The sequence below is a fragment of the uncultured Stenotrophomonas sp. genome (assembly GCF_913778665.1).
Lineage (GTDB): Bacteria > Pseudomonadota > Gammaproteobacteria > Xanthomonadales > Xanthomonadaceae > Stenotrophomonas.
Genome location: NZ_CAJYVQ010000002.1, coordinates 111,916 through 166,556 on the forward strand (window position 1 = coordinate 111,916; position 54,641 = coordinate 166,556).

Here is a 54,641-nt window from a genome sequence, read left to right on the forward strand (position 1 = left end):
TTGCTGTCGCCTAAGGTGTTTGACTTTAGATATTTTATTCTCTGTGCCGTCGCGCCAGTTGCGCTCCTTGCGCCAGAGTCGTTGTTGTTGAAATTTGTTCTGGTAATAGCTGGTTCTGCACTTGGTATTTTGGCTTGTCGTCTTAACCTAAGGGGGTATCCCGGCTGTGATAAGGTTCCTGGAAAATGAGTGGGTGGTTGTTGGCTTGACGGCCCTGATATCTTTCGTGGTTCTTATGTTTTACATCGGGGTTGTGATTTTGAAGCGAAAGAGGCTTCACATGGGGATGGGCTCTTTATTGGTTATGGATGTTTTTCTTTTTTTTGGATCAATTATCCTGATCATGAAGTCGATAGCATTCATGCTAATCGGGAGACCGGTGGTTATCGTGTCATCGGATTTCATCTACCTGTTTATAGGGTTGATGGCATGTGTGATTTCGTCGGTTCGTGGCGCGCTGGTCAGGGTGCAAGCGACTTTGGGTACTGGGGATTCTGGGGGTGATGATGATGGTGATCCCCTTACGCAGTAACCTTGGGAAATTGATGGCATCTGGTGGATGCGGCCCTGCCTCGGCAGGGCTTTTTTATGGCAACTATCAGAACACTAAGGCTCGTTCGCCTTAGGCTGTCTCTGGCTTAGGTGCCAGGCTTACGGACCACTGCCCATTCTCTTCCTGCTTGAGTGACAGGAGATCGTAGGTTTTCACCATGTTGAGAAGACCGGAATGCCCATAGATGCCAGGGGAGAACCCGGAATCTGCTCGCTTCAGATAGGAGCCTAAGGAGTTGAGGCTTACCTTGCCCTCCGGGGTGCTACCGGCAAGCAGTGAGACAGCCTCGATGACGAACCGAGGACGGCGCTTTGGGAGCGGAGCGCTGCCGGTGGTCTTGGCTTCGCTACTGTGGTCAGCGGGATGCGGCGGGTCCTGAAGATCAGGCGGCTCTGGCGATGAGGCTTCTTGGGCGGACCACTCGAAGAACTGATCGCAGGCATTGCGCAAAGCATCGGGAGTCTTGGCTTCGCCGACGATCAGAACTGTAGCCCCGCGCTCACGGAGCTTCCTGCAGAGGTAGGCAAAGTCCGAGTCGCTGGTTACCAAGCAGAAGATATCTGCGCGCTGATCGAAGAGCGCTTCCAGGGCATCCAAGGCCAGCGCGATATCGGAGGTGTTCTTCTTCGCTGCGTATTGGAACTGAAGGCATGGAGTGAAGGCCTGGCGAACCAAGGCCTCTTGCCAGGAGTTGCCCAAGGTAGTTCGATTGCCATAGCCCCGTCGAAGCGTTACGCGCCCGGCCTGTGCCGCCATGAGGAGCGCGAAATCCACGATCTCGGGAGCAACGTTGTCGCAGTCAATCATTACTGCGACGGTCGATTCCTGCGGTTGAGCCATGAAGGTGTCCTATGTCTTTACGCTGGTCTAGTTCTAAGTCCAGGCGCAGCGCGTCTTGGTCGGAAGGCAACGCTCTCGTGTCAGGCTTGAAGTCTGGCCGCTAAGGCGTAGGTCGGGCTCGGATAGTCGGCGAACAGCTTGATGCGGATAATCGAAGCGCTGGAGCCATCACCGCCCGTCAATGGAACGTCTTGGAGAAGGTGCAAGCACTGACGATCAGATGGAAGCGGATCCTGCTCTGTGCAACCTATCCAGTTTCGGGCATCCCAGCGCTTGCCAAGAATGATGGGCACCAGTGGGCTCTGCTCAATCGGGAAAGCACCGTTCACCGCGACCTGGTAGCCATGAGCAATCTTGGCTAGCATCCGAACGAAAGACCAGATGTCCATCCTGTCCTGAAACTGCATGCCTACAGAGGTATGCGCGCGAACTATCTCCCCCTCGCCAAGTCCCATGGTTAGCGTATCCATGGCGGAGACCTCTATCCCCTCTGCAGAAGGATCGGGCGGAAATTTAGGGTTGAGGAAGCCTGGGAGAGTGAGGACGGGGAGGTGCATGACTTTGACGCTTTGATCCCAAGGCAGATCGTGTTCAACCAAGGAATTGTCGGCGCGTATGAAGATCTGTTTGATCGATTCCGTGGCGGGCCGTCGATGAGATTTTCGACCCTTTATTCCCAAAGACTGGCGGCCGCGATCCAAAAATCCGCGAAGCACTTTCATTTCAAACTGGGACGTAAGCTTTGCACACGGATCGCAGCTTGAATCTGGCAGCACGAGAGTTCCACCAAGGCCCTTCGGCACGATGTGCTCTTCGGTCAAGCGCCCTTGTGTAGCACCACAATAGATGCAGGCGCCAACTGGCTTGAAACGATGGGTAACAGGTGCCCGCAATCGAGTTGAATCCATTTAGCTACCAGCTCCTTCCGGGACCAGAAATGTCAGGGGCACGGTTCGGCGGCGTCCTGGCCTTGCCCATAGGCCTCGAATGTATCCCATGTAGCAAGGCTAGTCAGCGTTGAGGCTGGACTATCTCCCGGCTGGGCTGATGCTGCTTCGATGCTTAAGGATAGAACCTCTTCTTGTCCTTCAAGCAGCGCTTGAACTGCCCCTTGGCATAAACAGGAAGCACTACCGCAGGCCTGTATTTCTCCAAGGTCTCTATCTGCTTCCTGCGCATTACGGCGGGCTTCTTGTGGAAGTAGGCCTCGTGAAGCACCGGCACACGCTTGCTGACAGAGTGGCCGGTGATCAGGGCAATGTCTTCGTCAGGGACGTTCTGATGGTGGAGCTCTGTCGCGATGGTGTGTCTGAAGGCATGGAAACCAACACCTCTAGGAAAACCAAGCTCCTTCATGTAGCGGCTGAACTGGCTAAGTGCAGCTAGGCTGTAGCGAGCATTGGTCTCACCGGTCTTGCGGTTCACGCCTGCAGAGAGGTGTGGAAAGAGGCGAGGGTGTCCACAGTCCCTGATGTCATCCATGAAGTCCAGGAAGCCTGCGTCAAGAAGCGGCTTGGGGATGGGGATCGTTCGGATAGATGCCTTGCCTTTTAGGCTTTGCCGACTCCTGAGCCGGGTCCGGTGCGCCAAGTCAGGATCCACAGTCTTCTGGATGCGGATACACCAGACATCGCTCTCCTTGACGATGTCGGCCACCTTCAGCTGAGCCACTTCGTTAATGCGTGCGCCCGTATACAGGCCAATCATGGGAAGCCACCAGCGATGCGGATACTTGCTCGCCCAGGGAATGAACGTCTTGGGGTCGAAGATGCGCCGTAGGTCGTCTTCATCAAAGAGGCGCTCAGGCTTGTTGGGATCGGTGACCAGATCCTTCTTGATCTCGGCAAACGCAGCCATCGGAGAGGCGTCGATGGCTTTGGTCTTGACCAGCTGATTGAAGAAAGAGACCAGGAAGCGTCGATGTCGTTCGAGCGTTGCAGGGGCAAGCTGAGGAACATCTAGCGTCTTGCCGCAGGCAATGGCTTCGTCATAGCTGATCCCTCGATAGGCGGGGTCAGAAAAGAGGCCCGGAGGTGACCAGCGCATGAGGTCCCAGAGGCGATAAATGTGGGGGTGGTCAATGCGTGAGACGGGGATGTCGCCGCAGGTCATTTGGAGAAGCCGCAGGGTTCGGGCTGTGGAGTCGATGGTCTCCTGGGCGAGGCAGCGCCGCTCTCTATCTCCCAGATAGTCCTTGATCTCTACGGACAGAAGACGGGCAGGGTGGCCTGCAGAGAGTGGCTCAAGGTAGCGCGTGCCTGCGGCATTGATGCGAGGGCGTCGAGAGCGCTCCATAGCCGCGTTGAGGATCTCTTGCGCGTGGATCGCCGCTTCGCGTCCGGTGATGACCAGCTCATCAATTCGGAAGCGCCCGATCCTGATGCCCTTAAGGTGCAGCGTGTCATCGGCGTCTGGATTGAAAGGGAAGTCTTGAAGGAAGTTCTTTACTGTTTTTGGCACGGCACTGTCTCCTTGGATGATGAGAGCAGTGCTAAGGCCCGGCTTTGATTCGTCAAACGAGATCTAGAGTGTTGCCGCGTTGCTTAGGCATTCGCCGAAACGTTGGAATTAGCGCGAAAACTTTTAGAGTGAATTAGTGAGGTGTGCGTTGCGATGCGCTGTGGCGCAAGGGTTTGCCTTGGGTGGCCGCCTCTATCTTGCAGTCATTTCTGTACTGTACGATTTTGAGTGTCCTTACGCCTAAGCGTGCTTTCTTACAGAATAGGCATGCAGGATATTTTCGAATTTGCGACGGGCATCACCATCCTCCATTCTCTTTGTTGGGTCGCCTCGCCCAGGCTCTATGGCAAGTGGCAACCCCGGTTAGGTTGAGTGGATGGGACTGCGTCCCTTTCGGGTCCGGACCGGTTGTCTAGGGGGAAAAGACCGTATAGCTTGTTCCCGGTGGATGGGGCAGTGGCGCTTAGCGTCCAAAGCTTCCTAGCTACCTTCTCTCTTTTTGCTACCAATTTCAGGTTTTAAGAATGACCAAGCCGTCACTCGATTCCATTGCCTCCGCCAAAGCCAAGCTTGCTGAAGAGCTGCGCAAGCTTGAGGAACAGGAAGTTCAGCTTCTCCAGGAACAAGCCGCTGATGCCTTCGCAGAAGTCGCCAACCTCGTGTCCCAATACGGCAAGAGCTTCTCTGCGAAGCAGCGCGCCGAGATCGTCAGCATGCTGGCGACGGATGTCCCTAAGAAGGCGGGAAGTGTGAAGAAGGAAGTCGCGCCCAAGTATTGGCTCCCACACACGGGCGAAACCTGGAGCGGCCGAGGCAGAACTCCTCGTGCGTTCGCTGCCTGGGAAGGGACTTCCGCTTACACAACTTGGAAGGCTTCCCATCCCAACGAAAAGTTCCCGGCGTTTCCGGGTTGAGAAGACAGAAGCCCCGCGATGCGGGGCTTCTGGCTAGCGGATGCTGTGTTTTCGCTCGGATACTTCACGCCTCATTTATGACCGGCAGATAGCTTCTCGGCCACCTCAGCCCAGGTAACCTTCTTTATTATGGAAACTCCGGGTCTGTAGTCGGCGAAATAAACCTCATTGTCTGTGCTTGTCAGTTCCGGGAGAAATTTCCCTTCTTCGGGAAGGTGCCCGGTTCCGTAGCGACCCGAAGAATCAATCATTACAGCCGGCCTTCTATCTCCGCGTCTAAATATAGTTTCTATGCCGTTCTTAATTGCGGTCATGTCTAAATTAACTATTGCTAGTGGTCGAAGAGTGTGATGTACCGGATTTAGGAAAGAGTCGACTGCGTCCGCACATAGGCGAAGTGCGCGGAGCAAAACTGGAAAAGAAAGCTTCTCCAGAATTGTCCTAGTGCTGCTCTTCTCGGATTCGCGCGGATAAAGGGCTGCCAGCTGTTGCAGATAGTCTCTCGCCTCGTCCTTTGCCCGATCTCCTATCTCATTATCTTCCGCACGCTTCATTAGAACGAGTACAGTCTGTTCACAGAAATGAATTGCGTTACTGCTGGCCTCCTTAAGCTCCTTAAGCTCCTTAAGCGCACCCGCTGTAGTCTGCGACTGTGAGAAATACTCGTAAGCAAACCCAAGGCTAAGGCCCAGGATGAAAGAGTCCGAATGTATTTCATGGTTGTCGCCTATTAGGTCCTCGTGGACCCACGCGACGATTTTATCAATGTGATCTTCGACTTTGGTGAAGTCGTTGGTTAGCGGCGGCGGCGGCTCAAGATCATCGTAGGATAGTGAAAGCTGGGCTAGCTCGGCCATCAGCACTACTGCTTCAGGCAGGATCCATTTAAAGCGCGCCGAATACACTGTTAACGATTCTTTATTGCGAGATTCTTCCGAATCTTGCAGGATAGCGTTCATGTTGACGCAGGTCGTCGCCAGCGATCCAAGGGTGATTCCCGCCTCTAGCAGGTCGCGAGATAATACCTTGCCTTCGGCGAATGGTGGCCTGTCAGTCATATATTCGATGAGCGGGACTGCAACTATCGGGTCGCGCCAATCAAGTTTGGATTGTGGTAAGAACGTAAGAAGAATATTGCGAACACTTTTCTGAGATATGAAATCTCTTGCGAAGTCCCCGGGGGCGCCCCAGAATTCATAAATCACTGGTTGGGATCGTAGTCTATGCGCGCTAACTTTCTGCTTCCAGTTGCTGTGATTCTCAATCTGTACATCATATTCTTCGGATAGCAGATCTATTGAGGTCTTAGGGATTTCATAACCTCCTTTGGGCATTGATCCATAGGATAGATCGTTCTCTTCAAGGAAATAAGAGGAAATCTTAGAAACCTTTGAGCGTTCATTCGCAGACGATCTCGAAGCGAAGACCCCGTAGTCGAAGGTGCACAGTGTTATTACCCATTGCAGTGGGAATGGGGATATATCTCTCCAAAGCAAAAGAAAGCCATGGGATCGCATGCGGTCCCCGCTTCTGGCGATCATATCAATTGCTGTTTGGATGAGTCTTGGAACTTCGATGTCGGTTGAAAGCGATTCTTGCTCGTTCTTGTCATAGAGAACTAAGTCGTAGCATTGAAGCGCATCGTCGGGGATGGTTGTGGAGCCAGTGAGACTCCAGGCTTCCACAATCTTGCAGCGAAGTTCTCTAGGAACTGCGTCGTAGTCGAGACTGAGCGCTAAGCACTGCTTTCCTGCCCAAGTTGTGAGGCCTGCCAGCCCGTGCGACATGAGATCTGACCAGTCCTTGGCAACTAGGACAAAGCAGATATCCATGTTGGACAAGAACGGGAAGAAGTTCTGAAGTTCATGCTCGTAACCTGCCAACTCCGAGATGGCTTGGCGCTCCGGCCCCTTGTCACGCTTTACTTCGAAGAGAACTATCACCCTCGACTCGGGGTTGTAAGCAATGATGTCAGGTCGAAGCACCTCACCCTTGTCTAGTGAAATGCTCCTGTCTATCGAAACTATTTCCAAATTGCGGAGCTGTTCCAGCACAAAATTTGATGATCTAGCGCTTGCCAGTCGGCTTGCGTAGTCAATTGAGAACTTCGGTATTACGTAGGGGTCGTCAATTGCAAGAGTGACTTCCTCAATGCTCTCTTTACCTAAAATTGTCTCATGTAATTTATCAGACTCAATCAGGTCGACCAGCCAATTCGTAACTTCAGCTTCATTGCTAAGCTTTCGGCCCATCGGGGGCTTGATCTTCTTTGTTTTTGCCATCGTATCCTCCGTGATTTGATTGCGTTCCTAATTGATTTAGACCTTTGTAGCCTTCCAGGTCCGAAGGTCGAAAAGTAAAGCTGCGTCACCGGATCTGTTCCACACAGTTCGTCCAAGGTTCCAGTAAAAAACGTGTGTGGTGGTCCCTTGATCGTTCTCAAGTGTTGTGCTTTTGCCGTTTCGAGTTGCGAGCTGTATCCAGTCTCCTTTCTTTGCGGATTTCTTTGGAAACCAGAAGAGATGACGAAGCTCATTCGATATGTGATTCTCGTCCGTATAGGTGGTGTCACAAACGAGGTAATAGCTAAGATTTTCTATGTCCTCTGTTACCTGGATCCATAGTGATTCCTCTTGAAGGTTTCCTTTCGAATGAACGCTGTGCACATTTAAGCTGCTCATTGCAATCCTCAGTAGTCTGACCTGGCCAACAACAGTGTCAGTGATTCTTTTGCGCAGGCCTAGCTTATTAAATGAATGAAAAGTAGCTTCGTTGAGAGTGTGGGCTTTCTGCTGGCTTCTCGGTTCATTCAGAAGAGTCATTCCTGTCGGAAAGCTTTCTCAGGAGCTGTAGTGCTTCTTTTTGGCGCTTGGGATTAAGCTGAGACAGCACCAGGATGGCCTCAGCTACAACATCAGATGCAGCAAGGAAGTAGGCCGCAGGAAGTTCTAGAAGCTCCGCGAGCTTCTCGATTGTCTCCAAATCCGGCTTGTGCATCCCTCGTTCATATCGGCTGATCCGAGGGGCCGTCGTATTTGAGTCATCTACTCCCATGAGCATTTCGCCTAGCTGAGCTTGGGTCCAGCCTTTGGCGACGCGTGCTGCGCGTAGGCGATGGCCGAGGGCTGTAGGCGTGGGCTGAGGTGCTGGCATCCGGTAAAAGCAAACACGTTGACTCTCCAGAGTTTGACGGCATAAGCTTAGCTGGTCATTTGCGTTCAACGCAAAATCAACTTGGAGGCTGTCGTATGGATATGAGGCACTGGGCAGTGGTGGGTCTCTTCGCGTTCGCTGCTTCTGCCGAGGCTGCGCAAAGCTTGTCGTGCCAACTGCAGAGCGGCCAGTTCAAGGCGGGTGGGGGAGGGAAGCCGAAGGTCTCGGAGTTCATCTGGGCGACGGGTCATGGCTCAGCGATCCCCACCGGTCCCGTGCGAACAAGCATTGGTCGGATCGACCCCGCCGAGGGCCGGGACTACAAGCTCGCTATCAAGCTTGATGGCAAGCCGGTGCTGCTGCCTGCCGAAGCGCATAGCGTCATTGGCTTCGGCAAGGTCTACAACTTCGGAAGCGCTGTTGCCTTGGCTTACCTCGGCGAGCGCGATGAAGACTCGTCCGCCCAGCCCAGCCAGATCGTGATCGTCATCAACAAAGCTGGGTCAGTGATCGATAGCGAAGTCCTGCCTGGCACTGCAACCAATCCGGGCAGTCACTGCCTACTCATCGACTGATCAAGGAGCTGACATGAAGAAGCTTTGGACGCTTTCCGCCGCAGTGCTGCTGGCCGCCTGCTCGGGTGGCCCTGGTAGTGGCGATGTTGAGAATGCGCTGACGGCGTATTTCAAAGAGGCAACAGGCACGACGATGACGTTTGAGCACTTGAAGGTAGGAAACTGCGTGCGTGGGGACAGTCCGGGCTACGCGTGCAGTGTCACTGGAACGGCCCGCTACCAGATCGGCACTCGCATTGAGCAGCAGCAGCTCGTTGGCACCTTCGTCATCGACAAGGTCGATGGCACTTGGACTGTCGTAGACCGCCGCTGAATTCAAGTCCACCACCAAGCACTGGCTAGGAGGTTCAGATGTGGATTTTTTTCAACGTAGTCCGTTGGCTTATCACGGGCGTGGCCCTGTGGTGGCTCTGCAGCGTGGTGTTTGAGGAGGGCACTACCGCTGAAGGGGCAGTCTTCGGGCTGATGCTGTTCGGGCAGCTTGTCTTCTGGCCCCTCTTGATGCTGTGGGGGCTGCCGTGGCTGCTCCGTCGCCGCTTTGCCCGAAGCAAGCGCCAATCGATATTCTGATTGCGGTTCCGACACCTGGATGCTTTTGAGCCGTCTATCGATTGAAGGGAGGGCAAACGCCCTCCCACGCCTATCGTGTTTGAAGCTTTGGGATGAACGCTCAGCTTGCTGAGCTGACTATGGCGATCTATGGCCGTTGGGGGCCATCGGCTGAGGTAGATGAGGCCCGTCTCAAGCCTCAGTGTCCTCAGGAGCGAGGTGCGACCAAATCGCTTTGACAAGGGTTTCCAGCGTGGGGGAGCTAACTCCTTTGCCTTTCGCACATGCCAACACCTGATGCATTACTTCCGGAATCTTGTGTGTGTCCTTGCTGGGGGGGAGCCCAAACGGTTCACATGCCTCTGCCAAACACTGCTGATGCAGCTCGGTGCCAAGCTCTGAGATCAGCACTGTTTCAAGCGTGTCATCAAAGTAGGCATAGTTCTTGGCTATCCGGGTTGAGAGCGGCTCATCGTAAGTAGCGTTAGCGTCCGCTAGATGAAGCAGCGCTGGGTTAGCGCCTGCTTCCTTCTTGTTCAGATCGCAGTCCCATAGGATGAAGGTCGGGATTTCCAGCTCTGTGAATACAGCATAGGGCCGATCAAGGTTCAACTTCCCCTCAACAGGCAGAATTGCGATGCCCGCAGCATGGAAGTCAAGGCCGAGCAGCCGCGCGCATGCTTGAAGCGCAGAACGGTCGCTTCTTCCTTCAACCAGGACGACGCCGTTCGCGAAGAAGCCCTCCGAAAGCTCAGTTCCAAGGATATGCAATCTTGGGGTGAGAGTTGCAGCTGTCCAAGACCCAGCGGGCTTGTTGTTTGCTCTCTCAAGTCGGGCGGCGACATTGTCTAGACTCAGCGATGTGAGCTGCGCATGCTTGAACTTGCTGTCAGTCGACTTTGCTCGCCGGGTAAGCCGCACTTCATTAGCTCGCTCCATTGCAACGAACATCGGTGAGTGAGAGCCAAAAATGATCTGTGTGGGGCCGGTCGCACCAGGTAGGTTCCCGGTGCTCAAACCTCTCAAAACGCTTGCTAAGTGACGCTGCTTAGTCGGATGTTGGTAGAGCTCCGGTTCCTCGATTGCCAGGATGAGGCTCGGGGCCGCTGTCGGTGTAGTCGAGGGAGCTTCCTCCTCCGATTTCCCCTCGGCAGCGGGAGTTTGATGGCTAGTCTTGGCCAAGTGCTGTAAAAGCGTGAAGACAAATGCGCGCTGAAGGCCATGACCTTGGCGATCCACGGGTCCGCCGAAGCCTTCATCACTCAATGAGACATCTGCGGCAGGCAAGGGCACAGCGATATCTGCGACTTCGCGCCACTTTAGCCCCACTGCAGCGTCCCGATACAGGCTCTTAAGGTCGCCAGTTAAGCGGGTTGCGAGCTCGCCAAGTTCCGGCATGTTTGCAGGCTCAACTAGAGCGCGATAGCGCGTCGTCACCTCTTCCTGGAAAGCTCGCACATCCTGTCTTTGAAGGATTGCACTGCGAACAACGATCTCCAGTAGCCTTCCAATGGCGCTTGCTTTACCGTCAGCGGCGTCAAGTGAGGCCTCTCGAACTGCCGGAACAAAGACGAAGCTGGTATGACGTTGAAGCGCGCCTCGCCCCGCGTTCTGGAACCCGAAGAACTGACCATCGTCCCTCAACAGGGTCAAGGCATCGGGATGCTCTTGCTCCCACTGGAGGAGATACCCTTCAATCTGTGCGGCATTGGTCGCGCTGGGAAGGCTGGTGTAAGTGGCGTTCTCTTCCTTGAGAGCCTTGTAAGCGGCCCGCTTCTCAGTCGCACCACTGATGGCGCGGATGGGAGAGAAGTCCGGATTTTGGAGCGTCGAGCCATAGTAGCGACCTGACGAGGACGTTCCATCGAAGATCCTGGATACAGTCAACGTGCCCTCCCGAACTCTACTCTCGAAAGTCTCCTGTTCGGCGCTACTCAGTTCCCCGAAGGTCAACTCGATCTCTACTGGCAAGGTAGTGTCACGGCCGAAGTAGTCATCCGGATCCAGCGCTTTGCTGGTCGAGTAGAACTTCTCAAGGGCTTTCAGGATGCTGGATTTTCCGGCGCCATTGCCACCGATCAGAGCTGTGTGCGCCTCAAAGCTGATGGAGATGTCGCGCAGAGACCGGAAATTCTTGATACGTGCATTTAGAAGTTGCATAGCGCAGGGCATCCTGTCCGTGTGTGATCTCGCCCTATCGGGCCCTAGGGGCGACCGCGAGACTAAAGCTCGCTGTAGATCGTCAGCATGTCCCGGTCTCCTCTCTTGTAGCCAGTTCTGGGGGCGTCTGACCGGATTTTTGAGACATGTGCCGAGAAGCTCTTGTCGATGAGCATCAGCTTCCAGCCTGCTCTTTCGCCGCTTACCGAGCCGCCGCTCACTTGGTAGACACGCATGCAGAGTTGACCGGTCTTGCTCGTGCCTACCGCATGGACTTCCACCAATCGCGAGAATCCGTCATATCGAAGCTCAAGACAAAGCCCTTGCTCGATTGCCAACAGTGCGGCGTTCTTAGACATGGTTCCTTCCCTCCCCATTTATGTTTCAGACCGTGGGGCGAGAGTTGCGGCCGTCAAAATACCGACAGTCATCTTGGTTCTTTTAGATGCCCCTTGGTCAATTGCACCACATTTGCCCGTGGCGAGGGCACGTATCGAGTCTTAGCCTTAGGTATTAGGGTTGGCCTATTCCTTGTGCAGTGAGCCCGGGATACAATTGGGGCGCTCTGGCGATAGGAACTCAGCCTATCCCTCTATTCGTCACCAAGTGACTTACGCGATACCGGTGTGCGCCATTTGGCTCACCCTGTTGGTTAATGTCCATGCGCCTTGCGCTAGGTAAGCCAGAGCTATGAATAGAGGAGCGATCTTATGAAGAAATTTCTCCGTAAGACCCGCCTAGTTCATGCGTGCTTGTCGTTCCTTGGCGGATTGTTCCGCCTGGTCGCGGCGCTCGTGAACATGGCATCTAACTACTGTCGAGCCAGGGATGAAAAGGTGGGAGCATCGCTTTCAAGTAAAGTCAGGGCGTTGGGTCTTTGTTCCCACACCTGCTAGCAGGGCTGTAGGTGAAAAAATCCGGGCCAGAGTGGCAAAGGCTTGGTCGCCTCCTCCCTTCTACTATCATTTGCGAAAGGGAGGGCACGTTGCAGCACTTCGAGCCCATGCCGATAGCACCTATTTTTTTAGATGCGACCTGAAGAACTTCTTCGGAAGCATCAACCTATCGCGTGTAACCAGATGCCTTAAGCGCTACTTCTCTTACGTTGAAGCGAGGGGGATGGCCAGCGCCAGCGTTGTCATCGCTCCAGGGGCAACGAAGACCATGCTCCCTTATGGCTTTGTCCAATCGCCTCTACTTGCTTCGCTCGCACTTGACCAGAGTAGAGTCGGTGCGTATCTCCGGAAGCTGTCAGCGCAAGAAGGAATCACGGTGAGTGTCTACATGGACGACATCGTCATTTCTTCGTTGGACATCGGCCAGCTGGATAAGATCAAGGCCAAGTTAGGCGAGAAAGCAGAAAAAGCGGGAATTTCCCTAAATCAAGAGAAGACGGAGGGACCTTCAACGCTTGTTACCGTCTTCAATGTCGAGCTTTCTCACAATTCGCTTGTCATCTCAGAGGAGCGAATGGCTGAATTTCGCGAGGCGCTCATGGTTGCCAGCTGCGATGCGGTAGCCATGGGAATCCTTGGCTACGTCGCTTCCGTCAACGATGCGCAATTGAGCAAACTCTACCCCTGATCTTCTAGCCTTCTTCGCAAGGAGGAAGGGCCCCTGCGTTGCGCTCAGTCGTCGCGCCACCTGGCGCAACTTCCGCACTCATCATTGGCGAGCTCTTCAACAGCCTGCTTGATGTAGTCGGTCATTTCAGTGCGACTTTCAAATTCACCTGCGATTTCGCCCCTGGTGAACTTGGTGTTTCCTAGCTTGTATGCTTCCTGGACGTCCCGGTCCCCTTCCATATACGTGTCATCGTGAAGTTCGCATGTCTTCAGGGCGCCAGCCTCGACTGCAATCTGAGTTGCTATGCCCAGCTTCCTTTCATGCTCTTCAAGCATTCTCTTTGCGCCACCCATGACATTCTCCTAGAGGCTGTTGCTGCTTTGTTCGGGGCGAAGGCCGGTTTACTCCAAATGTATGGTCTTGAGTCGCTGCCACCTTTGGGCGGCTCTTTTCCGAAGCGTAGCGCTGCCTATTTGAGAAAACAACTGGCCAGTGCTTTCTCGTTAAATAGCGCGCCCTGAATCAAACGCAAGAGCGCACTTAGGCATTGCCCTTCGGGCAATGCGTGCGCAAGAGGCTGTGCTCCTTGACCCCCTAAAAAGGCGCTTGCCAAAGCCTAAAACGTAGGCATAAAGGCAAGTGCGGGGGCCAGAACAAGGAGCATCAATGGCCATCTATCACACCAGAGTAAAGACCTTCAGCCGTGCCCAAGGGCACGCATCCACCGCCGCCGCTGCCTACAGGGCGGGGCTGCTCATAATCGATGACCGCACCGGGCTCCGGCACGACTATCGAAGGCGTGGCGGGGTCGTTGAGACCCGTTGCCTCGCTCCCGACGACGCTCCTGATTGGGCTTTCGATCCTCGGCAGCTTTGGCCTGCAGCCGAGGCTTCAGAGCGACGCAAAGACGCTACCGTTGCCCGTGAGTTCGAAGTGGCGCTGCCCCACGAACTGAGCAACGAGCAGCGTTCCGATCTGGCAGCAGAGATATCGCGCTGCTTGGTCCAGCGTTACAGGTTCGCTGTCCAATCCAGCATCCACGAGCCGCAGACCGCTGACGGGCTCAACTATCACGTCCATATCCTAGCCACGACCAGGCGTATGGACGCAGAGGGCCTGAAGGACAAGACCAGGGAGCTGGATGGTGGCCCCTCAGGTCGAGGGGAGGTGGAATGGATTCGCCAGATGGTAGGAGAGGCTATCAATGCCCATCTTGCTGCTGCAGGTGTCTCGGCCCGTGTCGATCATCGTAGCCTTAAGGACCAAGCGGCTGAGGCCGCAGAGCAAGGGGATGAGCTCACAGCGGCTGAGCTTTCCCGTGCTCCAGGACTTCATATGGGCAAAGACGCCACTGCCTTGCACCGCCGAGGCATGGATACAGATTTGAAGCAGGGCAATGACGGGATCCGGCAGGCCAACAGCGCCGCTTGGGATCGCGCCGTCGCTGACCTGGCAGAGCAGGGCAGGTTGATGGAACCCGCATCTGATCAAGCAATGCCGGTTGGCCCGCGCGAGGTTCCTTCGCATGCTGCCATCCAATCAATGCTGTCTCCTGGTGGAGTGACTCCTCAAGGTAACGTGGCCAGGGAAGTCACGCCGGTTGGGGCGGTTGCAGATGAAGGGGCGCGGCAGCCGCAGGCCACCGCATCCAAGCAGGCCCTGAAGGAAGTGTTGGAGATGTGGGCGGAGGCGTGGATAGAGGCGCTGCGAGATAGGCTCAAATTCACGCGCAGGTTGCTCCGCAGCAGTGCTGCTCTGATATCCACTCATGTCGCAGCGCCCAGGCTCCGTGGCGACTTGGAAGAACTGCTCGCGCGACTGAAGAAGTTGAAGCGGGATGCTCTTCGCTTCAAGCGTAGGCTGAAATCTGAAGACCGTGCCCAGCACGTATTGGCCCAAGCAGAATTTGCCTTGGAGAACTTCGAAAGCCAGAACCCACGTCCAGGGCTCCTGAATCGCTCAGACTGGTCGCGGCGTCGGGCGCGCCGTGTCAGGGCTGTTGAGCTGGGACGCAAGGAGTATCAACGCGCTCACGAGGCCACTGGCCCTAAGGCTCAGGAAGACTACTGCCGTCAGACAGATGAGTCCCTCTCGCAGCTGGAGAATTGGAGTGAAGTGTTGCTGCGTAGATATCCGGTGGAGGATGCGCCCATTGACGCTCCTGAAGCCCCTATTCCAGCCGACCCCTTGCTCGTAATGAATCCTGTCAGAGATCCCGGAGCACGGTTGCACTGATAGACAAGCGAAGGCCCCGGCGAGCCGGGGCTTTAGCTAACCTCGTTTCGAAAACTCAGTGATAGGTAGGTCCGCGAGTGGGCTTGGACACCGCGCCACGACGCTCTGAGATCATGTCGCTCAGCTGCACCTGGTCACGCTCTACTAGGCTCTCCCTGACTCTCACTGCAGGTTTCAGAGTGTGGTCGTCGGCCGGTGGTTTTGGAACCATGCATCGGTTGATCAGTTCGTCGGCGATTTCCAATGCGTGAATGATGTCCTCGATCCGCTCTTGCGTGTCTCGTGTCCGGTCTTGGGCAATCAAAGGGCATAGCACTCGACTAGCGATAGCCAGCTTTCTTTCTAAGGGCATATGAAGCTCCTAACGTGGGGGAGCTCTCATAAAACCACCATTTGCGTTGATCGCAATAGTTGTGGCGTTTGTCAGTGCCAATGTTGGCCCGTTAGAGATACTCCTAGACGTTCCATGTAATTTTCCTGGCGCGGAGATCCGCTACCCCAGCAACTTCTTCAGTGCAGCGAGCTCAAGATTGAAGCTCAAGGATGAGAGCCCTGCTGTCTTGAATTCAGGGGTGACCAGCCCATTGAGCTTTTCTGCCGGGGTGAATTCCCTGCTGTAGACGGGATGGTGCTCATCATCAAGCTCGTGGCCGACAATCTGGGCGCGCATTTCTGAGGCGACACCGAAGCCCTGCATCTGCTGGATGACCGTCTTACGCAGGGAATGGAAACCGCGTTTGGCCTTGGGCCACGCTTTCCCATGCTCAGCAAGGTGGCGGGTAAAGGCCTTGGAGATCCAGTTCCCTGCGCCATTGACGGCATTGGCCTTCGCTTGGGGGAAGAGACGGCTTGAAGTGGGCAGGCTTGCAACATAGTCGCCGAAGCCCAGGGCAATCAGGTCGGCGTGGATCGGGACAGTCCGGATGCTGGCCTCGCTCTTGAGGCGCTGGTGCTCGCCGTCGTCATTAATATGGATGTAGGCCACCCCTCCCTCCGTTTGCACATCGCTCACCAGCAGCTGCCCAACTTCAGAGGCACGGGCGCCCGTATACAGGCCCAACAAGGCTGCCCAGCGCGCGGCAGGTGACAAAGTGGCAAAAGCCGAGGGAGCAAAGAGGAGGCTGATCTGCTTCAGATCGAAGGCCTTGAAGCCTAGCTTGCGCCGCTTTCGCTTGGCGCTATTGCCGTATGAGACATGGCTTCGGGCCGGATTGCTGTCTGTATAGTAGCCAGCGGCAATCAACCAGTCGAAGAATCCACCCAAATAGGACTGTTTGTTCACTCGGGTTGGGGTTGAGATGCCAGCGTCGGCGAGTGACTGATAGAAGTTCGACAGGTCGATCCGGTTGATGCTCGGCAAGGGATAGTCAGGGCCGGTGGTGCGCACGAACCCGTCAATCGCCGACTTCTTGATGCTGTAGGTCTTGGGGATGGTGTCTGGGGCGATGGCCTTGAGCCAAAGATCACGCGCTTCCATCAGCGACAGGATCTTGCTGGGCTGCGGCTTGGAGGGAACTGCCGGGGCGGCTGCCGCGCCGAAGAACGCAGGGTTGACCCGTCCGATACTCTCGATGGCGCGAGTCAGTGCCTCGGTGTCTTCGCCGGGCTCCGCTTGGATACGCAGGGTGCCATTGGCGTCTCGTTCCAGGGTGTAGTCCTGGAGCCGTTGCCCTCGAAGCTCCTGGAGCCATTGCTCTGCCGTCTTCTCACCCATGCCGTTCTTCCTGATGGCGCTGAAGACCTCAGCATAGCGGGCGGCCAGGACCAGGGCGCAAGCTTGGGCGCTGCGCATTTCGCGCGTTCGAAGGCTCCGCTTGAGAATTCGGCAGCCCAGAAGGGGCTGGAGGTCGACGGGCACGCGTTGGCGGAACGAAAAGCCCGCTGGCGTCTTGATCAAGTGATGGGGAACTCTCATCGGGATGTGTCCCGATTTGTGTCCTGCCCCTTGCTAGGCCCAGAAAAGCAAAACCCCTGATTTCTCAGGGGTTTGCAGAGTCTGGCGGAGAGAGGGGGATTCGAACCCCCGAAGCGCGGTTTAGACGCTTACACACTTTCCAGGCGTGCTCCTTCAACCACTCGGACACCTCTCCGGATCCCTGCCATCGGCAAACGCCTCAGCAGGGGCGCAGATTCTAGCGGGCGGCGCGGCACTTCACAAGCACCCCGGCCAGGAACCAGCGAAAGATGTGCCGGAGGCGAGGGGGCTGGACAGGCATGGCACAATGGAACATCCGATGGAAAACGGTGGCCTGATGTCCTATCTCGTCCTTGCCCGCAAGTGGCGTCCGAAGCGTTTTGCCGAGCTGGTGGGCCAGGAACACGTGGTCCGTGCGCTCAGCAATGCGCTGGACAGCGGCCGGGTCCACCATGCGTTCCTGTTCACCGGTACCCGCGGCGTGGGCAAGACCACCATCGCGCGCATCTTCGCCAAGTCGCTGAACTGCGAGCAGGGCACCAGCGCCGATCCGTGTGGCCAGTGTGCGGCGTGCCTGGACATCGACGCCGGCCGCTACATCGACCTGCTGGAAATCGACGCCGCGTCCAACACCGGTGTCGACGATGTGCGCGAGGTGATCGAGAACGCGCAGTACATGCCCTCGCGCGGCAAGTACAAGGTCTACCTGATCGACGAAGTGCACATGCTGTCCAAGGCGGCGTTCAATGCGCTGCTGAAGACGCTGGAAGAGCCGCCGGAGCACGTGAAGTTCCTGCTGGCCACCACCGACCCGCAGAAGCTGCCGGTCACCGTGCTCAGCCGCTGCCTGCAGTTCAACCTCAAGCGCCTGGATGAAGACCAGATCCAGGGGCAGATGACCCGCATCCTGGCGGCCGAGGAGATCGAGGCCGACAGCACTGCCATCGTGCAGCTGGCCAAGGCCGCCGACGGCAGCCTGCGCGATGGCCTGTCGCTGCTTGATCAGGCAATTGCCTATGCCGGCGGCGCGCTGCGCGAGGACGTGGTGCGCACCATGCTGGGCACGGTCGATCGCACCCAGGTGGCGGCGATGCTGGACGCGCTGGCTGACGGCGATGGCCCTCGCCTGCTGCAGGTGGTGGCCGCGCTGGCCGAATTCTCGCCGGACTGGAGTGGCGTGCTGGAAGCGCTGGCCGAAGGCCTGCACCGCATCCAGGTGCAGCAGCTGGTGCCGGGTGCGGCCGTTGCAGAGGGCCTGGACACGGCCGCCTTCGCCGAGCGCCTGCGCCCGGAAGTGGTGCAGCTCTGGTACCAGATGGCCCTGAACGGTCGTCGCGACCTGCCGCTGGCGCCGAGCCCGCGCGCCGGATTTGAAATGGCGGTGCTGCGCATGCTGGCGTTCCGTCCGGCCGCCGCAGTGCCGCCGGTGCCGAAGGCCGTGGACGGTGCGTCGGGTGGAGCCCCGGTCGGCAATGCGACTGGAGGCGGTGCGGGCGCCGGCAGCCACGGCGCGACTGCAACGGCGGCCGCTGTGTCGGCCAGTCCGGCGGTGGTTGCGGAGGTGGCAGCGCCGGCACAGGCTGCGCCGCGCGAGCCCGAACCGGAGCCTGAGCCGGCCCCGCAGCCCGAACCTGAGCCGACGCCAGAACCGGAACCGGTTCCGGTGGAAGAGCCGGTGCAGCCGCCGCCGGTGAAGGCCGAGGCCGCACCTGCGGCCACGAACTCCGGTGCGGCCGATGATCTGCCGCCGTGGGCCACTGACGAAGCCCAGGCCCGCGACGAGGAATTGGCGGCCGGAATGGCCGGCCCGGAGGCCGCGATGGTCGCGCCCTGGCATGAATCGCCTGCGCCGGCCGCTACGCCTGCCGGCGTCGTGCCTGCCGAGCTGGAGCGTCCGTTCCGCGCCGAGGGCATTGCCATTGCCCCGGCCGAGCTGGCGCCGCAGGACGGGATCAATCAGCTGGCTACCGCCGAGGACTGGCTGGATCTGGTGGCCAACAGCGGCCTGAGCGGTCCGTCGCGGCAGCTGGCCGCCAACGCGGCCTTCATCAGTTGCCAGCACGGGACCTTGAAACTGGGCCTTTCGCCCGGATTTGAATACCTGCGTTCGGAGCGCGCGCTGAGCGCCCTGGGCGAGATGCTGGCAAAGGCCCTCGGTCAGGCGCCGAAGATCGTGGTCGAGACCGTGGAAACCGAGCACGTTCCGGCCGAGACCCTGCACCAGCGTGCCGACCGCCAGCGTGGCGAGCGGCAGCAGGAGGCAGAGGCCGTTTTCATGGACGACCCGGAAGTGCAGGTGCTGATCCAACAGCACGGTGCCCGGGTTGTTTCCGATTCCATCCGTTCTTTTGACGAGTAAGACACCATGCGCGGAAACATCGCCCAACTGATGCAGCAGGCCCAGAAGATGCAGGAAAACCTGCAGAAGGCCCAGGAAGAAATCGCCAGGATCGAAGTGACCGGCAGCGCCGGTGGCGGCATGGTCAGCGTGACCCTGACCGGCGCCAAGGAGTGCCGAAAGGTACGCATCGACCCGTCGCTGGCCAGCGACCCTGAAATGCTGGAAGACCTGATCGCCGCCGCCTTCAATGACGCCTCGAACAAGATCGACGCCGAGTCGAAGTCGAAGATGGGTTCGGCCACCGCCGGCATGCAGCTGCCGCCGGGCATGAAGCTGCCGTTCTGATCGTGGGTAGCGTCGAGCCTGCTCGACGCTACCGAGCCTTTCAGTCGAGCATGGCTCGACGCTACAAAGCCTGTCGCCGTGTCCGCACCCCTGCTTGAACAATTGATCGATGCGCTGCGGGTGTTGCCTGGCGTCGGCCAGAAGACTGCCCAGCGCATGGCCTACCACCTGCTCGAGCGTGAGCGCGAAGGCGGCCAGCGGCTGGCCGAAGCGCTGGCGATGGCGGTGGAGCGCATCGGCCATTGCGCGCAGTGCCGCGACTTCAGCGAAACCGAGCTGTGCCCGACCTGTGCCAACAACAGTCGCGAGCGCAGCCAGCTGTGCGTGGTCGAATCGCCGGCCGATCGCCTGGCGATCGAGAACGCGACCGGGTTCCGCGGCGTCTACTTCGTGCTGCAGGGCCGCCTGTCCCCACTCGATGGCGTCGGCCCGCGCGAACTCGGGCTCGAGCAGCTGGAGCAGCGCCTGGCCGAGGGCGAAGTGCAGGAACTGATCATTGCCACCAGCGCCACGGTCGAAGGCGAGGCGACTGCGCATTACCTGGCGCAGCTGGCGCGTGCGCGCAAGGTGCAGCCCAGCCGCCTGGCGCAGGGCCTGCCGCTGGGTGGTGAACTGGAATACGTCGATCGCGGCACGCTGTCCCATGCCTTCGGGACGCGCAGCGAATTCCGCGATTGATCGGCAACTTCGTGCGCCTCGTCACGCGCGTACGGCGGGGGTCGTTGCATACAATGCCAGGTCCCCCCGCCGAGGCCGGCCATGAGCACCGAAACCCTCTTCAGCAAGATCATCCGTCGCGAGATTCCGGCCACCATCGTCTATGAAGACGACGAGGTGCTGGGCTTCAAGGACATCGCGCCGCAGGCGCCGGTGCATGTACTGTTCATTCCGAAGAACGAGATCATCCCGACCCTGGATGACCTGCAGCCTTCGCAGGCGCACCTGATCGGCAAGCTGGCGCTGGCCGCGGCCGAGTACGCGCGCCGCGAAGGCTTCGCGCAGGACGGCTACCGCATCGTGATGAACTGCCGCGAGCATGCCGGGCAGACCGTGTTCCATATCCACATGCACCTGCTGGCCGGTGGGCAGCTGGGGCATTTCGGGGCACCAGGGCGTTGAGCCCACCCATCCACGCAGGAGCGCTGTAGATCCACGCCATGCGGGGATAACAAAAAAGGCCGCCCGAGGGCGGCCTTTTCCGTCACGCGTGCAGCATGGCGATCACCACCAGCCCCAGCGGCCGTAACCGCCCCAGTAAGGGCCATACGGACCCGGGCCCCATGGGCCATAGGGGTAGGGCACCACATCGACCTGGCGCTGTTCCGGCCACAGGTAGATCACATCGGCCGACAGCTTCGGCAGGCGGTAGTCGTAGTCGCCGATGCGGGTGTTCTGGTAGCCGTCGATCTTGCCGATGAAGGTTACGTCGCGACCGGGTTCAAACACCGCCGGGTCGTAGAAGCCGGCGCGGCAGGCAATGAATCGGCCGTCGCTGGCGTCGGACGAGGTGGTGTTCGGGCGGCCACTGGCGTTGAGCGGGCGCGAGATCATCTGGAAGCAGGTCTCGCCCTGGCCGGGCTTCGTTTCGATGATGCGACCGCCCCAACGGACCGGCGTGCCGACCTGCTGGGTGGCGACCGAGTCGCGGGGAGAGACCAGGCTGAACTGTCCCTGCAGCGGCTTGGGGGCCGTGGCGCAGGCCGACAGGGCCAGCGTGGCCACAGCGGTGAGGAGGAACTTGGTGTTCATGGGGAGGCTCCGGAAGTCGGGCGATGCCTGCGCAGGTCCCGCAATAATGAAGCGAGGTCGGTGCAAGTTCCAGCGTAACGCGCGTCGGCGAAACGCTGGCTGAGTGCGAGCAGCGCAGGATCGGGGCGCCGGGCATGGACCCGTTGTGCCCACTGCTGCGCGGTTTCATGGGGCGCGCGGCCCAGATCCAGGCGGGCATAGCGCCGGTCCAGGCGGTGCCAGGCGCGCAGCAGCGGATCGCGCTCGCGTTCGCCACGGGCCAGCAGCCAGGCCATCCACGCCAGCGCCAGCAACGCGGCCGTCACAAAGCCGGCAGCCAGCTGTCCGGGCCCCAGCTCGTCCAGCCCGAACGGTTTAAGCAGCTGCTGCTGGCGGCGGGCATCGAAGGAAAGGACCAGGTCGTTCCAGCCGCGGCGCAGCCAGTCGCCCATCTGGCCCAGCTGCAGCCAGCGCTGCTGCAGCGGGCTGTCGGCGCCTGCGGCCTGCAGGCGGTCGTCGAGTGTGTCCAGGATGCGTTCCGGTGCCACTGCGGCGGTCGGGTCGACGCGCACCCAGCCGCGCTGCGGCAACCAGACTTCGGCCCAGGCATGGGCGTCCATACGGCGTATCACCCAGTAATCGCCGATGCGGTTGCGGGTGCCGCCGGCGAAGCCGGTCACCACCCGTGCCGGGATGCCGGCGTTGCGCATCAGCACCACGAACGACGAGCTGAAGTGCTGGCAGAAGCCGGCCTTGTAGCCGAACAGGAACTCGTCGACCGGGTCACGTCCTGCTGGCGGCGTTTCCAGGGTGTAGGAGAAGTCTTGGCTGATCCACTGCAGCGCGCGGCGGACGATGGCGGCGTCATCGCTGCCGGCATCCTGCCGCCACTGCCGCGCCAGCTGCGCGGTACGTGGGTTGGAGCCAGCGGGAAGGCGCAGTGTTGCGTGGCGCAGATAGGGCGGCAGGGTGGCGTCGAAGCGCTGTGGCGGGGCCGAATGCAGGCGCCAGCGGCTGAGCGCGGACAGGGCGCGGTCGCTGCGCAGGCTCATGTCAGCGTCGAAGCGGCTGCCTTCCGGCGCCTGGCTGGGCAGGTCCAGCGCGACCAGCAGGCGACGGTCGGTCGGCTCGTAATCGATCTGGTAGTCCCAGCCGCGCGCGCCGGCGTCGACCACGGCGGTGGGCCGTCGCGCGCTGGCCGGATCGCGGGTCCAGCGTTGGCCATCGAAGTCGGTCAGGACCGGGCCGCGCCAGTAGCGCTGCGTGGGCTCGGGGACGGCGCCGAAGAACTGCACGCGAAGCGCTGGCGTGTCGTCGGCCATCAGGTCCAGCCACTGCCCCGGCTCCATGCTGTCGGACAGGCCGGGGCTGCCGACCGCGCGTTCGGGCACGCCCCACAACGGCGTCGCCAGGCGCGGGAACAGCCAGAAGCCAGCCAGTGCCAGTGGCAGGCCGATCGCCAGCAGGCGGCCGATGCCGCGCAGCTGCCCGCGCCACGGCAAGCGGCCCACGTGCCCTTCATCCTGCGCCAGGCGTTGCAGGGAGAGCAGGGCGCCGCCGCCGGCCAGCGCGGCGAGCGTGGTGGTCAGCGGGCCCTGATCGAGCAGGAACGCGGCAAACGGCGCGAACAGGGCAAAGCCGAGCAGGCTGCGCGCATCGCGCAGCGTGCGCAGTTCGCTGGATTTGATCGCCAGCATCGCCGCCAGCAGGGCGCAACCGGTATCGCGGCCGGGCCGCACCATGCCCATCTGCCAGACGATGGCCGCCAGCATGCCCAGCACCAGCAGCAGGCGCACCGGCATCGGCAGCACGCGTCGCCATGACAGCGCAGCGGTCAGCATCGCGGCGACCGCGATCACCGCCGCCAGAACCGGCGGCAACTGCAGCAGCAGTGGCAACAGGGCCAGCGCGGCGCAGGCCAGGGTCCAGCTGCGCGTGCTGCGATCGAGGAGGAGGGCAGGATCAGCCATGCGGCATCAGCGCCAGCGCGCGCAGGCACAGGTGGTGATGGGACGCTCCCTGGCCGGGGCCGAACGGCGGGTGCGCCGGCAGCAGCAGGGTGTAGCGCCGCCCTTCGCGCTCGGCCATGTCGACCCAGCGCGCCAGTCGCGCGATGCGGGCTTCGTGGCCGAGCGGCGCCAGCGTGCGCCAGTCCAGCACCACCTCGATGCCAACCGGCTTTTCATACTCGCGCACCAGCAGGCTGTCGCGCCGCGCCGAATGCTTCCAGGCGATGCTGCGGGGGGCATCGCCGCTGCGATACGGGCGCAGCTGGTGCAGTTCCTCGCCACTGGCGTGGGCGCGGGTGTGCAGCGGATCGTTGCCGCGCTCGGGCAGCGCGGGCGACTGGGCTTCGGCGAGTGGATAGACCAGCAACGGTTGTTCCGGCCATATCCACGACCAGGCACGCACCAACCCCAGTGGCTGGGTGGTCGACACGCGGATGCGCGGCAGTTCCAGCCAGCCACGGTGCTCGGTGAGCAGCGCCAGCTCCACCTCGCCGCGGCCGTGCGCCGGCAGGGACATCCAGGCGTCGCTGTCACCCAGCTGCAGATGCAGGCCATGGCGGGCACGCGGGTCGTGCAGTGACAGGTCCGCGCGCACGCGCAGGCGTTGGCCGGCCGCAACGGGTTCGGCACTGACCGCATCGATCTGCACGCCAGACAGCTGCAGGTGCGCGGCGATGGCGCTGGCAACGCCCGCCGCGGCCAGCAGCAACGCCAGCAGCAGCGCCGGGTTGTTGTTGTAATTCAATGCGCCCAGCAGCATCGCGGCCAGCAGGGTGGCCACGAACAGTCCGAAGCGGGTCGGCAACACATAGATGCGATGGCGGTCCAGCCGCTGTGGAAGGGACTCCGGCCGGCGCGGGCGCGCCAGCAGCTGTAGTCGGGCCCAGCGCGACGCCACCCTCAATCCACCGCGACGGTCTGCAGGATCGCGCGCGCCAGCGCCGGTCCGGAACTGGACTCGGCTTCGGCCACCAGGCGATGGCCGGCCACTGCCACGAACAGGGTCTGCACGTCCTCGGGTACCACGTGGCCACGGCCAAGCAGCAGTGCATGCGCCTTGGCCGCACGCAGCAGCGCCAGACCGGCACGCGGTGACAGGCCAACGCGCACGCCCGCATGCTGCCGGCTGCGGGTCAGCAGGGCCTGCACGTAATCGATCAGCGCGTCGCTGGCATGCACTTGGCCGACCGCTTCGCGCAGTGCGCGCACCTGGCTGTCATCCAGCGTCGGCATGGCGCGCGCGATCAGCTCGCGGCGATCGGTACCGCGCAGCAGTTCGCGTTCGGCCTGCGCGCTGGGGTAGCCCATCGCCAAGCGCAGCAGGAAGCGGTCCAGCTGCGAATCCGGCAACGGGAACGTGCCGGACAGGTCGACCGGGTTCTGCGTGGCGATCACGAAGAACGGATCGGGCAGCGCATGGGTCTGCCCATCCAGGGTGACCTGCTGTTCGGCCATCGCTTCCAGCAGCGCACTCTGCGTGCGTGGTGGGGCACGGTTGATCTCGTCGGCCAGCAGCACGTGGGTGAACACCGGTCCCGGATGGAACTGGAACTGGCGGCTGCCGGCGTCATACACCGAGACGCCCAGCACATCGGCAGGCAGCAGGTCCGAGGTGAACTGGACGCGCTGGAAACCGAGCCCGAGGCTGCTGGCCAGTGCGTGCGCCAGCGTGGTCTTGCCCAGGCCGGGCAGATCCTCGATCAGCAGATGGCCGCCTGACAGCAGGGCGACAAAAGCCAGCCTGACTTCCGGCACCTTGCCCAGCACCAGTGCGTTGACCTGATCCTGTGCCTCCCGCAGGGCCTGGCGCAGTTGATCGGTTAGCATGCTGGGATTGGGGGACGAAGCTGTCATGATCGTCTCAGATCTGGAATCCATTCGATTATCCATAGAGCAATGCAAGGCGAACAGCGCGCACGAACGATTTTTCTCTGGTTATGGACGCTGGTCACAGCGGCCAAGCTGGTGGTGGCCGCGCGCCTGCCGTTGTTTGTCGACGAGGCCTTCTACTGGCAGGAAGGCCAGCATCTGGCCGCCGCCTATTCCGATCTGCCCGGGCTGACCGCCTGGCTGGCGCGGTTGGGTGTGGAGATCGGTGGCCATCACGTGCTCGCGCTGCGCCTGCCGTTCCTGGCCATCGGTGCGCTGCTGCCGCTGCTGGTGGCGCGTACTGCCACACGCTGGTTCGGCAATGTGGCGGGGTGGCAGGCGGGCAGCCTGACGTTGTTGATGCCGCTGTCGGCCACCCTGGGCCTGCTGGCGGTGCCGGATGTACCGATGGCGCTGGCAGCGGTGATCTGCCTGCATGCCGGTGCGCGGCTGCTGCACAACGTCGAGGCATCGTCGGCGATGAAGCTGGCGCTGGGCCTGGCGATCGGCGCCCTCAGCCACTATCGCTTCATCGGTGTGATCGGTGTCGGGTTCATCGCGCTGCTGGCGTTGCCGCAGGGGCGACGCATGCTCGCCGATCCGCGCGTATGGGTCGCGTTGGCGGTGGGCGTGCTGGCCTGGCTGCCTTTGCTGGCCTGGAACGCGGACAACCACGATGCCGGGCTGAAGTTCCAGGTGGTCGAGCGCCATCCGTGGACGTTCGAGTGGAACGGGCTGTGGTTCCTGGTGATCCAGCCGATGCTGGTCACGCCCATCCTGTGCATGGCGATGTGGAAAGTGGCGCTGGCCGGTACCCGCAGTGGTGGCGGCGCGCGCGTGCAGTGGCGTTACTTCGGCCTGGTGGGGGGCGTGTCGACGCTGGGCATCTTCCTGCTCGGCTTCTTCACCGACGTCGAGCGCATCAGTTTCCATTGGCCGCTGCCGGGCTACCTCGCCCTGCTGGTCGCGGTGCCGGTAGTGCTCAATGGCTGGCCGCGCTGGCTGCGCCGCACCGGTTGGTGGCTGGCCGGTGCCGGCATGGTGCTGGCCTTCGGCTACTACCTGATGGCGTCCACGCCTGCGCTGCGTGAGCAGCTGGCGGGCAGCAAGTACTATCCGCGCAACTTCGCCGGCTGGCAGCCGCTGGCGGCGGCCGTGCGCGAAGAACTGCAACAGATGCCGGCCGGCACGCGGGTGTTGGCGGGCAACTTCAAGGTGGGTGCCGAACTCGGTTTCCAGCTCGGCAACGGCGATATGGAGGTGCTGCCGCACCCGCTCAACGACAAGCACGGGCGCACCGCGCAGCTGGCGCAGTGGGCGCTGCTGCACGACGGCGAGCGCACGGCACCGATGCTGCTGGTGCTGTCACCCAGCGACCAGCGTTATCGCGATCTGCTCGCGCGCTACCACGCCATCTGCGAACAGGTCGGCCCCCTGCCGGCGCCACGGGTGGTCAGCAGTGATCATGGTTTCCAGCGGTTCCTGCTGTTCCGCCTGCCGGCGCAGCGCGCGTCGGGGTCCTGCGTGACGCCGGCGATGGCCTGGCTGGATACGCCGTCCAATGGCGAGCAGGTGTCCGGCACGCTCGCCATCAAGGGGTGGGCGTTCAAGGACGGCGTTGGCCTGGCCCGTGTGGAGGTGCTGGTCGATGGGCGTTCGATCGGTGATGCGCGCTATGGGCGTGCATTCGATGTGCGCCAGACCTGGCCGGACAGCACCGACCCGCAGCACCCGGCGGTGGGCTTCGATGCGTCGCTGGACACGACCACGCTGGCGCCGGGGCGGCATTGGCTGGGCCTGCGCCTGCATGGGCGCGATGGCAGCGTGGAATCGTGGCAGGAGCAGCCGTTCGAGGTTCGTTGAGGCTTCTGCTTCTGTAGAGTCGAGCATGGCTCGACTCTACAGTTCAGGGCACCGCGAACCCTGCCTGGCGCAGCAGCCCGCACATTGCGATCAACGGCAGGCCGATCAGCGCGGTCGGGTCGCGGGTGTCGATCGCTTCGAACAGGCTGATGCCCAGGCCTTCGCACTTGAAGCTGCCAGCACAATCCAGCGGTTGCTCGGCGGCCACGTAGCGGGCGATCTCCTCTTGGCCCAGCGCGCGGAAACGAACTTCGGTCAGATCCACGGCGCTGAGCGATTCTCCATCACGGGCGAGACTGATGGCGGTATGGAAGCGCACCGTCTGGCCGGACATCGCCGCCAGCTGAGCGCAGGCGGCCTCGACCGTGCCCGGCTTGCCCAGTGGCTGCCCGTTCAGGTCGGCGACCTGGTCGGAGCCGATCACCCAGGCGCCCGGGCAGCGGGCCGCCACCTCGGCGGCCTTGGCCGCGGCCAGCCGCTTGGCCAGCACCAGCGGCGTCTCAGCATTCAAGGGGGTTTCATCCACCTCCGGGCGCGCGCAGTCGAAGGGCAGACCCAGCCGCTGCAGCAGCTCGCGGCGGTAGCGGGAGGTGGAGGCCAGGACCAGTGACATGCGATAATTCCGGGGCAGGGGGCGGCAGTCTGGCCCGTGCGCGGCGCCAGCGGCAAGTCGTGTATGGCGGGCATTTGACAGCCGCCGCCCCGATCCTTAGTATTCAGCGGCTTATGTCCGCGAACGTGCCCGAATCGCTGGATGCTTGGCGGATGGTCGTAGCGCGCAGGCGCTTCGACGGCCAGGTCTCCCTGGCTGAATTGACCCGCCTGCAGGGGCTGGTCGCAGATACCGACGGCGAGTGTTCCTACTCGCTTGAATTCGGTCGCGACGAAGTCCTGCGGGTATCCTATGTGGAACTGACCATCGACACCGCGTTGCCGCTGACCTGTCAGCGCAGCATGCAGCGATTCCTGTTGCCGGTGAAGATGACCCAGAGGCTTGGCCTGATCCGCGACGAGGACGAGGAATCGTCCCTGCCGGAGGAATACGAGGCGTTGCTGGTGCCGGAAGATGGCCAGCTGAAGCCGCTGGATCTGGTCGAGGACGAATTGGTGCTGGCGGTACCGGTGGTACCGCTGTCGCCCGACGGTGAAGCAGTCGACAAGGACTGGGCACCGAGCGAAGAAGAAACGAAGAAGGCCAACCCGTTCGCGGCATTGGCGGCATTGAAGAAACAATAGCAGCCGGATTGTCGTCGGCGGCTGCGGCGAAAGCGAAAGTGTGCTGGGCGCTGGCGTCCTGCGCGACGATACGACGAAGCAAAACGAACCGAGTTTGGAGCAATCCCATGGCTGTGCAGAAATCCCGTGTTACCCCGTCCCGCCGCGGCCAGCGCCGTTCGCATGACGCCCTGAGCGCCAAGCAGCTGTCGACCGACCCGACCACCGGTGAAGTGCATCTGCGTCACCACATCACTGCCGATGGTTTCTACCGCGGCAAGAAGGTCATCCAGACCAAGACCTCGGCCGTCGAAGAAGATTGATGTGCCGGGAAGGCCGCTGCCTTTGGGCAGCGGCCTTTGCCTTCTTTCCCGGGCGTGCCGGTGATCGGCGGCCCGCGCAACAGGAAACATGATGAGCAAGCGGATCTATTCGAGGATCGCGGGCACCGGTAGCTATTTGCCGGAAAAAGTCCTGACCAACGCCGACCTGGAAAAAATGGTCGAAACCTCGGATGAGTGGATCCAGTCGCGCACCGGAATTCGTGAGCGGCACATCGCGGCCGAAGGCGAAACCACCAGCGACCTCGGTTACCAGGCCGCGATGCGCGCACTTGAAGCGGCCGGTATCGACGCTTCGCAGCTCGACATGATCGTGGTCGGCACGACCACCCCTGACCTCATTTTCCCCTCCACCGCGTGCCTGATCCAGGCCAAGCTCGGTGTGGCGGGGTGCCCGGCCTTTGACGTCAACGCCGCCTGTTCAGGCTTCGTGTTCGCGTTGGGCGTGGCCGACAAGTTCATCCGTTCCGGCGACTGCAAGCACGTGCTGGTGATCGGCACCGAAACGCTGACCCGCATGGTCGATTGGAACGATCGCACCACCTGCGTGCTGTTCGGCGATGGCGCCGGCGCCGTGGTGCTCAAGGCCGACGAAGAGACCGGCATCCTCAGCACCCATCTGCATGCCGATGGCAGCAAGAAGGAACTGCTGTGGAACCCGGTGGGCGTCTCGACCGGCTTCAAGGATGGCGCCAACGGTGGCGGCACCATCAACATGAAGGGCAACGACGTGTTCAAGTACGCCGTCAAGGCGCTGGACTCGGTCGTGGACGAGACCCTGGCCGCCAATGGCCTGGACAAGTCCGACCTGGATTGGCTGATTCCGCACCAGGCCAACCTGCGCATCATCGAAGCTACTGCCAAGCGCCTGGAGATGTCGATGGACCAAGTGGTGGTCACCGTGGACAAGCACGGCAACACCTCCTCCGGCTCGGTGCCGCTGGCGCTGGATGCCGCGGTGCGTTCGGGCAGGGTCGAGCGCGGCCAGCTGTTGCTGCTGGAAGCGTTCGGCGGCGGCTTCACGTGGGGTTCGGCCCTGCTGCGTTATTGATAACGCAAGTTACGACAATGTGAAGCTTGTCGTTACGGCCCCTCTGGGGCCGTAACGCGTTTATAGGAGTACCTGTCATGGTTGAGCCCATCGTCATTGAAGGGCAGCGCGCCTGGCTGAAGCAGTACGGCAAGGGAAGCCGCGCACTGGCCCTGGGCCTGCTCAATTTTGTTGCCCGCCGATTCCATCTGGACGCGCTGCGCCCGCCACCGCACCGCGGTGGTGATGCCGCCCGTGAAACCGAAGCCCGTCGGCTGGGAGAGCTGCAGGCGCAGGGCGTGAACGTGCCCGACGTGCTCGGCAGCGGCCATGCCGCGCTGGTGATCGGCGACAACGGCAGTTCATTCAATACCTGCCTGCGTGAGGCCGATGATGCTGGCCGCGACCGGCTGGTGATGGCCGCGATGCGGGCCATTGCCGAAGCGCACGCGCACGGGGCCTATTTCGGCCAGCCGCTGCCGCGCAACCTTACCTGGGACGGGCAGAAGGTGGGCTTCATCGACTTCGAGGAAGATCCGCTGGAAGTGATGGATCTGGCTGAAGCGCAGGCCCGCGACTGGCTGATGTTCGGCTACGGGGTGGCCAAGTACTACGCCGACCGCCCCGAGCAGCTGCAGGCGATGATGGCCGAGGCAATGGTCGACGCCCAGGCGCCGGTGCGCGAACACGTGCACGCGGTCAGTGGCCGCCTGCGCAGCCTGGCACGGGTGTGCATGAAGCTGGGCCGTTCAGCGCGCGCGCTGGCCCATTCAATCTTCATCACCCACGGCGCCAGCACCGCGGGTGTGCTGATGCTGGTAGGCCTGTGCGTGGATTTCCTTGCCGACGGCGACCTGGACGTGCTGCAGCTGTTCTGCTGATGGCGGGTTCGCGCTGCGCTGGAGTCGTCTGTGAGTCGACTTCCGCGCGCAGCGCGGGTTTTCAGTGGCTGATCGAAGGGCAGTCGACTAACCGTCGACTCTGCCTGGCCGGGGAGGATGCCGGGTTGTCCCGCGGCCGCGCTCCATACGCCTGCATACGCGCACGTACAGACGACACAGCGGATTCGCCCTTATCATGGCCCGCTTCGATTGCAACAAGCGGATGACCGCGTGACCGTATCCACCCTCGCTTTTGTCTTCCCCGGCCAGGGCTCGCAGTCTGTGGGCATGGTGGCCGAGCTGGCCGAACTGCACCCGCAGGTGCGTGAAGCCTTCACCGAGGCATCCGATGGTGCCGGCGTTGACCTGTGGGCGCTGTCCCAGGGTGGCCCGGAGGAAATGCTCAACCGTACCGAATACACCCAGCCGGCCCTGCTGGCCGCGAGCATCGGCGTGTGGCGCGCCTGGAACGCTGTGGGCGGTCCGCGCCCGTCGGTGCTGGCTGGCCACAGCCTCGGCGAGTACACCGCGCTGGTCGCTGCCGGCGCACTGAGCCTGCATGACGGCGCCCACCTGGTGCGCCTGCGCGGCCAGTTGATGCAGGAAGCCGCGCCGGCCGGTGTCGGCGCCATGGCTGCCGTGCTGGGCGCCGAAGACCAGCTGGTGCTCGACGTCTGCGCCGAAGCCGCAGGCAGCCAGGTGGTGGTGCCGGCCAACTTCAACTCGCCGGGCCAGATCGTGATCGGTGGCGACGCCGACGCGGTCGACCGCGCACTGGCGCTGCTGGCCGAGAAGGGCGTGCGCAAGGCGGTCAAGCTGGCCGTGAGCGTGCCCTCGCACACCCCGCTGATGCGCGAAGCCGCCAACCGCTTGGCCGAAGTGATGGCCGGCCTGTCGTGGCAGGTGCCGCAGCTGCCGGTGGTGCAGAACGTCGATGCCCAAGTGCATGACGGTATCGACGCGATCCGTACCGCGCTGGTGCAGCAGCTGTACCAACCGGTGCAGTGGACCGGTTGCGTGCAGGCGCTGGCCGCCCGTGGCATCACCCAGATCGCCGAGTGCGGCCCGGGCAAGGTGCTGACCGGCCTGGTCAAGCGCATCGACAAGACCATCGACGGCCGCTCGCTGGCAACGCCGGGCGATTTCGAAACCGCCCGCGAGGCATGGTCGGCCTGACCCCCTTGTTCCAGCCGACCGTACCGGTGGCCGCTGCACGCGGCGCGGGTTCGGCGGCTGCCCCCGTCTGAGGAAAACATCATGAGCAAGCCCCTGCAGGGTGAAATCGCACTGGTCACCGGCGCCAGCCGTGGCATTGGTGCCGCCATCGCCGATCTGCTGGCCGCCCAGGGCGCCACCGTGATCGGCACCGCCACCACCGAATCGGGCGCTGCCGCGATCGGCGAGCGCCTGGCGGCCCACGGTGGCCACGGCCGCGCGCTGAACGTGACCGACGCCACCGCGCTGGACAGCGTGCTGGACGGCATCGCCAAGGAATTCGGCGCGATCTCGATCCTGGTCAACAACGCCGGCATCACCCGCGACAACCTGCTGATGCGCATGAAGGACGAGGACTGGGCGTCGATCATCGACACCAACCTGACCAGCGTGTTCCGTACCAGCAAGGCGGTCATGCGCGGCATGATGAAGGCGCGCAAGGGCCGCATCATCAACATCGCCTCGGTGGTGGGCGTGACCGGCAATGCCGGCCAGGCCAACTACGCGGCCGCCAAGGCCGGCATCATCGGCTTCAGCAAGTCGCTGGCCAAGGAAATCGGTTCGCGCGGTGTCACCGTCAATGTGGTCGCGCCCGGCTTCATCGATACCGACATGACCAAGGCGTTGCCGGAAGAAGCGCGCACCGCGCTGATCAACGACATCGCCCTTGAACGCCTGGGTTCGCCGGAGGACATCGCCCATGCGGTGGCCTTCCTGGCCAGTCCGGCTGCCGGTTACATCACCGGCGAAACCCTCCATGTGAACGGCGGCATGTACATGCCGTAAGCAAGGGGCGCAGGGATTGCGCCGCAAGTGGTTGATCTGCTGAGGTTTTTGCTGCGATGCAAGGCCGCGCCGGTTTCCACTACACTATCCCACGGCCATCGCCTTTGATGGCGACCACTTTTGAACCACAACTCCATCTGGAGCGAGATCCCATGAGCACCATCGAAGAACGCGTCAAGAAAATCGTCGTCGAACAGCTTGGCGTCAAGGAAGAAGAAGTCACCAACAGCGCATCGTTCGTCGATGACCTGGGCGCTGACTCGCTGGACACCGTCGAGCTGGTGATGGCCCTGGAAGAAGAATTCGAGTGCGAGATCCCGGACGAAGAAGCCGAGAAGATCAGCACCGTGCAGGCCGCCATCGACTACGTCAAGGCCCACGTCAAGGCCTGATGTCAGACGGCAGTGCGCGTGCGAACTCATCCTCGCCGCGCACCGCACCCCATGGGGCCGCAGTTGCGGCCCCGTGTGTTTGGGCATCACATCGAAGCAAACCGAGTTACCCGTAGAAACCATCCGGGTCAGGAGAAACAGCAATGAAACGTCGCGTCGTCGTAACCGGCCTGGGTATCGTCTCGCCGTTGGGCAATGATCTGGCCAGCAGCTGGGAAGGCATCACCCACGGCCGTTCGGGCATCGGTCCGCTGACCAACGTTGCTGATGCCTACGTGGATCGGTTCACCACCAAGATTGCAGGTGAGGTCAAGGGATTCGACATCACCGCCGACAACGAACTGTTCGGCAAATTCCGGGTCAGCGGCAAGGATGCCAAGAAGATGGACCCGTTCATCCATTACGGCCTCGGTGCCTCGTTCATGGCCCTGCATGACTCGGGCCTGGAGATCACCGACGCCAATGCCGAGCGCATCGGTGCCATCGTCGGCGCCGGCATCGGCGGCCTGCTCGGCATTGAAGAGCAGACCATCGAGTTCCACGAGGGCAAGAAGATCTCGCCCTTCTACGTGCCCAAGACCATCATCAACATGCTGCCGGGCCAGCTGAGCATCATCACCGGCCTGAAGGGCCCGTCGTTCTCGGCGGTGTCGGCGTGCGCGACCTCGAACCATTCGATCGGCACCGCGATGCGCATGATCCAGTACGGCGATGCCGACGTGATGGTGGTCGGTGGTGCCGAGCGTGGCTCGTCGCCGACCGCGCTCGGCGGCTTCTGCGCGATGAAGGCCATGAGCACCCGCAACGACGCCCCGGAACAGGCTTCGCGCCCGTGGGACAAGGACCGTGACGGCTTCGTGCTGGGCGACGGTGCGGGCATCCTGATCCTGGAAGAATACGAGCACGCCAAGGCACGCGGCGCGAAGATCTATTGCGAACTGGCCGGTTTCGGCGCCAGTTCCGACGCGTACCACATGACCGCACCGAGCGAGAACGGCGAAGGCGCCGCGCGCTGCATGGTCATGGCGATGAAGGACGCCGGCGTGACCCCCGAACAGGTCGGTTACCTCAACGCGCATGGCACCTCCACGCCGCTGGGCGACCTCGGCGAAACGATGGCGATGAAGACCGCCTTCGGTGACCACGCCTACAAGATGATGGTCAGCTCCACCAAGTCGATGACCGGCCACCTGCTCGGCGCGGCCGGCGGCGTGGAAGCGATCTTCTCGGTGATGGCGCTGCAGGACAACATCATTCCGCCGACCATCAACCTGGAACAGCCGGGCGAAGGGTGCGACCTGGACTACGTGCCCAATGAAGCACGCCAGGCCAAGGTGGACGTGGTGATGTCCAACGGCTTCGGCTTCGGTGGCACCAACGGCACGCTGATCTTCAAGCGCGTCTGACCGGCATCGTCGCGACGCGACCCATCGGCAATCCGCCAAACGGATCAACGCCGTGCACCACGGAGCCGCCGCAAGGCGGCTTCCGTGCATCTGCCCCCCGAACTGGCCACCATGACCCACGCACCGCTGATCCACCCGCTGCCGAATCCGATCGACCTGCTGGCCCTGCAGCAGCACGATCCGTCGCGCTTCCCGCTGCTGATGGAATCCACCGCCTCGGGCACTGCCCAGGGCCGCTGGAGCCTGCTGCTGGCCACACAGGGCGATGGCCTGCGGCTGGACGCTGACGGCCAGGTGCGCGACCTGCACGGCGCTGTGCAGCCCGGCAGCTTCCTGCAGGCGCTGGATCGGGCCTGGCAGGCCGAACGCCTGCCACATGACGGCAGCCACAGCCTGCCGTTCCGCGGCGGCTGGGCGCTGATGCTGGACTACGAAGTTGCCAGCCAGATCGAACCGGTGTTGCCGGCGCGCGCACGTGACGATGGCGGGCCGACTGCCGTGGCGCTGCGTTGCCCGGCTGCCGTGCTGCACGACCATCACAACGACGCCAGCTTCGTCATCGCCGAAGCCGGCGAGCAGGCGCTGCTGGCGACGCTGGTGGCGCTGGCAGGGCAGGCGCTGCCAGAGCCGGGGCAGGACTGGCAGCCGCCGCAAACGGTCGGCGAGGACGCGCCGCAGCGCTTCACCGACGGCGTGCGCCGGGTGATCGACTACCTGCGTGCCGGGGACGTGTTCCAGGTGAACCTGTCGCGGCGCTGGAGCGCCCGTTTTGCCGCACCGGTCAGCCCCCAGGCGCTGTACGCCCAGCTGCGCCGCGCCAATCCGGCACCGTTCGCCGGCCTGTTCAGCGCGCAGGGCCGCCACGTGGTCAGTTCTTCGCCGGAACGGCTGGTCTCCGTGCATGCCGGCCATGCGCAGACCCGGCCGATTGCCGGTACACGGCCGCGCTTCGAGGGCGACGATGACGCCGCGCGCATCCAGGAGCTGGTCGGGCATCCCAAGGAGCGCGCCGAGCACGTGATGCTGATCGATCTGGAGCGCAACGACCTGGGCCGCATCTGCCTGCCCGGCACCGTGGTGGTCGATGAGCTGATGACCGTGGAGAGCTACGCGCATGTGCACCACATTGTCAGCAACGTCAGCGGCCATCTGCGCCCGGAGGTCACCCCTGGCGAGGTGATCGCTGCGACCTTCCCCGGCGGTACCATCACCGGCTGCCCGAAGGTGCGCTGCATGCAGATCATCAGCGAGCTGGAGCAGGTGCCGCGCGGCGCCTATACCGGCGCGTTCGGCTGGCTGAACCGCGATGGCGACCTGGACCTGAACATCCTGATCCGCACCGCCGAAGTGGATGGCCACGAGGTCAGCTTCCGCACCGGCGCCGGCATCGTGGTCGATTCGGACCCGGACAAGGAACTGGACGAGACTCGCGCCAAGGCGAGGGGCCTGCTGCGCGCGCTCGGCCAGCAGGGGTAGTGCCGGCGGGTGTCATTGTTCTGGTGGGTGCCGAGCTTGGTCGGCACGGGCACAGGCGCCGGTCATGACCCCACATCACCGGCACGGTATCCTGCACGACGGAATCGAGTTCAGAGGTAGTCCATGGCGGGAGCCAAGCGCGGGTGTCTGTTCGTGGTAACCCTGGTGGTGGTGCTGGCCGCCGTCGTGGCCGGTGCGGGCGCGTGGTTCTTCTACCAGCAGACCCAGTTCGCCGACGCGCGGATCACCCCGACCGCCGACAGTGTGGTCATCGCCAGCGGCGATGGCATGAACAGCGTGCTGCGCAAGCTGCGCGAGGCCGGCGTGGACGAAGGCCAGGATGCGCAATGGCAGTTGCTGGCGCGCCAGCTCGATGCGGCCGGCAAGCTGAAGGTGGGCGAATACGCACTGAGCGGCAACCTGACCCCGCGCGAGCTGCTGCTGCGGATGCGCGCCGGCAAGGTGCTGCAGCACCGCGTCACGATCGTCGAGGGCTGGAATATCCGCCAGCTGCGCGCCGCGCTGAAGCGTGCCGAGCCGCTGCTGCATACCACCGACACGCTCGATGACGCCGCGCTGATGCAGCGCCTCGGCTTCGGCGGCCAGCATCCGGAAGGCCGCTTCCTGCCGGAGACCTACGTCTACCAGCGCGGCGACAGTGATCTGGACGTGCTCAAGCGCGCCCATGCCGCGATGGAAAAGGCGCTGGAGGAAGCCTGGGAAAGCCGCGCACCGGACCTGCCGATCAACACGCCTTACGAACTGCTGACGCTGGCCTCGATCATCGAGAAGGAAACCGCGCTGGCCAGCGAGCGCCCGCAGATTGCCGGCGTGTTCATGCGCCGCCTGAAGATCGGCATGCGCCTGCAGACCGATCCAACCGTGATCTACGGCCTCGGTACGGCGTATGACGGCAACATCCGCCGTCGCGACCTGACGACCGATACGCCGTACAACACCTATACCCGTGCCGGCCTGACCCCGACCCCGATCGCCATGCCCAGCCGCGACGCGCTGATGGCCGCCGCGCAACCCGCTGCGGGCGACGCGCTGTACTTCGTCGCCGTCGGCGATGGCAGCGGCGCGCACGTGTTCTCGCCCAGCCTGGACCAGCACAACGCCGCCGTAGCCCGCTACCTGCAGCAGCTGCGCCAGCAACGTACCCAGGAGACCCCGGCGCAATGAGTCCCGCGCTGCTTCGCCACCCCCGTTTCGTCAGCCTGGAAGGCGGCGAGGGCGCGGGCAAGACCACCGCCATCAACGCCATCCGTGATTGCCTGCGCAGCCATGGTCATGACGTCGTGCTGACCCGCGAGCCCGGCGGTACGCCGCTGGCCGAGCGCATCCGCGGCCTGGTGTTGAAGCCCGATGCCGAGATCGCCGCCGAGCCGCTCAGCGCCGAGGCCGAGCTGCTGCTGGTGTTCGCCGCGCGCGCACAGCATGTACGCGAGGTGATCCAGCCGGCACTGCAGCGCGGTGCCTATGTGTTGAGTGATCGCTTCACCGATTCCAGCTATGCCTACCAGGGCGGTGGCCGTGGCCTCGATCCGCACTGGATTGCCGACCTGGAGCGCCGCGCAGTCGGCCTGCTGCCGGGCCTGACCCTGCTGCTGGATGTGGACGTCGCCGTCGGCCGCGCGCGCGCCAACGGGCGCGACCTGTGGCCGGACCGCATCGAGAGCGAGCAGGACGATTTCTTCCAGCGCGTGCGCGAAGTGTTCCGTCGCCGTGCACAGCAGGATCCGCAGCGCTTTGCGTTGATCGATGCGGGGCAGGAGCAGGCGCGCGTGGCCGCTGATGTGGTCGCATCTGTCGAGCGCTGGCTGCAGGACGGGGAGGGCGCATGAGCACGTTCTCGCCCTGGCAGCAGCGCGCGTTCGACCAGACCGTGGCCGCGCTGGATGCCGGTCGCCTCGGTCATGGCCTGCTGATCTGCGGGCCGGCCGGGCTGGGCAAGCGTGAGGTGGCGCTGGGATTGGCCGACCATGTGCTGGCACGTGGCGACGCGGCGCATGCCACGCGCACGCGCCAGCTGATCGCGGCCGGCACGCATCCGGACCTGCAGCTGGTCAGCTTCATTCCGAACAAGAGCGGCGACAAGCTGCGTACCGAGATCGTCATCGAACAGGTGCGCGAGATCACCGACACGCTGGCGCTGACCCCGCAGTACGGCGTGGCACAGGTGGTGATCGTCGACCCGGCCGATGCGATCAACCGCTCGGCCGCCAACGCGCTGCTGAAAACCCTGGAAGAGCCGCAGCCGGGCCGTTACCTGTGGCTGATCAGCAGCGACCCGGCACGCCTGCCGCAGACCATCCGCAGTCGCTGCCAGCGCCTGGAATTCAAGCTGCCGCCGCAGCACGAAGCGCTGGACTGGTTGCAGCAGCAGGGACACAGCGAGGCATCGGCGCGCGAAGCGCTGGAGGCCGCGCGCGGGCATCCCGGCCAGGCCGACAACTGGCTGCGCGAGGATGGCCTGAGCCTGCGCCGTGAAGTAGGCCGCGAGCTGGAACAGCTGGCGGCTGGCAAGACCGGCGCAGTGGAACTGGCGCAGAAGTGGTGTGGCGATGACAACGCGGCGTTGCGCCTGCGCTTTGCCGCCGACCTGGCGCTGGCCCAGGCCAGCACCGATGCCTTGACCACGCCGGAGCGATTGCACAAGCTTGCAGCCTGGTTCGATGCGGCCAACCGCACCCGCGACCTGCTGCGCACCACGGTGCGTGCAGACCTTGCGGTGGTCGAGTTGCTGCTGGCCTGGAACAAGGTGAACGAGCGGCCTGCCGCAAGGGGAAATCGATGATTGCCAGCAACGCCCGCCAGGGCATCCTGTCCCTGGCTGTGAAGGACAAAGCCGCGCTGTACAGCGCGTACATGCCGTTCGTGAAGAACGGCGGCATCTTCGTGCCCACGCCCAAGCGTTACTTCCTCGGTGACGAGGTGTTCCTGTTGCTGACCCTGCCCGATTCCAGCGAGCGCCTGCCGGTGGCGGGCAAGGTGATCTGGGTGACCCCGGCCGGCGCGCAGGGCAACCGCACCGCCGGTATCGGCGTACAGCTGGCGGATGGCGCAGAAGGCGAGGGCGTGCGCCACAAGATCGAGACGCTGCTGGCCGGCCTGACCAGCTCGGACAAGCCGACCCACACGATGTGAGGTAGCGCCGGGCGATGCCCGGCGGCGGCCTTCGAAACACCCGTGAACACGAATGTGAAAAAGTGTTGACGGCCTCTGAAAAGCCCCTATAATGAGCGGCTCAGCAACACACCGGGCGGTTAGCTCAGCGGTAGAGCATTGCCTTCACACGGCAAGGGTCACAGGTTCGATCCCTGTACCGCCCACCATGTTGCAGAACGAAAGAAGCCTCCAGGAATGGAGGCTTTTTTGTTGCCTGACCATCAGCGCGGCTTTCCAGCATCGTGCAGCGGCATCGTTGACAGCGCGACTCTCCGGCTCCCGCCACCGCGCGAAGCGCTCGGGGACGCACTTCACCGATGCGGGCAGAGGATTCCATCCATGTGCTGTTCCGTGGTTCCCGGCCGGCGTACTCTCGAGGCACTGCCGCGCCCCCATTCCCCGGAGTGCCACCATGCCGCTCGCCCGCATCGATCTTCGCAAAGGTAAATCCGCCGACTACCTGCAACGTGTCGGCGAAACCATCTACCAGGCCATGCGCGCGGTGGGCGTGCCGGAAAACGATCGCTTCCAGATCTTCCAGGAACACGAGCCCGGCACGCTGATCTACGACGCCAGCTACCTGGGCGTGGACCGCACTGACGATTTCATCTGCATCCAGATCACCTGGAACGAAGGGCGCACGCTGGAGCAGAAGAAGGCATTGTATGCCGGCATCGCCGAGGGCCTGCATGCAGCGGTGGGCATCCGCCGCGAGGATGTGTTCATCAACCTGGTGGAAGTGAAAAAGGAGAACTGGTCGTTCGGGAACGGGGTTGCGCAGTACGTGAGTTGATGCGCGAAAAGCATCCACGCCCGCGTGGATCTACACCTCGCTGCCGACCTGCTTGCCTTCGGTGGCGGCAGCACTGCGGGCCGCCTTCACTGCTTCGGCGCTGTTGGGTTGTTCGCACTCGATGCTGGTCACGTAGCCGTCGTGGCTGATGTTGTGCTCGGCACGCTTGACCAGCCACTGCCCATCCACGCCATCGCGGAAGCCCTGCATCACCACCGTGGCTTCGGCCATCAGCGTCTCGCGGCCGGGCAACGTGTAGCTCAGCGTACGCGTCTGCCGGGCCTGTTCCTGGTGCTTGGCACGCGCTGCAGCTTCGGCGGCTTCGCGGTCGGCGTAGGCCATGCGCAGGCGTACGATCGGTTCACCGCTGCCCAGCTTCACTTCCTGGCGCGTGGCACCGCGTACATCGCGATAGTAGGCGATGGTGGTGCCGGTCTTCTCGCGCGAGACGATGCTCACCTTGTAGCCACTGCCATCGGCCGGGGTCAGGGTGACGTCGGGAATGCGCTCACCGCTGGCACTGGTGGATTCACCTCGTTTGACGAACATCAGGCGGCCGCCGCCCGGCTTGGCGATGGCGTCATGCTGCTTGGCCAGGCGCAGCAGCAGGTTCATGTCCGACTCCTGCGACTGCACCGTCAGCGGCAGCGCGATCGATGCAAGCGACCCGCTCACGGCAGCCTCCATTCCGTGTTCGCCGGCCATGCGTTGCACCATGCCGCCGATGGTCGTGCCCTTCTTCCAGGTGCGCGTCTTCTGCGTCTGCAGATCGTTCTTGCCGCCCTTGCTGGCCTCGAACGGCGCCGCGCGGGCGCGCAGGGTCATGCTGCCCGGGTAGCCGGAAATCTCCACCTCGTCGCAGATGTACAGGCCCATGCGCCGCACGTCACCGTCGTAGCCGATGAAGGCTTCCAGCTCCGCGCCTGCCGGCGGCAGCTGGATCGGATCGGAAGGATCGTGGTCGGCCAGCTGCAGTTCCAGCATGTCCGAGTTGTTGTCGGTCTCGTCGGTGATCCGCAGCGACTTGAAGCGCGACCTGATGGTATCGGTGATGTCCTGGTTGTTGGCCACCACGCGGAATGCCGGTGTGATGTTCAGTCCCACAGGGCCACTCCCTTGCGTTCGTTGGCCGGGCGCTGCACGTCCGGCAGGGTGATCGCCATGCCTGCGGGCAGTACCGCGCCGCGTGCGGCAAGGCCCGGGTTGGCGTCGAATACCGCGCGCAGGATGGCCGGTGATTGTTCGCCATAGTGCGTGTATGCGATGCGGTCGACGACGTCGCCGTCGCGGGTGTTATACGTTCGTGCCATCACTGTGCTTCCGCAGGGAGAGGGTGAATTCGTGCCGTTGGATTCCGGCATCGGCAGTGAAACCGGAGGCGGTGGCGTCGATCTTGTCGATGACCCACAGCCCCAGGTTCCCGCCCTTGCCGGTCAGCAACCGCTGTGGCTTGCCCTGCGCGGCCAGCTTGCGCAGCTGCGAGAGCTCATTGCCGGCACCGCGGAACGCATAGTGGATGACGCCAGGCAGCGTCATGCTGGCCTTGCCGGGCCCGGTGTACTGCAGCGCAGCCATCTGGCCGATGCGTTCCTGCGCTGCCCAGCCATACTCGTTGCTCTGCTGGATGTCCTGGAACACGGCGGTGTTGAGGCTGAACTTGAAGCCCCCCAGCATCAGTAGCACCGGAGCGTTGCCGGAATCGTTGGCTTTGAACTGCGACAGCAGCTTGTCCACTGTGCCGGTTACGAACTCGCGCTTCATGCTCAATTCCTGTCTGCAAGGCCACCACGGGCGGCAACCGCGTTGCGACGCTGCAGTTCGTCGGCGGTGCGACGTGCTACGGATTCGCTGGATTCACCTGGTTGCTGGTGGATGGTGATGTTGTTGGTCTGTTGTTGCTGCACGGTGGTGACGCCGCGTGGAGTGGGCGCGGGCATGTCCGGTGCCGGACGGCCCTGCATTGCGCGGCGCAGGCTGTCCTCCTGCTCTCGGACGGCGGGCCTGTCACCCATTGCCACCGCAACACCGGTATACAACGCATCGTTCAGGCCGCCTCGGCCCTGGGCGCGCATGTTGCTGTATCCAACCACACCGTTGCCGATGCTCTTCATGCCATCGACTGCGCCTTCCTTGAACTGCCCCAGGAAGCCTGATGCAACGTCCAGACCCTTGCCGACAAGCCCTCCCAGATCACCCAGCGGACCATCGATCAGCTCCAGCAGGGGCTTCAGTGCATCCATCACCACGTTGATCGCGGCGCGGGCAGTCTCCTTCATCGAATCCCATCTGCCGATCAGCGCGGTACCAATGGTTTCGCCCAGGGACATCGCTGCATCATTGAGGAATACGATGGTCTGGATGATGTTGCCGACGGCAGCGATTGCCATGCGGAAACTTTCAAACAGCAGGGTGCCGACGAAGCGGCCCACTTCGCCAACACGCGAGAGCGCGTCGCCGCTGTACTCGACCGGTGCGATCAGCTGGCTGATCCAGTTCCATACCCGGCTGAACACTTCGCCCATTGCCTCCCAAACCGGGCGCAGTGGCTCGACAGCGGCCATGATCTCGCCCATCGCGGCACCGGCGGAGTCGCTCACCCCCTGCCAGAGTCCTCCGAGGAATGCCTTGATCGGCTCCCAGTATTTGCGCACCAGGATGGCGCCTGCGGTGATCGCTGCGATGGCGATCGTTATCGGCCCGCCACCGATGGCGGCCACGGCAGTTGCGACGATGCGGAAGCCCGACGCCAGGCGCATCGCCATCGGCCCGAAGCGTCCCAACTGGGCCAGCAGGCTGCCGCCACGGAACAGCTCGAAGGCCTTCTGCGCAGCCAGGATCGGGCCCTGCAGGAAGGTCCAGGCGTAGCGGGCGCCGAGCACCGCGGTGCGCATGCCCAGCATGCCGACCACGATCTGCGTGGTGTTGGCGATCAGCTTCGGGTTTTCCTGCACGAACGAGGTGACCCCGTTCAGCAGTTCGGTGAGCTTGACCGCGGCCTCGCCCACCGCCGGCAGCAGCGCGGCACCGAAGGCCTTGGACAGGTTGTCCACGGCGATCTTGGCGCCCTCGATCTTCTGCGGGTCGGTCTGCATCGCATCGGCATAGGCTGCATCGGTGGTGCCCGCCGATCCATTCAGCGCCTTGTCGCGGACACGCACGTAGGTGTCCCAGTTCTCGATCATCGGCTGGACGAAGTTCTTCGCCTGGGCATCGCTGAACAGTGCGCCGATCTTTTTCTGGTCGCCCGCGGTGGCCTGGATGATCCCCTGCATCGCAGCATCGAAGGGATTGCCGCCGCTGGTCTGTGCATCGCCGATGATCTTGCGCAGATCCAGCCTCAGGCTCTTCTTGGCCTTCTCCTGAATGTCCGGCGAGAGCACCTCGGACATGAAGCTCTTCATGTTGCTGGCGGCCTTGTCGGCGCCGCCTGCCGAGTCCAGCGTGGCTTCCAGTGCCGCACCCAGCGTAGCCGCCGCCGATGTGCCCTGCAGCTTCATCGCCTCGAACGAGGAACCCAGCACCGGCAGCACCTGGGCCATGTCCTTCAGGCCCAGGCTGCCCTGCTGGCTGTTCACCACCAGCACGTCCAGCGCGTTCTGCATGCGCGAGGGATCGATATCGAACGACTGCTGCAGGGCGGCCGCGGCTTGGGCCACATCATCGATGCTGGCACCCGTGACGGTGGTGGTCCGCCCGACAGCACCGAGGCTGGCCTGGGCCGCCTGCGCATCCATGCCGGCGTCGATCATCAGCCTGATCGAGCGCTGCAGCGCGTCGGCGCCCTGGTTGGTTGCACGCGACTGTTCCAGGATGGCCTGCCCCAGTGCGCTGACCTGGGCGCGGCTGAGGTTGGCTGCCACGCCGATCTGCTGGTTCTGGCGGGCGAAGCCGGAGGCGTTTTCGACCGGCTTGGCCAGCGCGGTAACGGCCGTGCCAAGCGTGCCGCGTGCCTCGCCAAATGCCGAGCCGAGCTTCCCGCGCTTCTCCAGGTTGGCGTCGCGCTTTGCTTCGATGCTCTCCAGCGCCACCTGCGAGGCACGCAGAGCATCGACCTGGGTACGCATGCGGGCGTACTCCTTGCTGGTCGTACTCATGCGCGCGAGCCTGCGATCCAGCAGGGTCACCTCGGTGCCGAGGCGCTTGATACCGTCGTTGGCAAAGGAGAAGGCGTCCTTCAGTGATTTGGACACCTCGCCGCCGATCGTGATCGTTGTCGTTTGAACGTTATTGGCCATGTACCGGCAACCCCTGAATCCACCAGATGAACTTCGACACCCGCAGCGTCATGATCTCGCGCAGGCCCCAGCCGGTATGCCCGGCCAGGGCGAGCGCTCCCTGCCTGATCTGCGGCAGGGTCAGGTGGTAAAAAGCGCCACGCCTGCCTGCAGTCGGGCGTAGTCGCGCAACGGCATCTTGCGCACGTCTTCCGGCGAGATCTCGCACAGGTTGGCGATCATCCGCACTTCGCGCTGTGCATCGCTGCCCTTGTCGTCCTGGTAGCGCTCCATGTCTTCCACGGTCGGCTCGCGCATGCGCAGCACGGCAGTTTCCATGCCGTTGACCTGGCGCGGGCGGGTGAGGGTGATCTCGGCGAAACCATCGCGCTCGATGACGGTGTCGGTGGGGGTCTTGGTTTTGCTGGACATGGATGCGTTCCTGGAATGCGATGCGGTGCGATGGATGCGGTGCGATGGATGCGGGGGCGCGAGGCGCCCCCGGGTTCTTCAATGCGGCGAGGGTTCAGATGCCCAGTGCGCCGCGGATGCCGGCCAGCACGTCCACGCCACCCTGGCGCGCGATCATGTTGACCACGTCGATCTCCTGCACGACCTGGGCGCCATGGGTCAGCTTGTAGTAGCTCAGCGCGAGGTTGACCTTGATCGTGCCCTTCTCGCCAACCTTGGTTTCGCCGCGGTCCAGCAGCTTCACCTTGCCGCGCATGTTGTGCACGACCTGGGTCACTTCGCCGTCATCGCCTTCCAGGGCTTCACGGGCGGTGAAGCCGTATTCCTTGCTTTCGATGACGTGGAACTTGCTCATGATCTCCGCGTCGTCGGAGGCGAACTCGACATCGGCGGTCAGCTTTTCGTGGCCGAGCACGATCTCGGTCGGGGCGAGCATCCCGCCGGCCTGGAAGTCCTCGGTCTTCAGCGACAGCTTGGGGGCGGTGAAGGACATCACGCTGCCGGCATAACCCTTGCCGTCGACGTAGAAGTTGAAGTTTTTGCGGATCTTGCGCGCCATGCTTAGAAGATCTCCGAGACGTAGTTGTTGTTCATGTGCATGCGGAAGGTCAGCTGCTCACCCGGGTAGGTCGGGGTGAAGTCGAAGTCCCAGTAGAAGCGGCCCTGGGCCACGCTGTCCGCTGCGTTCAGTTCGGGGTCGATCCAGCAGTTGCCGCCGAGGATCGCGCCCTGGGTCTTCAGGCCGCGCAGGAAGGCATTGACGCCCTCGCGCACGTCATCGACGTAGGTCTTGCTGATGCCGCGGTCGACGGCCCACAGGTGGGCAGCTTCCAGGCTGTCGGCGATGATGTCGGCGGTGCGCACCACGCACAGGAACTGCCACTTCGGATCGATGCTGGTGGTGCGGTTGCCCCACAGGCGGAAGCCCCCTTCGCGGATGACCGTGGCCACGTTGGCCTGGTTCAGCAGGTTGGCGCGGCTGGTGGCATCGGACAGGCCGAAGTCGATCGCACGCGCGGTGCCGACCACGCCGTTGAGTTCCAGGTTCGACGGCGACGCCCACCAGCCGCGTTCGTTGTCGCTGCGTGCGATGGCACCGGCCACGGCAGCGGAGGCATAGCGGCTGACGATGGCATCGCCGGACTGCACCAGCAGTGCCGGGTCGACCACGTAGACGCGCTTGGAGCCGGTCAGGGCGGTGGTGCTCTTGGCCGCGTCGTCGTTGCTGTTCGGGCCATCCTTGATGATCACCGCGCGCAGCTTGTCGGCAATGCCGAGCAGCTCGGCTACGACCGGGTTGGCCAGCACGGCCTCCGGCTTGGCCGGGTCGGCCGGGTGCACGTGGGTGAAGCCGGGTGCGACCAGGATGCGCGGCTTGACGCCGACGATGGACTTGGCGGCCAGCAGTGCATGCACGCCTTCGTAGGCGCCGGTCTGCGCGTTCACGCCGCCCAGTACGTTGGCCAGGGTGGCGCTTTCATTGGCACCGTTCTCGACGCGGATGACGACGACGACGGCACTGGACTGGTCGAAGATCGCGTCGAGCGCACCGGGCAGCGTGCCGGCTTCAGTGCCGGTCTTGGCCGACAGCTTGGCGGCCTGCGACGGCGAGGTCACCAGGACAGGCGTGTTGATGGGGAACGCTTCGGTGTCGGCCAGCGGCGCGGTGCCGACGATGCCGATCACGCTGCTGGAGGCGATGGCAATCGATCGGGCACCGGTATCGATGTTGACGACCTGTACGCCATGGAGAAATTCGGTCATTCGGGGTTCTTCCTCGGTGTGGGTGTGTGCCGGCTTGTGCAGGCGACGGGGTAATGTTCGGAGAATGTGGCGGTCGCGATAATTGCAGCGGTGGCCCGCTGATCGATCAGACCCAGCCGGAGGCGCTGACGCTGGCGGTGAAGGTGGAGACCTGCGCGTTGCCGCCGGCACGACGCAGCGCGACGGAAATGCTGACGCTGTCCGATTCGTAGCTGGCGGACCTGGCGGGGACGCTGATCGACACGCCTGCCGACGGTGCCGCCGATGCCGGCACGAACGAGGGAGCACTCGTGCTGAAGGAAGCTTTGGCGGGCGAGGAGCCGGTGATCTGCACTTCGTACTCGGAAACGCTTGCACCTGCCGGAAGCCACTGGCCCGACGCTGCTACTGAGCTGCCTCCATTGCCGCCACCGGCGACGCCCGTGCGGATGGCATAGGTGCCGTCGGCATAGATCAGGATCGAGACGGTAGCCGACACCGACCCGGTGGAGTTGGTCTTGGCGCCATTGCTTGCCGAGTAGCCCTTGCCATGGAACGGCAGCCTGTAGGTGGCGCTGCCGCGGGCCGCCCACAGGTTGGATACGTCCATGCCGTTGATGCGATGGCCGACATCGGCACGCTTGCTGCCGTACTGGATGTGTGCGTATCGGCGGCTGAGGTCGGTGCCGCCGATACGGCGGCCCGAATCCTGGGCCAGCGGACCTTCTACATAGGGATCGAACAGGTCATCGAAATCCATGCCCGCGGAGCGATAGCCACTGGCCATGTCAACGCTCCGCCTTCAGCGCGCGAACTTCGGCGGCCAGCTCCTGGATGGCCTTGGCCATCACCGGCAGCAGCTGGTCGAGCTTGACCGATGCCACGCGCTCACCTTGGAACTCTACGCCTTCCAGGTCGACCGCTTCCGGCACCAGTTCGGCCAGCTGCTCGGCGACGAAGAACAGACGGCGACGACCGTCGTCGTTGTACTCCGGCTTGTAGTGGCCGGCGGCCAGTTCCATGCGTTCAACCGCAGCGAGTCCGTATGGCTGCACGCCGTCGATGTCTTTCAGTTTGCGCGAGGAGCCGAAGTCGTATCCCCCCGTTGTGGTAAGCACGCCGTTTCCGCCAAGGATCATTGCGGCACCCATGCTGCTCGGATAGGTGCTGATGCCCCACTGCATGGTGCCGGCGGCCATCCACCATCCACCCTGGATCGAGTTGTCCAGCATGCCGAATCCGCCGCCGAATGAGCCCTCCGAAGTGAAGCCAAAACCTGTAATGCCGGTGGCGGGGTTGGTAAACTCCGGCGCAGTGGTGACTTGTCCAGAGTTGGACATGCGGATGCCACGGCGCAACGAGGGGTTGTAGAAGTGGAAGCCGTTGCTGATCGCATGCATTTCCGCGAAGCTGCTGCCGTCACCGGTGACGGCTTCAATCGTTGTACGTGGAAAGCCGTTGAGAGTCTGCGAGTGGAATCGGATGCCTGGCTGGGAATCGCCCGCGGCGCGGAACATTGACGGCCCGCTGGCGAAAATCCCGGAGTTGAAGTTGTGCCGCGTACCGTAGTAGTTCATCGGCACGTATGCATCGACAGCCGGGTTGGTACCCATGATGCACGGGAAACCGTCGCCGGAAACGGTGATGCGAACTTTGTTGCTGGCTGCCGGGCCGGCGGTGATGTGCGAGAGATTCTTCAACTCGCCAGTCATTGTGTCGCCGGACTTGTTGACCTTGCCCGCAGGTTCGAAGTTGCCGCTGGTCCAGATGTTTCCGCCTGCATTGAGCGTAGCGGTGTACGCCCCTTCCAGATTGCGGAAGGTGAACGAGGATCCGGACTTGAAGAGATAGCTGTCGCCGTTGCCGAAGTAGACGACACCATCGGTCGCGGTGCTGCCCCAACCGGACAGGCGCAGCGAGTTGTTGAAGATGGAAACCGCGCCGGTGAACGTCCCGCCACTCTTGTCCATCTTCGCTTCAGGCGAGAAGTTCCCGGCATGCCACATTGCCGAGCCATTCCAGCGTGGCGTATCGCCATGCTTGATGGTGATCTCGCTGCTGGCACTGCGATCTGCGCTCCATACGCGCCACAGGCTGGAATTGCCCCAGCCGCCGATGAAGGATTGTTCGGCGCCGGCGGCACCGAAGCCCATCAACGGATACGTGCCGCTGATGAACTGCTGGTCGGTGAACGTGTTGCCGCCCCTGGAGGCCTTGCCATCCAGTGCCGACTGCAGCCCGGTCACATCAGCAATCACATGCTTGTGGCCCACCGTGGCGAAGTCGCCGGCCAGGGCGAACTCGGAGGCGTGCTTGCCGTCCAGGGTATCGGCGTCCAGGCCGTTGCCATGCCCGGTGTCCTTCAGCGCGGCATTCTTCAGCTCCAGCGCAGTGCGCGCCGACGCGGTGTTCGCCGCAGACAGCAGCGTCTTCGCCAGTGCGGTCGGGGCGCTGGCACCGAAGCGCTTGTCGGTGTAGGCGCGTACGCCACGCGGGGTCACCGCGCGCTGGGTGTCGGTCGCATCTTCGGCTTCGGTGCTGGTGGCCAGCTCGACCACACCGACCACCTCGGTGGTGGCCGGCGGATAGAGGAAGTCGGCGTCGCCGAACTGGATCTGCGTCGTGTCGATCCCGCTGAAGCGCGTGTCGGTGGCCAGCAGCAGCATCGACGCGGACGACTTCTCCATGATCGGATCCGCCTGGCCGTAGCTGGCGAACAGGGTGCCGTCGGCCAGGTACAGGCCGAAGCCGCGCAGCGTGTAGGAGGTGGCGCTGTCGTCACGGATGGTGACGTGTACGGTGTCATCGCCCACCGCCTGGCCGCCAAAGGTGGCGACGCGCTTGATCTCGCCGGGCAGCGCGGTGAGCCCCGCCGAAGGCACGAAGGCGGTCGAGGTCAGGCCGATCTGGGTGATCAGCACGGCGTTGGTGCCGGTGTTCGGCGGATTGACCAGCTTGGCGAAGCCGGCATCGGTGATTTTCAAGCGCATGCGGGGGTTACTCTCCGATCAGTTGAAGGCGGCGGAAGGCCGTGGCGTGGGCGGCTGCAAGTGCGCCGATGGCGGCGTCGGCCTGCATGCCCTGGGTAAAGGTGAAGTGCGAGCGCACCGGCTTGGTCCGGGTGATTTCGCCGATGACGTCCTCGACGAACATCGCGGTGGCCGACTGGCCGCCCTGGTTGGCGATGGTCATCACCGCTTCGAAGGTGTGCGGCGCGCCCCTGGGCTGCAGCTGCCACCACTCGCGGATCAGCACCGAGCCACCGAAGGCGGCCACCACGTCGCGCACGCTGCCGGCGGTGCCCTTGCGGCGCTGGATGGCGATGGCTGCACGCACCCGGGCGCGCTTCACGGCTTCGGGCCAGTAGGCCTTCCATTCGTCCACCGACAGCGCCCAGGCCAGCCAGGGCAGCAGTGCGGTCGGGCAGCGGTCGGCATCCCACAGCGCGGTGATGTCCACCGGCAACGGACGTGCAACGATGGCGCGGGCAAGCGCGCGCTCGGCGTGGGTGGCGTTGGCGGGCAGCAGGTTGGCCGCCGAGGGCACCACCACCTGGGCGTCACCATCGATGACCTCGCCGGGCGCTGGTGCAGCGGCCAGGGTGACCAGGCCACCCTCGATGGCGACGCCCTGCAGTGGCTGCCGCCGCTGCGCATCGGTGCGGTACACCGCCTGCAGGCTAGCCAGCGCGCCGCCGGGGTGGCGGAAGGTGCGGTTGCGGCCATCGATCGCGCCGCGCAGGCGCGCGTTGATCAGGCGCGTGCTCGGCTCATTCATCGGTGCCGCCATGGGTCAGGGTCACGCCGGTGCAGTGCGTGGCCTGGGTGCGGTCCACCACCACATCTGCAGCTGGATGGACGATCTCCACGCGCTGTACGCCCTCGGCATGCAATGCGGCGAACAACCCCGAACGGGTGACATCGCGGCCGAGACGATGTGACTCGCTGATGTAGCGGTCCAGGCGGGTGCGCGCTTCGGCAAGCACGACCTGCGAATCCGGGCCGGCAAAGGTGAACAGCGTGGCGTCGACCGTGTAGTTGACGATCATTGCCGGCTTCACCAGCACGTGGTCGGTCAGCGGTCGCACGTCATCCGCGCTCAGCTTCGCCTCGACGATGTCGAGCAGGCCCTGGGTAGCGGTGCCATCGCCTTCGCGCGACAGCACCGAGACCACGACTTCGCCGGGGGCGGGACTGGTCGCACTGGCGTCGAGCACGCGCGGGTCCGCGCTCAGCGCATGGAACACATAGGCACCTTCCGGTCCTGCCACGCTGAATCCTTCCGGGCCCAGCTGGATGCGGCGGCGGAAGTCCTCATCGCTTTCATATCGAGGAGGAACGCCTTCCTGCGGTTTGCCCGGGTCGAGTACCTGGCGGACGACGCCGAAGATCGCGGCGAGGTGGTCCAGGTCGCTGCCACCGGCATAAGCCAGCATCACGCCACGCGCGGCGTCGTTGACGCGCTGGCGATCGAGCAGGCGCAGGTAGGTGCAGACCTCCAGGATCTTGAAGGCGGGGTCCGACGGCAGCAGCGCGTCGAAAGTGGGATCCAGGGCCTGCAGTGCGGTCAGCGATTCGTCGAACATGGCTTCGAAATCGAGCACTTCGATGACCGCCGGTGCAGGCAGCTGGGACAGATTGACACTGGTGAACGAGCCGGATGCCACGGTTAGCGAACCTCGATTCCTTCGATGGTGATGGCCTCGCCGTCCGGCAGGTGGATCCCGGTCACTGCCAGGATCATCACGCCGGGGGCGGGGAGGGAGACGTCGACGTTCTCGACGTGGAGACGCGGTTCCCATCGCGCGAGTGCGTCGATGGTGGCTGCGATCAGGTCCATGCGCAGCGAGCGGTTGGTCGGCGCATCGATCAGTTCAAACACGCGTGAACCGTATTCGCGGCGCAGTACGCGGGAGCCAAGGGGCGTGGTGAGAATGTCACGCACGGACTGGTGAAGATGGGCGAGCCCATCCAGTGATTTGCCGGTGTTGGCGTCGATTCCTCGCATGGCCTTTATCGTCGTGGAGTGCGGGTTCTCAGGGCATTGCAGGTGTGGCCGCTCAGGCCTGCGCCGGTGTGGTGGGTGCGGTGGGGCCCTGCGCGGTGTGCTTGTGCGCCTTCAGGCCGATGGCGCCGGCCTTGATCTCGCCGGGGGTGCTGATGTCCTTGCCGGCGCTGATTGCACCGGTCACCTCCAGGTCGCCGGTGGCCTTGAGCGACGGCGTGTCGATCAGCACCGATTCGCTGGCGATCACCTGCGCGCTTGCACAGCTGACGATGACCTTGCCGCGGCCGACGTTGATGCTCAGCGTGGTGGTTTCCTGGTCGTATTCGACGATGCTGCCGTCGGCGAACGCGGTGCGTTGCCGCAGGCGCGAGTCGGCCGACGGCGGAAAGCGGTCCTGGTACAGGCTGCCGAGTACAAGCGCCTGGCCGGGGTCGCCATAGGGGCACGCCAGCACGACCTGCTCGCCTGGTTCGGGCGCGCACCAGCTGCGTACGCCCGGCCCCGCGCGGCGCTCCAGCCAGGGAATCCAGTCGGTGAGCATGCCGTCGGCATCGACGCGCACGCGCGCTGCCGCTTCATCCAGTTCGCGCACCACGCCGATCATCAGCAGATTGCCGATCAGCCGCGCGTGCTCGGCGCTCATGGCGAGCGCTCCGGCAGCGGCTGGTAGCGGAGCTCATGGGCGCGGCCGATCTCCGGCGCGAAGCTGAAGCTGGCGCGCGGCACCACGCCGCCGGTCTCTTCCCAGGCGTTGCTGCCCAGAGCCATTGGCAGCGACCATTCGACGATCCAGCTGCGCAGGCCCGGTTGCGCCGTCGCGGCGTCTTCGGGCAATGCGGCGATCACGTCGATCGCGCCGCTGGCCACGCCGGGAAAGCGGCCGCGCTGATGCAGCCAGGTGGCCAGTTCAACGGCGGTATTGCGAAGCTGCAGTGCCGCAGCGGGTGCGGCGGTCGGCAACACAACGCGGGCCTCGAAGCGCAGCAGGGACTGCATCAGGCCGCTGCCATCGGTGTTGTCCCTGCTGCGGTCGCAGCGGGTCATCGCCAGCAGGCAGGCCGGTGTCGGCATGTCTTCGGTGCTGGCCTCGCGATGAAACTCGACGGTTGCGAAGTCCGGGAAGCGCGCATGGATGGCTGCTTCAATGGCGGCAAGCAGTGCATCCAGCGGAGGAGGAGAGGAGTCGATCGCCATGTCAGCTCGTGCGTTGAATGGAAAAGGTGCGTGGCCAGTGTTGCCATCGCTGCCGTTGCGCGGCATTGCAGGCGTGGCCGGGTCAGCGCGTGGACGCGGCGGGTCGCGCAGCGGTGCTTCCACACCCGGCGGGCTTCAGCGGTTCTGCGCCGTTGAGGGTGATGCCGCGCTGCTCGGCGAGGCTGCACAGCAGGGCGTGCAGTTGATCGGCCAGTGCGTGGTACTGGCCTGCAACCGCCACGTGATTGCGCAGCAGTGCACTGTCGTCGGCGCCGTCGAGGTCGGGCAGTGCCGGCGCGGCACGCAGTTGCGCCGGCGCGATGGCCAGATCAACGCGGCAGTGCGCCGCCGGCATTGGCTTGGCGCCAGATGCGCACGAACTCAGCATCAGCATTGCCGCGATCGCGGCCAGGAGTCTTGGCATGGGTGTCGATGTCCCGTTGCAGGGCGTTGAACTGGCGGGTGCGCTCGGCCTGCGTGGCCAGGCGCTGCGATTCGGCGCGGGCGCCGGCCCGGGCATTGGCGAGGTCCTGCTGGTGCGCGGCCTGCGCGCTGTCGGCGCGTGCAGCCTGCTGGACCGTCTCGCTGTTGGCGTGGGCGAGTTCGGCGCTGCGGTCACGCAGCGTCCAGCCCAGCCAGGCGCAGCCTGCGTGGCTGCCGATGAGCAGCAGCAGGCCGATCCGCAACCGCAGTGCAAGCGGCGTCATGCCAGGCGCCCACCGGCGGTGCGATAGGCCACGCGCAGCGTCTCCAGCGTGTGTTCCTTCTGCCCGTAACCGGCCCCGGGCAGTGATGCCCAGATGCGCCGCGCGGCGACCACGGCATCATCGAAGCGCCCGAGACGGATCAGTTCGAAGGCGCCGCATTGCTTGAGCAGGGCGACCGCAGCGAGGTCCTGCGAGACCGGACCGAAGTCGGGCAGGCGCAGGCGCGCGCGCAGATCGTCCCAGGTACTGCGCAGGAACTGGTAGCGGCCGGCGGCGCTGGACTTGATCCCGTAGCGCGGCAGTGCCACCAGGATGCGCGGGTGGTCGCGGTAGTCATTGAACAGCTGGCCACCGACGATCACGTCGTAGCCACGATCGCGCGTGCGCTGGGCGGGAATGTCGGTGCCCTCGGAGACAGCCAGCATGTCCAGGAACGCGGCGACGTTCGCGCCCCCGAGAGCACTGGCGGCAGCGGCGGTCATGCCGCAGCGGCCGGCTGCTTGCGCACCAGGTCCAGCAGCGCGTCTATCTGCACGCTCTGCTGGGCGATCTGGGCACGCAGGGCACTGACTTCACCACGCAGTTGGCCGATCTCCTGGGCCATCGCCTCTCGCTCGTGCATCAGCCCATCGGCGCGGGTGCGCTCGGCCGCGAGCTGATCCTGCAGGGTGCGCAGGGTATTGCTGGTGGCTGCATCGGCGGTGCGGTCGACCTTGGCCGACGACAGCCACTGGCGCAGCCACAGCGAGACCGCGATCAGCACGCCCGAGGTTCCGCCCAGGTACTTGGCCCAGTCCGGCACGCCGGCCAGGAGATCGGCCTCGTTCATGCGCGGATGTACCCCTTGAGCAGTGCCGGATGAACCGGGGGCGGCGGCGTGCAGCGGGCATCGCGCAGGGCGCGCTTGATGGTGGTCTGGGAGACACCGAACTCACGCGCGACATGCTCGCGTGGCATGCCGCTGGCGACCGCGCGCGCGATCCGCTCGCGGCGTTCGTGCGCACCGGCGGCGAAGCAGGAGGCCAGGAACAACAGTTCGCCGCCGAAGTGCGCGACCAGGCGCTGGGCGTCGTCGCGGCCGAGGATGTCGATCAGGCGGTGCTGATCGGGTAGCGTGGAAGGAACGTAGACGATGACGCGGTGACGGCCGGTGGCGCTGGAGGTGGTCGGCGGCCACGCTCGCACCAGCGTGAGGGCGGCGGATTCGCCGATGACCTCGGCCAGAGTCTGGATGCTGTCGGGCAGGGCGTTCATGGGAAATGTGTTCAGTGGCATTGATCTCCACTGTTGCCATCCCGCTGATTGCGTCAACACCTTTCATCTACTTTGTTTCTGATCCGCTGAAGGCGTTCAGCCGCAGGGCGAGTACGGGTGAGCAGCGCGCTGCCGTGCTTGCCGACGCTGTGCAATGGGCCGCCATGCCGCTGATGTTTCCGTTCTGCACGACGCCTTGTCCTCACCGGGCAGGAGCCGGTGCAGATCAAGGGGAAGGGCAGGTACAGGGGGAGTACGGGCCGGGTGGCA

General features: G+C 63.3%; 59 protein-coding genes and 2 tRNA genes (1 of these 61 running past the window's edge). 27 read left to right on the forward strand and 34 right to left on the reverse strand.

Going from position 1 to position 54,641, the window contains the following annotated elements; all coding sequences use genetic code 11:
- Positions 1 to 622: 622 nt before the first annotated feature.
- The 3 genes from QZ853_RS01300 to QZ853_RS01310 all read right to left on the reverse strand — a co-directional run bounded on the left by QZ853_RS01300 (position 623) and on the right by QZ853_RS01310 (position 3,853).
- Positions 623 to 1,393, reverse strand: coding sequence for an NYN domain-containing protein (locus QZ853_RS01300; protein WP_074726085.1), 771 nt, complete (start codon positions 1,391 to 1,393; stop codon positions 623 to 625).
- 80 nt (positions 1,394 to 1,473) lie between these two features.
- Entirely contained in the window at positions 1,474 to 2,301 is an 828-nt protein-coding gene (locus tag QZ853_RS01305) for an HNH endonuclease (RefSeq protein WP_295570093.1), read from the reverse strand.
- Between the two features lie 154 nt (positions 2,302 to 2,455).
- Positions 2,456 to 3,853, reverse strand: coding sequence for a site-specific integrase (locus QZ853_RS01310; RefSeq protein ID WP_295570095.1), 1,398 nt, complete (start codon positions 3,851 to 3,853; stop codon positions 2,456 to 2,458).
- A 524-nt stretch (positions 3,854 to 4,377) separates the two neighbouring features.
- On the opposite strand from QZ853_RS01310, the gene QZ853_RS01315 reads away from it, so the two are divergent.
- Positions 4,378 to 4,767 (forward strand): H-NS family nucleoid-associated regulatory protein, encoded by a 390-nt coding sequence (locus QZ853_RS01315; protein ID WP_074726082.1) that lies wholly within the window; start codon positions 4,378 to 4,380, stop codon positions 4,765 to 4,767.
- 71 nt (positions 4,768 to 4,838) lie between these two features.
- Here the strand turns inward: QZ853_RS01315 and QZ853_RS01320 are convergent, their stop codons facing one another.
- The gene (locus QZ853_RS01320) at positions 4,839 to 7,049 is read right to left on the reverse strand and encodes a hypothetical protein (RefSeq protein ID WP_295570097.1); all 2,211 of its coding nucleotides are present in this window, start codon (positions 7,047 to 7,049) and stop codon (positions 4,839 to 4,841) included.
- A 523-nt stretch (positions 7,050 to 7,572) separates the two neighbouring features.
- On the reverse strand, positions 7,573 to 7,920 hold the full coding sequence (locus QZ853_RS01325) for a helix-turn-helix transcriptional regulator (protein ID WP_236509661.1): 348 nt from the start codon (positions 7,918 to 7,920) through the stop codon (positions 7,573 to 7,575).
- 95 nt (positions 7,921 to 8,015) lie between these two features.
- Here QZ853_RS01325 and QZ853_RS01330 point away from each other — a divergent pair, with 95 nt between their 5' ends.
- The 3 genes from QZ853_RS01330 to QZ853_RS01340 are packed head-to-tail and all read left to right on the forward strand — an operon-like array spanning position 8,016 to position 9,065.
- Positions 8,016 to 8,495 carry a hypothetical protein gene (locus QZ853_RS01330; RefSeq protein WP_295570099.1) on the forward strand — a complete coding sequence of 160 codons (480 nt, stop codon included), beginning with the start codon at positions 8,016 to 8,018 and terminating at the stop codon, positions 8,493 to 8,495.
- A gap of 13 nt (positions 8,496 to 8,508) precedes the next feature.
- Entirely contained in the window at positions 8,509 to 8,808 is a 300-nt protein-coding gene (locus tag QZ853_RS01335; protein ID WP_295570101.1) for a hypothetical protein, read from the forward strand.
- A 38-nt stretch (positions 8,809 to 8,846) separates the two neighbouring features.
- Positions 8,847 to 9,065: a hypothetical protein gene (locus QZ853_RS01340; RefSeq protein ID WP_295570103.1), complete on the forward strand. Its 219-nt coding sequence runs from the start codon at positions 8,847 to 8,849 to the stop codon at positions 9,063 to 9,065.
- Between the two features lie 171 nt (positions 9,066 to 9,236).
- Here QZ853_RS01340 and QZ853_RS01345 read toward each other — a convergent pair whose 3' ends face one another.
- Both QZ853_RS01345 and QZ853_RS01350 read right to left on the reverse strand, forming a co-directional pair.
- Positions 9,237 to 11,204, reverse strand: a complete 1,968-nt coding sequence (locus QZ853_RS01345) for an AAA family ATPase (protein ID WP_295570104.1) — start codon at positions 11,202 to 11,204, stop codon at positions 9,237 to 9,239.
- A 62-nt stretch (positions 11,205 to 11,266) separates the two neighbouring features.
- On the reverse strand, positions 11,267 to 11,563 hold the full coding sequence (locus tag QZ853_RS01350) for a hypothetical protein (protein WP_295570105.1): 297 nt from the start codon (positions 11,561 to 11,563) through the stop codon (positions 11,267 to 11,269).
- Positions 11,564 to 12,032: 469 nt separating this feature from the next.
- Between QZ853_RS01350 and QZ853_RS01355 the strand changes: the two genes are divergently transcribed.
- A complete protein-coding gene (locus QZ853_RS01355; RefSeq protein WP_295570106.1) occupies positions 12,033 to 12,788 on the forward strand; it encodes a reverse transcriptase domain-containing protein in 756 nt (251 codons plus the stop codon).
- Positions 12,789 to 12,832: 44 nt separating this feature from the next.
- Here the strand turns inward: QZ853_RS01355 and QZ853_RS01360 are convergent, their stop codons facing one another.
- On the reverse strand, positions 12,833 to 13,123 hold the full coding sequence (locus QZ853_RS01360) for a hypothetical protein (protein WP_217015265.1): 291 nt from the start codon (positions 13,121 to 13,123) through the stop codon (positions 12,833 to 12,835).
- 313 nt (positions 13,124 to 13,436) lie between these two features.
- Here QZ853_RS01360 and QZ853_RS01365 point away from each other — a divergent pair, with 313 nt between their 5' ends.
- The gene (locus QZ853_RS01365; RefSeq protein ID WP_295570109.1) at positions 13,437 to 15,005 is read left to right on the forward strand and encodes a MobA/MobL family protein; all 1,569 of its coding nucleotides are present in this window, start codon (positions 13,437 to 13,439) and stop codon (positions 15,003 to 15,005) included.
- A gap of 493 nt (positions 15,006 to 15,498) precedes the next feature.
- On the opposite strand, the gene QZ853_RS01370 is transcribed toward QZ853_RS01365, so the two are convergent.
- Both QZ853_RS01370 and QZ853_RS01375 read right to left on the reverse strand, forming a co-directional pair.
- A complete protein-coding gene (locus QZ853_RS01370; RefSeq protein WP_295570111.1) occupies positions 15,499 to 16,920 on the reverse strand; it encodes a DUF6538 domain-containing protein in 1,422 nt (473 codons plus the stop codon).
- An 82-nt stretch (positions 16,921 to 17,002) separates the two neighbouring features.
- Positions 17,003 to 17,095: transfer RNA gene (locus QZ853_RS01375), tRNA-Ser, on the reverse strand.
- 144 nt (positions 17,096 to 17,239) lie between these two features.
- Here QZ853_RS01375 and dnaX point away from each other — a divergent pair.
- From dnaX to QZ853_RS01395, 4 genes are all read left to right on the forward strand, one after another.
- Positions 17,240 to 19,279 (forward strand): DNA polymerase III subunit gamma/tau, encoded by a 2,040-nt coding sequence (gene dnaX, locus QZ853_RS01380; protein WP_295570113.1) that lies wholly within the window; start codon positions 17,240 to 17,242, stop codon positions 19,277 to 19,279.
- A 6-nt stretch (positions 19,280 to 19,285) separates the two neighbouring features.
- Positions 19,286 to 19,606 (forward strand): YbaB/EbfC family nucleoid-associated protein, encoded by a 321-nt coding sequence (locus QZ853_RS01385; protein WP_010483846.1) that lies wholly within the window; start codon positions 19,286 to 19,288, stop codon positions 19,604 to 19,606.
- A gap of 78 nt (positions 19,607 to 19,684) precedes the next feature.
- Positions 19,685 to 20,284 carry a recombination mediator RecR gene (gene recR / locus QZ853_RS01390; protein ID WP_295570115.1) on the forward strand — a complete coding sequence of 200 codons (600 nt, stop codon included), beginning with the start codon at positions 19,685 to 19,687 and terminating at the stop codon, positions 20,282 to 20,284.
- Positions 20,285 to 20,365: 81 nt separating this feature from the next.
- Positions 20,366 to 20,725, forward strand: a complete 360-nt coding sequence (locus tag QZ853_RS01395; RefSeq protein ID WP_295570117.1) for a histidine triad nucleotide-binding protein — start codon at positions 20,366 to 20,368, stop codon at positions 20,723 to 20,725.
- A gap of 102 nt (positions 20,726 to 20,827) precedes the next feature.
- Here QZ853_RS01395 and QZ853_RS01400 read toward each other — a convergent pair whose 3' ends face one another.
- The 4 genes from QZ853_RS01400 to QZ853_RS01415 are packed head-to-tail and all read right to left on the reverse strand — an operon-like array spanning position 20,828 to position 25,197.
- Positions 20,828 to 21,355, reverse strand: coding sequence for a Slp family lipoprotein (locus QZ853_RS01400; protein ID WP_295570120.1), 528 nt, complete (start codon positions 21,353 to 21,355; stop codon positions 20,828 to 20,830).
- Positions 21,352 to 23,304, reverse strand: coding sequence for a DUF3488 and transglutaminase-like domain-containing protein (locus QZ853_RS01405; protein WP_295570123.1), 1,953 nt, complete (start codon positions 23,302 to 23,304; stop codon positions 21,352 to 21,354). Before QZ853_RS01405 ends, QZ853_RS01400 begins: the two co-directional genes overlap by 4 nt.
- A complete protein-coding gene (locus QZ853_RS01410) occupies positions 23,297 to 24,241 on the reverse strand; it encodes a DUF58 domain-containing protein (protein WP_295570125.1) in 945 nt (314 codons plus the stop codon). Before QZ853_RS01410 ends, QZ853_RS01405 begins: the two co-directional genes overlap by 8 nt.
- A 2-nt stretch (positions 24,242 to 24,243) precedes the next feature.
- A complete protein-coding gene (locus tag QZ853_RS01415; RefSeq protein WP_295570126.1) occupies positions 24,244 to 25,197 on the reverse strand; it encodes a MoxR family ATPase in 954 nt (317 codons plus the stop codon).
- Between the two features lie 42 nt (positions 25,198 to 25,239).
- Here QZ853_RS01415 and QZ853_RS01420 point away from each other — a divergent pair, with 42 nt between their 5' ends.
- A complete protein-coding gene (locus QZ853_RS01420; protein WP_295570127.1) occupies positions 25,240 to 27,075 on the forward strand; it encodes a glycosyltransferase family 39 protein in 1,836 nt (611 codons plus the stop codon).
- A 43-nt stretch (positions 27,076 to 27,118) separates the two neighbouring features.
- Here QZ853_RS01420 and QZ853_RS01425 read toward each other — a convergent pair whose 3' ends face one another.
- Positions 27,119 to 27,688: a Maf family nucleotide pyrophosphatase gene (locus QZ853_RS01425; protein ID WP_295570129.1), complete on the reverse strand. Its 570-nt coding sequence runs from the start codon at positions 27,686 to 27,688 to the stop codon at positions 27,119 to 27,121.
- A 113-nt stretch (positions 27,689 to 27,801) separates the two neighbouring features.
- On the opposite strand from QZ853_RS01425, the gene QZ853_RS01430 reads away from it, so the two are divergent.
- From QZ853_RS01430 to QZ853_RS01500, 15 genes are all read left to right on the forward strand, one after another.
- Positions 27,802 to 28,311, forward strand: coding sequence for a YceD family protein (locus tag QZ853_RS01430; protein WP_295570132.1), 510 nt, complete (start codon positions 27,802 to 27,804; stop codon positions 28,309 to 28,311).
- A 107-nt stretch (positions 28,312 to 28,418) separates the two neighbouring features.
- The gene (rpmF, locus tag QZ853_RS01435) at positions 28,419 to 28,613 is read left to right on the forward strand and encodes a 50S ribosomal protein L32 (protein ID WP_005408308.1); all 195 of its coding nucleotides are present in this window, start codon (positions 28,419 to 28,421) and stop codon (positions 28,611 to 28,613) included.
- A gap of 91 nt (positions 28,614 to 28,704) precedes the next feature.
- Entirely contained in the window at positions 28,705 to 29,682 is a 978-nt protein-coding gene (locus tag QZ853_RS01440; protein WP_295570135.1) for a beta-ketoacyl-ACP synthase III, read from the forward strand.
- 77 nt (positions 29,683 to 29,759) lie between these two features.
- Entirely contained in the window at positions 29,760 to 30,542 is a 783-nt protein-coding gene (locus QZ853_RS01445; RefSeq protein WP_295570137.1) for a serine/threonine protein phosphatase, read from the forward strand.
- A 231-nt stretch (positions 30,543 to 30,773) separates the two neighbouring features.
- Positions 30,774 to 31,718, forward strand: a complete 945-nt coding sequence (gene fabD, locus QZ853_RS01450; protein WP_295570139.1) for an ACP S-malonyltransferase — start codon at positions 30,774 to 30,776, stop codon at positions 31,716 to 31,718.
- A gap of 81 nt (positions 31,719 to 31,799) precedes the next feature.
- Positions 31,800 to 32,543, forward strand: coding sequence for a 3-oxoacyl-ACP reductase FabG (fabG, locus tag QZ853_RS01455; RefSeq protein ID WP_164082450.1), 744 nt, complete (start codon positions 31,800 to 31,802; stop codon positions 32,541 to 32,543).
- A 152-nt stretch (positions 32,544 to 32,695) separates the two neighbouring features.
- On the forward strand, positions 32,696 to 32,935 hold the full coding sequence (gene acpP / locus QZ853_RS01460; protein ID WP_005408313.1) for an acyl carrier protein: 240 nt from the start codon (positions 32,696 to 32,698) through the stop codon (positions 32,933 to 32,935).
- A gap of 143 nt (positions 32,936 to 33,078) precedes the next feature.
- Complete coding sequence (fabF, locus tag QZ853_RS01465; RefSeq protein WP_295570143.1) at positions 33,079 to 34,341, forward strand: beta-ketoacyl-ACP synthase II; 1,263 nt, start codon at positions 33,079 to 33,081, stop codon at positions 34,339 to 34,341.
- A gap of 111 nt (positions 34,342 to 34,452) precedes the next feature.
- Positions 34,453 to 35,817: an aminodeoxychorismate synthase component I gene (locus QZ853_RS01470; protein WP_295571118.1), complete on the forward strand. Its 1,365-nt coding sequence runs from the start codon at positions 34,453 to 34,455 to the stop codon at positions 35,815 to 35,817.
- 123 nt (positions 35,818 to 35,940) lie between these two features.
- Complete coding sequence (gene mltG, locus QZ853_RS01475) at positions 35,941 to 37,002, forward strand: endolytic transglycosylase MltG (protein ID WP_295570145.1); 1,062 nt, start codon at positions 35,941 to 35,943, stop codon at positions 37,000 to 37,002.
- Positions 36,999 to 37,664, forward strand: coding sequence for a dTMP kinase (gene tmk, locus QZ853_RS01480; RefSeq protein ID WP_295570148.1), 666 nt, complete (start codon positions 36,999 to 37,001; stop codon positions 37,662 to 37,664). The genes mltG and tmk overlap by 4 nt, the downstream gene beginning before the upstream one ends.
- Positions 37,661 to 38,617 (forward strand): DNA polymerase III subunit delta', encoded by a 957-nt coding sequence (locus QZ853_RS01485; RefSeq protein ID WP_295570150.1) that lies wholly within the window; start codon positions 37,661 to 37,663, stop codon positions 38,615 to 38,617. Before tmk ends, QZ853_RS01485 begins: the two co-directional genes overlap by 4 nt.
- Complete coding sequence (locus tag QZ853_RS01490) at positions 38,614 to 38,967, forward strand: PilZ domain-containing protein (RefSeq protein ID WP_295570152.1); 354 nt, start codon at positions 38,614 to 38,616, stop codon at positions 38,965 to 38,967. The genes QZ853_RS01485 and QZ853_RS01490 overlap by 4 nt, the downstream gene beginning before the upstream one ends.
- 113 nt (positions 38,968 to 39,080) lie before the next feature.
- Positions 39,081 to 39,155: transfer RNA gene (locus tag QZ853_RS01495), tRNA-Val, on the forward strand.
- A 245-nt stretch (positions 39,156 to 39,400) separates the two neighbouring features.
- A complete protein-coding gene (locus QZ853_RS01500) occupies positions 39,401 to 39,781 on the forward strand; it encodes a tautomerase family protein (protein WP_106549828.1) in 381 nt (126 codons plus the stop codon).
- Positions 39,782 to 39,811: 30 nt separating this feature from the next.
- Here the strand turns inward: QZ853_RS01500 and QZ853_RS01505 are convergent, their stop codons facing one another.
- The 19 genes from QZ853_RS01505 to QZ853_RS01595 all read right to left on the reverse strand — a co-directional run bounded on the left by QZ853_RS01505 (position 39,812) and on the right by QZ853_RS01595 (position 54,371).
- Complete coding sequence (locus QZ853_RS01505) at positions 39,812 to 40,885, reverse strand: contractile injection system protein, VgrG/Pvc8 family (protein ID WP_295570155.1); 1,074 nt, start codon at positions 40,883 to 40,885, stop codon at positions 39,812 to 39,814.
- Positions 40,876 to 41,091, reverse strand: a complete 216-nt coding sequence (locus QZ853_RS01510) for a tail protein X (protein ID WP_049430174.1) — start codon at positions 41,089 to 41,091, stop codon at positions 40,876 to 40,878. The genes QZ853_RS01505 and QZ853_RS01510 overlap by 10 nt, the downstream gene beginning before the upstream one ends.
- Positions 41,075 to 41,542, reverse strand: a complete 468-nt coding sequence (locus QZ853_RS01515; RefSeq protein WP_049430173.1) for a phage tail protein — start codon at positions 41,540 to 41,542, stop codon at positions 41,075 to 41,077. Before QZ853_RS01515 ends, QZ853_RS01510 begins: the two co-directional genes overlap by 17 nt.
- A 2-nt stretch (positions 41,543 to 41,544) precedes the next feature.
- The gene (locus QZ853_RS01520) at positions 41,545 to 43,971 is read right to left on the reverse strand and encodes a phage tail tape measure protein (protein ID WP_295570156.1); all 2,427 of its coding nucleotides are present in this window, start codon (positions 43,969 to 43,971) and stop codon (positions 41,545 to 41,547) included.
- A gap of 165 nt (positions 43,972 to 44,136) precedes the next feature.
- Positions 44,137 to 44,427: a phage tail assembly protein gene (locus tag QZ853_RS01525; RefSeq protein ID WP_012479296.1), complete on the reverse strand. Its 291-nt coding sequence runs from the start codon at positions 44,425 to 44,427 to the stop codon at positions 44,137 to 44,139.
- Positions 44,428 to 44,521: 94 nt separating this feature from the next.
- On the reverse strand, positions 44,522 to 45,025 hold the full coding sequence (locus tag QZ853_RS01530; RefSeq protein WP_110711318.1) for a phage major tail tube protein: 504 nt from the start codon (positions 45,023 to 45,025) through the stop codon (positions 44,522 to 44,524).
- A gap of 2 nt (positions 45,026 to 45,027) precedes the next feature.
- Positions 45,028 to 46,230 carry a phage tail sheath C-terminal domain-containing protein gene (locus QZ853_RS01535; protein WP_295570158.1) on the reverse strand — a complete coding sequence of 401 codons (1,203 nt, stop codon included), beginning with the start codon at positions 46,228 to 46,230 and terminating at the stop codon, positions 45,028 to 45,030.
- A gap of 106 nt (positions 46,231 to 46,336) precedes the next feature.
- Complete coding sequence (locus QZ853_RS01540) at positions 46,337 to 46,996, reverse strand: hypothetical protein (RefSeq protein ID WP_295570160.1); 660 nt, start codon at positions 46,994 to 46,996, stop codon at positions 46,337 to 46,339.
- Position 46,997: 1 nt separating this feature from the next.
- Positions 46,998 to 49,199, reverse strand: coding sequence for a tail fiber domain-containing protein (locus QZ853_RS01545; RefSeq protein ID WP_295570162.1), 2,202 nt, complete (start codon positions 49,197 to 49,199; stop codon positions 46,998 to 47,000).
- 7 nt (positions 49,200 to 49,206) lie between these two features.
- Positions 49,207 to 49,755 carry a phage tail protein I gene (locus QZ853_RS01550; RefSeq protein WP_295571120.1) on the reverse strand — a complete coding sequence of 183 codons (549 nt, stop codon included), beginning with the start codon at positions 49,753 to 49,755 and terminating at the stop codon, positions 49,207 to 49,209.
- 223 nt (positions 49,756 to 49,978) lie between these two features.
- Positions 49,979 to 50,875, reverse strand: a complete 897-nt coding sequence (locus QZ853_RS01555) for a baseplate J/gp47 family protein (protein WP_295570164.1) — start codon at positions 50,873 to 50,875, stop codon at positions 49,979 to 49,981.
- Positions 50,876 to 50,877: 2 nt separating this feature from the next.
- Complete coding sequence (locus tag QZ853_RS01560) at positions 50,878 to 51,216, reverse strand: GPW/gp25 family protein (RefSeq protein ID WP_295570166.1); 339 nt, start codon at positions 51,214 to 51,216, stop codon at positions 50,878 to 50,880.
- A 52-nt stretch (positions 51,217 to 51,268) separates the two neighbouring features.
- Positions 51,269 to 51,859, reverse strand: coding sequence for a phage baseplate assembly protein V (locus tag QZ853_RS01565; RefSeq protein WP_295570168.1), 591 nt, complete (start codon positions 51,857 to 51,859; stop codon positions 51,269 to 51,271).
- A complete protein-coding gene (locus QZ853_RS01570; RefSeq protein ID WP_295570170.1) occupies positions 51,856 to 52,410 on the reverse strand; it encodes a hypothetical protein in 555 nt (184 codons plus the stop codon). Before QZ853_RS01570 ends, QZ853_RS01565 begins: the two co-directional genes overlap by 4 nt.
- 82 nt (positions 52,411 to 52,492) lie before the next feature.
- Complete coding sequence (locus QZ853_RS01575; protein ID WP_295570172.1) at positions 52,493 to 52,765, reverse strand: hypothetical protein; 273 nt, start codon at positions 52,763 to 52,765, stop codon at positions 52,493 to 52,495.
- Entirely contained in the window at positions 52,740 to 53,117 is a 378-nt protein-coding gene (locus QZ853_RS01580) for a hypothetical protein (RefSeq protein WP_295570174.1), read from the reverse strand. Before QZ853_RS01580 ends, QZ853_RS01575 begins: the two co-directional genes overlap by 26 nt.
- Positions 53,114 to 53,599, reverse strand: coding sequence for a glycoside hydrolase family 104 protein (locus tag QZ853_RS01585; protein ID WP_295570176.1), 486 nt, complete (start codon positions 53,597 to 53,599; stop codon positions 53,114 to 53,116). The genes QZ853_RS01580 and QZ853_RS01585 overlap by 4 nt, the downstream gene beginning before the upstream one ends.
- Positions 53,596 to 53,946, reverse strand: coding sequence for a hypothetical protein (locus QZ853_RS01590; RefSeq protein ID WP_295570178.1), 351 nt, complete (start codon positions 53,944 to 53,946; stop codon positions 53,596 to 53,598). Before QZ853_RS01590 ends, QZ853_RS01585 begins: the two co-directional genes overlap by 4 nt.
- A complete protein-coding gene (locus QZ853_RS01595) occupies positions 53,943 to 54,371 on the reverse strand; it encodes a helix-turn-helix domain-containing protein (protein ID WP_295570180.1) in 429 nt (142 codons plus the stop codon). The genes QZ853_RS01590 and QZ853_RS01595 overlap by 4 nt, the downstream gene beginning before the upstream one ends.
- A gap of 14 nt (positions 54,372 to 54,385) precedes the next feature.
- On the opposite strand from QZ853_RS01595, the gene QZ853_RS01600 reads away from it, so the two are divergent.
- Positions 54,386 to 54,641, forward strand: partial view of a hypothetical protein gene (locus QZ853_RS01600; RefSeq protein WP_295570182.1) — the 5' portion only. Its footprint extends 38 nt past the window's final position; the window shows 256 of its 294 coding nt (coding positions 1-256); the start codon lies at positions 54,386 to 54,388; its stop codon lies off the right edge, out of view.

Coding starts and splice junctions, on each gene's coding strand:
- tmk (WP_295570148.1), top strand. CDS start 36,999: ATGAGTCCCGCGCTGCTTCGCCACCCCCGTTTCGTCAGCCTGGAAGGC.
- QZ853_RS01365 (WP_295570109.1), top strand. CDS start 13,437: ATGGCCATCTATCACACCAGAGTAAAGACCTTCAGCCGTGCCCAAGGG.
- QZ853_RS01370 (WP_295570111.1), bottom strand. CDS start 16,920: ATGAGAGTTCCCCATCACTTGATCAAGACGCCAGCGGGCTTTTCGTTC.
- QZ853_RS01440 (WP_295570135.1), top strand. CDS start 28,705: ATGAGCAAGCGGATCTATTCGAGGATCGCGGGCACCGGTAGCTATTTG.
- QZ853_RS01400 (WP_295570120.1), bottom strand. CDS start 21,355: ATGAACACCAAGTTCCTCCTCACCGCTGTGGCCACGCTGGCCCTGTCG.
- QZ853_RS01420 (WP_295570127.1), top strand. CDS start 25,240: ATGCAAGGCGAACAGCGCGCACGAACGATTTTTCTCTGGTTATGGACG.
- QZ853_RS01325 (WP_236509661.1), bottom strand. CDS start 7,920: ATGCCAGCACCTCAGCCCACGCCTACAGCCCTCGGCCATCGCCTACGC.
- QZ853_RS01595 (WP_295570180.1), bottom strand. CDS start 54,371: ATGAACGCCCTGCCCGACAGCATCCAGACTCTGGCCGAGGTCATCGGC.
- rpmF (WP_005408308.1), top strand. CDS start 28,419: ATGGCTGTGCAGAAATCCCGTGTTACCCCGTCCCGCCGCGGCCAGCGC.
- QZ853_RS01585 (WP_295570176.1), bottom strand. CDS start 53,599: ATGACCGCCGCTGCCGCCAGTGCTCTCGGGGGCGCGAACGTCGCCGCG.
- QZ853_RS01535 (WP_295570158.1), bottom strand. CDS start 46,230: ATGACCGAATTTCTCCATGGCGTACAGGTCGTCAACATCGATACCGGT.
- QZ853_RS01485 (WP_295570150.1), top strand. CDS start 37,661: ATGAGCACGTTCTCGCCCTGGCAGCAGCGCGCGTTCGACCAGACCGTG.
- QZ853_RS01315 (WP_074726082.1), top strand. CDS start 4,378: ATGACCAAGCCGTCACTCGATTCCATTGCCTCCGCCAAAGCCAAGCTT.
- QZ853_RS01425 (WP_295570129.1), bottom strand. CDS start 27,688: ATGTCACTGGTCCTGGCCTCCACCTCCCGCTACCGCCGCGAGCTGCTG.
- QZ853_RS01385 (WP_010483846.1), top strand. CDS start 19,286: ATGCGCGGAAACATCGCCCAACTGATGCAGCAGGCCCAGAAGATGCAG.
- QZ853_RS01470 (WP_295571118.1), top strand. CDS start 34,453: ATGACCCACGCACCGCTGATCCACCCGCTGCCGAATCCGATCGACCTG.
- QZ853_RS01345 (WP_295570104.1), bottom strand. CDS start 11,204: ATGCAACTTCTAAATGCACGTATCAAGAATTTCCGGTCTCTGCGCGAC.
- QZ853_RS01515 (WP_049430173.1), bottom strand. CDS start 41,542: ATGAAGCGCGAGTTCGTAACCGGCACAGTGGACAAGCTGCTGTCGCAG.
- QZ853_RS01360 (WP_217015265.1), bottom strand. CDS start 13,123: ATGGGTGGCGCAAAGAGAATGCTTGAAGAGCATGAAAGGAAGCTGGGC.
- QZ853_RS01305 (WP_295570093.1), bottom strand. CDS start 2,301: ATGGATTCAACTCGATTGCGGGCACCTGTTACCCATCGTTTCAAGCCA.
- QZ853_RS01530 (WP_110711318.1), bottom strand. CDS start 45,025: ATGGCGCGCAAGATCCGCAAAAACTTCAACTTCTACGTCGACGGCAAG.
- QZ853_RS01320 (WP_295570097.1), bottom strand. CDS start 7,049: ATGGCAAAAACAAAGAAGATCAAGCCCCCGATGGGCCGAAAGCTTAGC.
- QZ853_RS01560 (WP_295570166.1), bottom strand. CDS start 51,216: ATGCGAGGAATCGACGCCAACACCGGCAAATCACTGGATGGGCTCGCC.
- QZ853_RS01340 (WP_295570103.1), top strand. CDS start 8,847: ATGTGGATTTTTTTCAACGTAGTCCGTTGGCTTATCACGGGCGTGGCC.
- mltG (WP_295570145.1), top strand. CDS start 35,941: ATGGCGGGAGCCAAGCGCGGGTGTCTGTTCGTGGTAACCCTGGTGGTG.
- QZ853_RS01565 (WP_295570168.1), bottom strand. CDS start 51,859: ATGAGCGCCGAGCACGCGCGGCTGATCGGCAATCTGCTGATGATCGGC.
- QZ853_RS01445 (WP_295570137.1), top strand. CDS start 29,760: ATGGTTGAGCCCATCGTCATTGAAGGGCAGCGCGCCTGGCTGAAGCAG.
- QZ853_RS01500 (WP_106549828.1), top strand. CDS start 39,401: ATGCCGCTCGCCCGCATCGATCTTCGCAAAGGTAAATCCGCCGACTAC.
- QZ853_RS01580 (WP_295570174.1), bottom strand. CDS start 53,117: ATGACGCCGCTTGCACTGCGGTTGCGGATCGGCCTGCTGCTGCTCATC.
- QZ853_RS01430 (WP_295570132.1), top strand. CDS start 27,802: ATGTCCGCGAACGTGCCCGAATCGCTGGATGCTTGGCGGATGGTCGTA.
- fabF (WP_295570143.1), top strand. CDS start 33,079: ATGAAACGTCGCGTCGTCGTAACCGGCCTGGGTATCGTCTCGCCGTTG.
- dnaX (WP_295570113.1), top strand. CDS start 17,240: ATGGAAAACGGTGGCCTGATGTCCTATCTCGTCCTTGCCCGCAAGTGG.
- acpP (WP_005408313.1), top strand. CDS start 32,696: ATGAGCACCATCGAAGAACGCGTCAAGAAAATCGTCGTCGAACAGCTT.
- QZ853_RS01355 (WP_295570106.1), top strand. CDS start 12,033: ATGAAAAGGTGGGAGCATCGCTTTCAAGTAAAGTCAGGGCGTTGGGTC.
- QZ853_RS01590 (WP_295570178.1), bottom strand. CDS start 53,946: ATGAACGAGGCCGATCTCCTGGCCGGCGTGCCGGACTGGGCCAAGTAC.
- QZ853_RS01395 (WP_295570117.1), top strand. CDS start 20,366: ATGAGCACCGAAACCCTCTTCAGCAAGATCATCCGTCGCGAGATTCCG.
- QZ853_RS01490 (WP_295570152.1), top strand. CDS start 38,614: ATGATTGCCAGCAACGCCCGCCAGGGCATCCTGTCCCTGGCTGTGAAG.
- QZ853_RS01335 (WP_295570101.1), top strand. CDS start 8,509: ATGAAGAAGCTTTGGACGCTTTCCGCCGCAGTGCTGCTGGCCGCCTGC.
- QZ853_RS01545 (WP_295570162.1), bottom strand. CDS start 49,199: ATGCGCTTGAAAATCACCGATGCCGGCTTCGCCAAGCTGGTCAATCCG.
- QZ853_RS01405 (WP_295570123.1), bottom strand. CDS start 23,304: ATGGCTGATCCTGCCCTCCTCCTCGATCGCAGCACGCGCAGCTGGACC.
- QZ853_RS01570 (WP_295570170.1), bottom strand. CDS start 52,410: ATGGCGATCGACTCCTCTCCTCCTCCGCTGGATGCACTGCTTGCCGCC.
- fabG (WP_164082450.1), top strand. CDS start 31,800: ATGAGCAAGCCCCTGCAGGGTGAAATCGCACTGGTCACCGGCGCCAGC.
- QZ853_RS01540 (WP_295570160.1), bottom strand. CDS start 46,996: ATGGCCAGTGGCTATCGCTCCGCGGGCATGGATTTCGATGACCTGTTC.
- QZ853_RS01525 (WP_012479296.1), bottom strand. CDS start 44,427: ATGTCCAGCAAAACCAAGACCCCCACCGACACCGTCATCGAGCGCGAT.
- QZ853_RS01350 (WP_295570105.1), bottom strand. CDS start 11,563: ATGTCTAAGAACGCCGCACTGTTGGCAATCGAGCAAGGGCTTTGTCTT.
- QZ853_RS01330 (WP_295570099.1), top strand. CDS start 8,016: ATGGATATGAGGCACTGGGCAGTGGTGGGTCTCTTCGCGTTCGCTGCT.
- QZ853_RS01510 (WP_049430174.1), bottom strand. CDS start 41,091: ATGGCACGAACGTATAACACCCGCGACGGCGACGTCGTCGACCGCATC.
- QZ853_RS01575 (WP_295570172.1), bottom strand. CDS start 52,765: ATGCCGGCGGCGCACTGCCGCGTTGATCTGGCCATCGCGCCGGCGCAA.
- QZ853_RS01415 (WP_295570126.1), bottom strand. CDS start 25,197: ATGACAGCTTCGTCCCCCAATCCCAGCATGCTAACCGATCAACTGCGC.
- QZ853_RS01300 (WP_074726085.1), bottom strand. CDS start 1,393: ATGGCTCAACCGCAGGAATCGACCGTCGCAGTAATGATTGACTGCGAC.